This window comes from Arthrobacter sp. P1_H7 (assembly GCF_056405215.1).
On sequence record NZ_JBFUCO010000017.1, the window covers coordinates 114050 to 169415 of the forward strand.

Here is a 55366-nt window from a genome sequence, read left to right on the forward strand (position 1 = left end):
CTTGGCAGCCACGACATAGCCGTCGAAGCCGGCGTTCTGGGCGATCCAGCGCAGCGGCTGGACCAGGGCGCGGCGAACGATGCCGACGGCCGCAGCCGCGTCACCTTCGAGGGCCTGGACGGCAGCGTCCTCGTCGAGCGCCTTCAGCGCGTGGATGAGTGCGGAACCGCCGCCAGCCACGATGCCTTCTTCGAGGGCAGCGCGGGTGGAGGACACGGCGTCCTCGATGCGGTGCTTCTTTTCCTTCAGCTCAACCTCGGTGGCAGCGCCAACCTTGATCACGCCGATGCCGCCGGCCAGCTTGGCCAGGCGTTCCTGCAGCTTTTCCTTGTCCCAGTCCGAATCGGTGCGGGTCAGCTCGGCGCGCAGCTGGGCAACACGGGCGGCGACGTCCTCGGCCGAACCGGCGCCGTCGACGATCGTGGTGTTGTCCTTGGTGATCGTGATGCGGCGTGCGGTGCCGAGCACCTCGAGGCCAACGGTGTCCAGGCTCAGGCCCAGCTCCGCGGAGACAACCTGCGCACCGGTGAGGGTCGCGATGTCCTGCAGCATGGCCTTGCGGCGGTCACCGAAGCCCGGCGCCTTGACGGCAACGACGTTCAGCGTGCCGCGGATGCGGTTGACGATCAGCGTGGACAGGGCCTCGCCCTCGACGTCTTCGGCGATGATGAAGAGCGGCTTGGAACTCTGCAGCGCCTTTTCCAGCAGCGGCAGGAAGTCCTGCACCGAGGAGATCTTGCCCTGGTTGATCAGGATCAGGGCGTCCTCGAGGACGGCCTCCTGGCGTTCCGCGTCGGTGACGAAGTACGGGGACAGGTAGCCCTTGTCGAACTGCATGCCCTCGGTGAGGACCAGCTCGGTCTGCGTGGTGGAGGATTCCTCGATGGTGATCACACCATCCTTGCCGACCTTGCCGAACGCCTCGGCCAGGAGCTCGCCGACCTCGTCGCTCTGGGCGGAGATTGCGGCCACGTTGGCGACCTGCGTGCCTTCAACCGGGCGCGCGTTCTCCAGCAGGCGGGCAGCGACGGCCTCGACCGAAACCTCGATGCCGCGCTTGATTTCGCCCGGAGCGGCGCCTGCCGCTACGTTGCGGAGGCCTTCCTTGACCAGGGCCTGGGCCAGGACGGTGGCGGTGGTGGTGCCGTCGCCGGCAACATCATTGGTCTTGGTGGCGACCTCCTTGGCAAGCTGCGCGCCAAGGTTCTCGTAGGGGTCGTCCAGCTCGATTTCCCGGGCGATGGTCACGCCATCGTTGGTGATCGTGGGGGCGCCCCACTTCTTGTCCAGTACGACGTTGCGGCCTCGCGGGCCCAGCGTGACCTTGACGGTGTTGGCGAGCTTATCGATGCCGGCTTCAAGCGACCGGCGGGCAGCGTCGTTAAACGCAAGCTGCTTTGCCATGGTTTTGTCCTTTCAAGACAGAACCCCGCGCAACTGATCCATTCAATGCGAAAGGATCGGCTGCGCGGGGGTCCAAGAGAGTTACTTTACGACGATCGCCAGAACGTCGCGGGCGGAGAGCACGAGGTACTCGGTGCCGCCGGTCTTGACTTCGGTTCCACCGTACTTGGAGTAGATGACGACGTCGCCGACGGCAACGTCGATGGGAACGCGGTTGCCGTTGTCGTCGAAGCGGCCGGGGCCTACTGCAACAACTTCGCCTTCCTGCGGCTTCTCCTGCGCGGAGTCCGGGATGACCAGGCCGGAAGCCGTGGTCTGCTCGGCTTCGAGCGGGCGGACAACAATACGATCCTCAAGAGGCTTAATAGAGACCGACACTCGGACCTCTCCTTTTCGTCAGCAAATTTGTGGACTATGAAGCGGTGATGCCAAGGCGCACAGACCGTCGTCGCGGTGCCGGCAGCGTGCCTGGCGGAGCGCGCTTCATGTGTTAGCACCCTCCTAGGGAGAGTGCTAATGACGACTCTATGTAAATGGTTAGCACTCGGTCAAGGCGAGTGCCAGAAATTCGTTCCGGGTGAACATTTCGCCCCGGGGGACATGCCCATTTTTCGCTGCGGCCGGTGGACACTTGGGCATCATGTTCGCTGCCCGCGCTGAGCGATGGACATGCCCAGCGGGTGCGGGCTGCCCCGGAGGACATGCCCAATCTTCGTGGCGGCCGGAGGGCATTTGGGCATCATGTTCGCTGCCCGCGCTGAGCGATGGACATGCGCAACGAGCGTGAGCTGCCCGGGAGGACATGCCCATTCATGGCGCAGGAGGCTGGGCATGTCCTGTGGCCTGTGGCACCGCTTGGCGTTGCGGGCGCGGGGCCCACGCGCTGCGCCCCCGCGTGCGCCTACTCGGTGGCTACTGGCCTGCGAGGTCGTCGAAGTCCACGTCCTCGCCGTCGTCTTCGTCCGTGTCCTGGCCTTCGTCGTTCCGGTGCCGGTACATCAGCACGGCGCCGGCGGCGGCCAGCAGGATCCCTGCGATGAGGAAGATGATGCCGCCGAGCCGGGCCGCGGTATAGGTGTCGCGGATGGCCCGGGCCTCGTCCGTGGCGTCCTGGACGTTCTTGCCGCCGACGGAATACACGGTGGCGTTGAAGGAGTCGAGGAAGAAGATGATCACCAAAAGTGCGACGGACACGACGGCGATCACCGCGCCGGCGATCAGCGCCGGTTTTGCGTAGCGGGCCAGCCCCTGCGGGCGCCGGCGCTCCTGCCCGGCGTCGTCGTTCCCGACCGTGTCCTGTCCGGCTGTGTCCGCTGAGATGCTGTCGCCTGTGCCGCTGTCTTCCATGCCGTCAAGCCTAGCCCCCGCCGTCCGGTCACAGCGCGCCCGCGGACCTCAACTACGCTGGATGGCATGACTGACGCACCGCAGGAACATATTGCCCCGATCCTCACCCCCGAGGGCTGGGAGCTGCTGGCGTCGTTGGGGCCGTACCGCGAAGACGAGGCCTTCCGCCTCACGGCGGCGCTGCGCAAGGCCGGCCACTCCCCCGAAATGGTCTCGGCCGTGCTCACCCAGTCCCGGCTGCGGACCAAGGCCGAGGCGAAGTTCGGCGAGTTCGCCCGGCAGATGATTTTCACCAAGGCCGGCCTGGAGCAGGCCACCCGGCTCACGGTGGCGGCACGGCACGCGCAGCGGTTCGCGGAGGCCGGGATCGGCCACGTCGCGGATCTGGGCTGCGGGCTCGGGGCGGATTCCATGGCCCTGGCTTCCCTGGACCTGGTCGTCACCTCCGTGGAAATGGACGAGGCCACGGCCGCCTGCGCCACGATGAACCTGATCCCGTTCCGCAATGCCACCGTGGTCCATTCCGATGCCACGTCGGTATCGCTCGAGGGGATCGACGGCGTCTGGCTCGACCCCGCCCGGCGCACGACGTCCACTTCCGGAACCAAGCGGATCTGGGATCCGGAGGATTTCTCCCCGCCGCTGTCCTTCGTGGAGTCACTCGCCGGCTCCGGCCGCGCCGTCGGCGTGAAGATGGGACCGGGCATGCCGCACGATTCCGTGCCGGCCGGCTGCGAGGCGCAGTGGGTCTCTGTGGGCGGGGACGTGACCGAAGTGGCCCTGTGGTTCAACGCGGTGCGGCGTCCCGGGGTGCGGCGCGCGGCCCTCGTGCTCGGACCCCTTGGTTCCGCTGAGCTCACCAGCGGCGAGGACTTCGGCGCCGGCCCGGTGGCGCCCGTGGGACCCGTGGAGGGGTACCTGTACGAGCCCGACGGCGCGGTGATCCGCGCCGGCCTGGTGGCCGACGTCGCGCTCCAGCTGGGCGGGCACCTCGTGGACGAGCACATCGCCTACATCTGCGCCCCGGAGCTGCACGACACCCCGTTCGCCAGGGCCTACAGGGTCCTGGAGGTGATGCCGTTCAACGTCAAGGCACTCAAGTCCTGGGTCAAGGATCAAGGCATCGGGGTCCTGGACATCAAGAAACGCGGCACCGCTGTCACGCCGGAGGAGCTGCGCAAGCAACTCCTGCCCGGCGGCAGCGCCAAACACAAGGACAAGAAATCGGCCACCCTGGTCCTCACCAGGATCGGCGAGGACCGGGTGGCCATCTCGGTGGAGCCCGTCTAGCCCCGCCAGCGGGCCCCGGGCGCAGGGCCCCGCCGGCAGGATCCCAGGGAAGCGGTTGGGCGGCCGGGTTACTGGGCCCGCGTGAACTCCTCGGCGGCCCGGATTTGCTCGTCGGTCGGCCGGACGCCGGTGTACAGCACGAACTGCTCGAGCGCCTGGATCGTGGCCACCTCGGCTCCGGTGATCACGGTCTTGCCGGCCGCGCGGCCGGCCTTGATGAGGGGCGTCTCGGCCGGGAGCGCGACGACGTCGAACACCACTTTGGCGGCGTCGATGGCCTCCTGCGGGAAGGGCAGCGCGGCGGCGTCCGGGCCGCCTGCCATACCGATAGGGGTGACGTTGATCAGCATGTCGGCCATGCCGGTACCGGACGCCGCAGCGCCCAGTTCGGCGCTCCAGGCGAAGCCGTACTGTTCGGCCAGGGCGCGGCCGGATTCTTCGTTGCGGGCCACGACGGTCACGTCCTTGAACCCGGCATCCCGCAGCGCTGCCACGGTGGCCTTGGCCATGCCGCCGGCGCCCAGGACCAGCACCGAGTAGTCCCTGGGGACCGCATTGCTCTGCAGGAGCTGCTCGATTGCGGTGTAGTCGGTGTTGTAGGCCGTCAGCCGGCCGCCGTCGTTGACGATGGTGTTGACCGAGTCGATGGCCTTCGCCGACGGGTCCATGACGTCAACGAGGGCGATCACGTCCTCCTTGTAAGGCATGGACACCGCGCAGCCGCGGATGCCGAGGCCGCGCACCCCGGCGATCGCCTGGGCGAGGTCGGTGGGGGCAAAGGCCTTGTAGATCCAGTTCAGGCCCAGCTGTTCGTACAGATGGTTGTGGAAGCGCGTCCCGTTGTTGCTGGGCCGGGCCGAGAGCGAGATACACAGGGTCATGTCTTTGTTCAGAATGGGCACAGCTCCATTAAACGCCAGGATGGGTCCGGCCACCCGCGGCTCACCGCGCGACTGCGCGCGCCGTCGCTGACCAGCCACGTTGTGAATACACTCACGCACCAGCGGCAACTTTGACACGGTCCCGTGGCCGGCCCTGCACTAGACTTGGACCACCCGTAGCCCTGCCAGCCGCCCGGCCGGCGCCCTGGTATGTGGGAAATTGCACGTGACACCGCCGGTGCCACGTCCAGGGGCATGTCCGAGGGTGTTTGCCAGCGCATTTCCCCACCAGGACCACGGCCAGGGACAGCAAAACAGTGAAGGGACCACATGAAGATCGAGTTCGCTTCATCCAGGCAGTCGACCCTAGGCGTGGAATGGGAGCTGGCGCTCGTCGACGCCGAGACCGGCGAGCTGGCCTCCGTGGCGAACCAGGTGCTGCGCGGCGTCGCGGCCCGGCATCCCGAACTCAATGAGGACGACGAGCACCCGCACATCAAGCAGGAGCTGCTGCTGAACACCGTGGAGCTCGTCACGGGCATCTGCACCACTGTTGCGGAGGCCAAGGCGGACCTGAGCAGCTCGCTCGCTGCGGTCCGGGACGTGACCGATCCGATGGGTGTGGAGATCTTTTGCGCCGGGAGCCATCCCTTCAGCCCGCCCCAGCTGCAGCCCGTCACGGACAAGGAACGCTACGCCAAGCTCATTGACCGGACCCAGTGGTGGGGCCGGCAGATGGTCATTTACGGCGTCCACGTGCACGTCGGACTGGACAGCCGGGACAAGGTCCTTCCGGTGCTGGACGGCCTGGTCAATTACTTCCCGCAGTTCCAGGCGCTGTCCGCGTCCAGCCCTTTCTGGGGCGGCGAGGACACCGGATATGCCTCCCAGCGGGCGCTGATGTTCCAGCAGCTGCCGACCGCCGGGCTGCCCTTCCAGTTCTCCAGCTGGGAGGACTTCGAGGCGTACGCCCAGGACATGTTCACCACCGGCGTGATCGATTCGCTCTCGGAAATCCGCTGGGACATCCGGCCCGTCCCGCACTTCGGCACCATCGAGATGCGCATCTGCGACGGCCTGGCCACGCTCGAGGAAGTCGGCGCCATCGCCGCCCTGACGCAGTGCCTCGTCGACGAGTTTTCCACGACGCTGGACAACGGCGGCACCATACCCACCATGCCGCCCTGGCATGTCCAGGAGAATAAATGGCGGGCGGCCCGTTATGGCTTGGACGCAATCATCATCCTCGACGCCGCGGGCAACGAGCAGCTGGTTACCGACCACATCCGTGAGACGGTGGCCCGCCTTGAACCCGTCGCGGTGAAACTGGGCTGCGCCGCGGAGCTGGCCGACGTCCTGAAGATCGTTGAGCGTGGCGCCGGGTACCAGCGGCAGCGGCGCGTTGCGGCGGCGCACGGCGGCGACCTGCGCGCCGTTGTCCTGGACCTGGTCAAGCAGATGCGCAAGGGCCCCGAAGCCTAGCTCCGGCGCCAAGAGCCGGCACGGAGGCGCCTGAAGCCGCAGGCCGTCCTAGCTTCAGGCGGACGCAGCCTCAGGCGGAGACTGTCGTGACCGGCATCGAGGAATCCGGCGCAAAGCCGATCCCGCTCGGTTTCACGCCGGCCATCACCAGTTGCGCCCCGAGCGCGGCCACCATGGCGCCGTTGTCCGTGCACAGCGGCAGCGGCGGCACTGTCAGCCGGATCCCGGCTGCGCTGCAGCGTTGTTCGGTGAGCTGGCGCAGCCGCGAGTTGGCGGCAACGCCCCCACCCAGGAGGACCTCCGTAATGCCGTTTTCGCGGCAGGCGAGCACCGCCTTGGCGGTAATCACATCCACAACCGCTTCCTGGAAGGCCGCGGCGATGTCGGCGACGGGCACCACCTCGCCGCGGGCCTCGAACTGCTCCACACAGCGGGCGACGGCGGTCTTGAGTCCACTGAAGGACCAGTCGTAGCGGTGCGGTCCGGGTTCCTCGGCGGTCCCCATGTACTTGGGCTGGGTGAGTCCGCGCGGGAACCGGATGGCCTTGGCGTTGCCGGTGCGCGCCAGCTTGTCGATGGCCGGGCCGCCCGGGTAGCCCAGGCCCAGGAGCCGCGCCACCTTGTCATAGGCTTCGCCGGCGGCGTCGTCGATCGTGGAGCCCAGCAGTTCGACGTCGTCCGTGATGCTCCGGATCCGCAGGATCTCGGTGTGGCCGCCGGAGACCAGGAGCGCGCCCATGTTCTCGGGCAGGGTTGGCTGCGCGGTCTGCTGAGTGGTTTGCTGCGCCGCGCCGACCGGCGTCGCGTTGCCCAACGGATTCATTGTGCCGCCGCCCTGCTGCAGGAGCCCGACGCCGACATGCGCCACCAGGTGGTTGATGGCGTAGAGCGGTTTGCCGGTGGCGACGGCGAGTGCCTTGGCCGCGCAGACCCCCACCATGAGGGCCCCCGCCAGGCCCGGTCCGGAGGTGACGGCGATCGCGTCGATGTCCGCGAGCGTCACGTCCGCCTCCGCGAGGGCCTCCTCGAGGGTGGGGACGAATGCGTCGAGGTGGGCGCGGGAGGCGATCTCGGGGATCACGCCGCCGAAGCGGACGTGTTCGTCCATGGAGGACGAGACGGTGTTCGTCAGCAGGGTGGTCCCCCGGACGATGCCGACGCCGGTTTCGTCGCAGGAGGACTCGATGCCGAGCACGAGCGGCTGGGTGCGGTTCATGGTCGGCCTGCTTCCGTTGGCTGGGGGCTGAGCGGTTCGCGGGGCAGCTGGAGCCGCATGATCAGGGCGTCGACGCCGTCGCGGTAGTAGCGGGGCCGGACGTGGATCTGTTCGAAGCCGAAGCGCAGGTAGAGCTGCTGGGCCCGGGGGTTGTCCGCCCTGACCTCGAGCAGCACGTCCTGGGCGTGGCGGCGCCGGCTTTCCGCGATCAGCTCGGTGAGCAGGGCCGAGCCGATGCCCTTGCCTTCCTGCTCGGGCACCACGGCGATGGTCTGGACGTCCGAGATCGGTTCGATGCACATGAGCCCGGCATAGCCCACGATCCCGCCGTGGATCTCCGCCACAAGGTAGCGCCGGGTATCCGCCTGCGCCAGCTCGTCGTGGAACATCTGCAGCGGCCAGGCATCCACGGGAAAGAGCCGGCGTTCCAGGGCGTGGACGGCGGGGATGTCCGCGGCGTCCATGTCCCGCAGGGTGACCCCGCCGGGCAGCCGGACGGCTCGCCCCGCGCTCACAGGGCACGCTTCCGGGGTCCGGGCACCTGGGCGTCGGATTCGCGCAGGTACAAGGGGGTGGAGTCCAGGAGCTGTTCCCCCGCGGAGAGCCGGGCAAGTGCGAACTGGCCGAGCGAGAGGGCCTCCGGCTGGCGGGTGCTGAATTCGGCGACCGCCTTGACGACGTCGGAGTAGATTCCTGCCCCGGCACCGTAGACGGGCAGATCCGGCAGATCCGCGGCGAATCCCACGTGCGGGCCGTCCTCCAGGTGCGGCAGCTGGGCATCGGAGAGGGTGTACCGGGCCCAGTACACTTCCTTGCGGCGCGCATCGGTGGCGACAATGAACTCCGCGGCCGAGTCGGTGGATTCGGCTACTTCCAGGGCGATCGCGTCCAGGCTCATGACGCCGTACAGCGGCTTGCCCCAGACAAACGCGAGGGTGCGGGCCGTGACGATCCCGGAGCGCAGTCCCGTGAACGGTCCGGGGCCGACGCCGGTGACGATAGCGTCGACGTCGCGCCCACTGACGCCGGCCTCGGCCAGGAGCCCGTCGATTCCCGGGGCCAGGACCTCCGCATGGGTGCGCGTGTCCTCGGTGGCGAAGCTGGCCAGCACGGATTCCGGTGCATCGTCGGAGACCAGGGCGGCGCTGGCGACAGCTGAGGTGTCGATGGCGAGGATCAGCATCAGGGATTCCGTTCCGGGGTCTGGGGCAAGGGCTCGGCGCCGGGCAGCGCCGGCACTTCGGCCCAGCGCGGGCCGAAGCCGCGGATCACGACGGTCCGCAGCTCGTCGTCGTCGTCCGTGTCGAAGTCCAGAACGGGACCGGCGGCGGGGGTTTCGGCGAACGTTTCGGCGGGCGTTTTGGCGGGCGCGGCGGCACCTCCGCGGGTGCGGTGGAGTTCCACCTCCAGCCGACTGTCGCTGAGGTGCTCAACCCGGCCGCGGCCCCACTCGACCACCGTCACGGCGCTATCCATGGTGTTTTCCAGATCGATGTCGTCGATTTCAGCGGCCGACTCCAGCCGGTAGGCGTCCACATGCACCAGGTCCGGTCCGCCCGGCCGGGGTCCTTCGGGCAGGTTGGGATGGATGCGCACCAGGACAAAGGTCGGCGAAATGATGCCGGCCCGCACTCCCAGTCCCTCCCCCAGCCCCTGCGTGAACGTGGTCTTGCCGGCACCCAGTTCGCCGGTCAGGACCAGCAGATCTCCGGTTTCCAGCACGGCGCCGAGGGCCGCGGCGAGCGCATGCGTCTGAGCCGCCGTGCGGACCTCAAGGCTCCGTTCCCACGCGGGCCCGCTCACGGCCGCTCTTCGCCGGTGGAGGGCTCTTCGTTGAGGTAGCGGCGCGGCACGCGCGGGCTGATCCTGGTGACGATCTCGTAGTTATTGGTACCGGCGGCCCTGGCCCAGTCATCTGCCGTGGGTCCGCCGTCGGCGCCGTCGCCGAACAGCACTGCCTCGGCGCCGAGGATGCTCGGGCCTCCGGCCGCCACGTGGCGGGGTCCGAGGTCGATCACCATCTGGTCCATCGCAATGCGCCCCACCACCGGATAGTTCGTGCCCTCGACCCGGACGGGCCCACCGGTGGCGATGCGCGGCACGCCGTCGGCGTAGCCCAGCGGGATGAGCCCGAGGGTGCTGACACCGTCCGTGCGGTAGTTCAGCCCGTAGGAAACGCCCTGCCCGGCGGGCACGTCTTTGCAGTGCGAGACCACCGTGCGGACCGTCATGGCCGGGCGCAGCCCGAGCTCGGCCGGGCTTTGCCCTTCAAAGGGGGACAGCCCGTACAGGCCCAGCCCCACACGGACCAGGTCGAAGTGGGTGTCCGGCCGGGAGAGGGTGGCCGGGGTGTTGGCGAGGTGGCGGACCTCGGGGTCCACGCCGGCGTCCTGGGCGACGGCGAGGACCTGGCGGAACGCGGCGAGCTGCTCGTCGGTTTCGGGCCGTTCGGGTTCGTCGGCAACGGCCAGGTGGGAGAAGATCCCCACGACCCGGAGCAGGCCCTGGTCCTGGTGTTCCATGGCCTCGCCGACCAGGCTGTCCCAGGCGTCGAGGGTGGCGCCGTTGCGGCCGAGCCCGGTGTCGACCTTCAGGTGCACTCGGGCGGGCCGTTCCTGCTCGCGGGCCGCGGCCACGATCCGGTCCAGTTCCCAGCCCGAGCAGCCGATGTCGATGCCGGCGGCCACCGCGGCGGCGAAGTTGCTGTCCGGGGTGTGCAGCCAGGCCAGCAGCGGCGCCTCGATCCCGGCGGCGCGCAGGGTGAGGGCCTCGGAGATGTGGGCGACGCCCAGCCAGCTGGCCCCCGCGCCGAGGGCGGCCCGGGCCACCTGGACGGCGCCGTGCCCGTAGGCGTCGGCCTTGACCACGGCCATGACCTGCGCGGGTGAGGCCACGGCTGCGATGCGGCGGACGTTGTGCCGGATGGCATCGAGGTCGATTACGGCTGAGCGCTCCTCAGCGTGGGCCGGCACTGCCGCCGAACCGGGCAGGAGATCGCCTGTTGCTGCTTGGTAAGTCACCTAACGATTCTAGGCGCGGGCGCTGCGGGCCGAATAATCGGCCTGGGCCGCCCACCGCGGGACATGCCCATTCCTCCCCGCGGGACATGCCCATTTTTCACGCTCAAGACCGCGCAGAACGGGTCCATGCCCAAGCCCTGGCCTCAACGGAGGACATGTCCAGTGGTGGCACGAACCCGGCCCGCACCCACCACGGGACATGCCCATTTTTCACGCTCAAGACCGCGCAGAACGGGTCCATGCCCAAGCCCTGGCCCCAGCGGAGGACATGTCCAGTGGTGCCACGAACCCGGCCCGTCACCCACCACTGGACATGCCCAATCTTCACACCCAAGGCCGCGCAGAACGGGTCCATGCCCAAGCCCTGGCCCCAGCGGAGGACATGTCCAGTGGTGCCACGAACCCGGCCGGCACCCACCACTGGACATGCCCAATCTTCACACCCAAGGCCGCGCAGAACGGGTCCATGCCCAAGCCCTGGCCCCAGCGGAGGACATGTCCACTGGTGGCCCGAACCCGGCCCGTCACCCACCACTGGACATGCCCAATCTTCACACCCAAGGCCGCGCAGAACGGGTCCATGCCCAAGCCCTGGCCCCAGCGGAGGACATGTCCAGTGGTGCCACGAACCCGGCCGGCACCCACCGCGGGACATGCCCACTCGTGCCGGCCACGAAAGCCCCGGCTGCCCCGCCCGGCTACGCGTCGGACAGGTGGGCGATGGTCGCCGTCGCGCGCCGCTGGGCCTCGGGCGGGACATCGCGCACGATCTCTTCCAGGAAGCGGTAGCGGCGAAGCCATTGGCTGCTTTGCCGTTCCTTCCTGGCGTTGGCCCGCTGCCACCAGTCGGCAATGTCGCCCCAGCCGGGTGCGGCCAGCGAGCCGCCCACCTCCTGGACGGCCAGGGCGGCGCACAGATTGGCAAAGCGGAGACGGTCTCCCAGCGGCCAGCCGGCCAGGGAGCCGACAATGAAGGCCGCACCGAAGCAGTCACCGGCGCCGGTGGGATCGTAGGCCCGGACCGGCAGGGACGGGACCCACTCCTCCTCCCCCGTTTCCGAATCCACGGCCATGGATCCCTGGGCGCCGAGGGTGACCACCGCCACCGGAACCCGGTCCGCGAGCGAGTACAGGGCGGACCAGGGGTCGTCGCGGCCCGTGAAGTTCATGGCCTCGTGCTGGTTCGGCATGAAGGCGTGGAAATACTTCAGGTTGTCCAGCCGGGTCGAGGACCACGCGCCGGTGGGGTCCCAGCCGACGTCGCCGAACAGCTGGACGCCGTTCTTGTGCGCGTCGACAGCCCACGGTTCGAGTTCCTCCCCCAGCTCCGCAACGGCTGCGAGCGCCGGCGGCGGGCACCCGACCAGCTCGGTGGAGGTCACCGGCGCCGGGTGCCCGTGCGTCACCATGGACCGGTCCTTTTCCACGCTCAAGGACACCGTGACCGGAGAATGCCAGCCCGGAACTCGCCGGGACAGGGACAGGTCCACGTGTTCCTGGGCGGCGAGGATCTTCCAGTTGTAGTCACCGTAGCCGTCATCGCCGAACACGGCGGCAAGACCGGTCCGCAGTCCCAGCCGGGAGGCGGCGATGGCCTGGTTGGCGACGCCCCCGGGGCAGCTGCCCATCCCGTCGCTCCAGATTTCCGTCCCGGGCTGCGGCGCGTGGGGCAGCCCGGTGAAGATGATGTCCTGGAACACCGTCCCGGTTAAGAGCAGGTCGAACCCGTCCGCGGCCGGGCTGCGGACGGCAGAGAGCGGATCAAATCGCCGCGCCGGGGTCGCGTCCATATACGGCACACTACGCTGTACCGCCGTCGAGGGAAACCAGGGGAAGCGGCGCCCCGGCCGGCACCCCGGCCGGCGGAAAATTCGGCGGGGAATAGACTGTCCGCATGCGGCTCACGATCGCCGGCGGGGGCGGCTTCCGCGTCCCCCTGGTCTACCGGGCGCTCTCTGCCGGTCCTTTCGCGGGGCTGGTGCGGGAGCTGGTGCTCTACGACGTCGACCCCGCCAGGCTGGCGGCCATCGAGGCGGTCCTGGCCTCCCTCGCCCGGCAGGGCCCGCCGGGTTCCGGCCCGCAGATCCGTGCCGTGTCCTCGCTCCCCGAGGCCCTCGACGGCGCCGACATGGTCTTCGCGGCCATCCGGCCCGGCGGCACCGCCGGGCGGACCGCCGACGAACGGATCGCCCTGGACCTCGGACTTCTGGGCCAGGAAACCACCGGCGCCGGCGGGATCTCCTACGCGCTGCGCTCCATTCCGCCGATGCTGCGGCTCGCGGAGCATATGCGGAGCCGCTGCCCCGGGGCGTGGCTGCTGAACTTCACCAACCCCGCCGGCATGGTCACGGAGGCCCTGCTCCCGGTGCTTGGTCCCAGGGTGATCGGGATCTGCGACTCCGCCAGCGGCCTGGTGCACCGCGCGGCGCGGGCCGCCGGCGTCGCGTTGCCGGAGGGCACGCTCGACGGCGTGGGCTACTACGGCCTGAACCACCTCGGCTGGCTGTACCGCCTGGGGGCCGGGGGCCGGGACGCCCTCCCGGCACTGCTCGCGAACCCTGCGGCGCTGTCGGAATTCGAGGAAGGCCGGCTATTCCCGCCCGGGCTGCTGGCCGGCCTTGGCTGCCTGCCGAATGAATATCTGTTCTACTACTACGACACCGTTCGGGCGGTGGCCGGCATGCGCGCCGCAGGGCAGACCCGGGGGGAATCCATCGCCCGGCAGCAGGCCGAACTCTATCCCCGGCTGGCCGCCGCCGGGCCGGAGGCCTTTGCGCTGTGGGAGGCCGCCCGCCGGTCCCGCGAGGAGGGCTACCTCGCGGAGGCCCGCGCCTCGGGCGAACGCCGCGACGAGACCGACCTCGCCGGGGGCGGCTACGAGCGGGTGGCGCTGGCGGCCATGCGCGCCCTCTCCGGCGGCGGCGCGGCGGACCTGATCCTGAACACGCGCAACACCGTCACGACCGCCGGGTCCGCGGTCCCGGAAGCGCCCGGCGCCGGGTCCGCCGCCGGGTCCGGAGCGCAGGCGGTGCCGGCTGTTCCGGGGCTGCCGGCCGACGCCGTCGTCGAAGTTCCGTGCCGGGTGACGCCCGACGGCGCCGAGCCGGTCCGGCAGGACCGTCCGGGACCGGCGCAACTGGAGCTGCTGCGGCGCGTCAAGGACGTCGAACGGCTCGTAGTGGAGGCGGCGACGACCGGCTGGCGGGAGGCGGCCCTCGCCGCGTTCGCCAGGCATCCGCTCGTGGATTCGGATGTCCTCGCCGGCAAACTGCTGGCCGGCTATGAAGCGGCGTTCCCGGAGCTGGGCCGTCTCTGGCTCGGCGGGCCGTAGCGGCCTGCCGGCAGCGGGGGCCTGCCGACGCTAGCGTCCCGCGGCTCCGGGGCCGGCAGCCCTACAGTTTTCGGTACATTACGTGCAGGCCCACGTAGCCCAGTTCAGGGTGGTTGAACGCCTCGGGAATGGTCGCGAGCACCTCAAAGCCCATGGATTTCCACGCGGCCACGGCCCGGACGTTGCTTTCCACGACGGCGTTGAACTGCATGGCGCGGAAGCCGGCGTCGCGGGCGGCGTCGAGCGAATAGGCGCACAGGGCCCGGGCCAGTCCGCGGCCGGCCTGCGCCGGGTGAACCATGTAGCCCGCGTTGGCGACGTGGCTGCCGCCGCCGCCTTGGTTGGGGTGCAGTTCGCCGGTGCCAAGAACCGCCCCCGTGTCGGAGGCAACCGCGACGAACGTCTGGCCCGGCGCCTGCTTGAACCAGCGCCCGCGGGCCTCGGCCTCTCCTGTGTCCCGGTCCCAGGTGAAGGTCTCCCCCGAACGGATGACGGGTTCCAGGATCGTCCAGATGTCCGGCCAGTCCTCCGGGCGGGCCTCGCGGATGGTCCAGCCGGCTGCGGGCTCTGGTCCTGTGGTTGTGTTCACAGCGGCCACGTTAGCAGCACGTCCCGGTCTGCGAACCGAACGGTCCCGTGAACCGGCCGGCACTTCAGGAGTAATGTTTTATCGACATGCATTTGGCAGAGAGAAATGGGCAGAGGAAAGGGGAACCGTGTCGCTGATCCGCCGCGTCGCCTTCCTTTCCCTGCACACCTCGCCCATGGAACAGCCCGGCTCCGGTGACGCCGGCGGCATGAACGTGTACGTCCGGGCGCTGGCCGCAGCCCTCGCCGAGACCGGCGTGGAAGTGGAGATTTTCACCCGGTCCACCTCGGCCACTCAGCCCGCCGTCGAACACCCGTCCCCTGGCGTGTGCGTGCACAATGTCCTCGCCGGGCCGCCGCGGAAGCTGCCCAAGGAGGAGCTCCCGGGGCTGCTGCACAGCATGGTCGCCGAGATCAACCGGATCCGCCAGCTCCAGCCGCACGGCCGCTATGACGTCGTCCATTCCCACTACTGGGTCTCCGGGGTGGCCGGACTGGAGCTCGCGGAGCTGTGGGGGCTGCCCCTCGTCCACACCATGCACACGATGGCGAAGGTCAAGAACCAGCTGCTCGAGTCCGGCGAACAGCCCGAGCCGCGGCGTCGTGAGGACGGCGAGCACCGGATTGTCGACGGCGCCACCCGTCTGATCGCCAACACCGGCACCGAAGCGGCCGAGCTGGTCTCGCACTACAACGCCGACATCGACCGCATCGATGTCGCGCCGCCCGGCGTGGACCTGGCCGTCTTCACCCCGGCCTTCCGGAACCGGGCCAGGGCCCAGCACGGCATCGCTCCGGGCAAGTTCCATCTGCTGTTCGCGGGCCGGATCCAGCGGCTCAAGGGCCCGCAGATCCTGATCAAGGCGGCCGCGCTCCTGCGCTCCCGGCGCCCGGACATCGACCTGCAGCTGACCATTCTGGGGGCCGTCAGCGGCGCCAAGGACTTCAACCTCAAGGCGCTGATCAGCGCCGCCGGAATGGACGACGTCGCCACCCACCACCCACCGGTGAACGCCCCGGAGCTGGCCGGCTGGTACCGGTCCGCCGACGTCGTGGTGATGCCCTCTTACAGCGAGTCCTTTGGCCTGGTGGCGCTGGAGGCGCAGGCCTGCGGGACGCCGGTCCTCGCAACGAAAGTCGGCGGCCTCTCCCGCGCCGTCCAGGACGGGCGGACCGGGATGCTGATCGAGGGCCACAAGGCCAGCGACTGGGCGGACGCCCTCGAGTCACTCTTCGACGATGCCCAAACGCGCACCGACATGGGGCGCGCCGCCGCGATCCATGCCCAGGATTTCGGCTGGCAGCGCACCGCCGCGATTACGCTGGAGAGCTACCACACCGCCGTGAGCCAGTATTTTGGAAGCCTGACCATCCCGGTGGGCCACACACCCTGAACCGGATCCACCCCCTCCGCCCGCTCCAACCCAGCCCGGCAACACCGGACGGGGACAAACCCGCCGACGCCACGAGCCGAAGGACAACGATGTCTGAGACCACCACTGCCGGGAACACCGTCCCCAGCGACCTGGAAATTGCCCAGCGGGCAGTCATGAAGCCGATCGGGGAGATTGCGGCGGCCGCCGGCATCAACCCGGACGCGCTGGAACTCTACGGACCCTACAAGGCCAAGATCGATCCGGCGAAGCTGACCGTTCCGGAGGGCGCCCCCGTGCGCGCGCCCGGGAAGGTGGTGCTGGTCTCCGCGATGTCGCCCACCCCCGCCGGCGAAGGCAAGTCCACCACGACGGTGGGGCTGGCGGATTCCCTGGCCCGGGCCGGGCACAGCGTGATGATCGCGCTGCGCGAGCCCTCGCTCGGCCCCATCCTGGGCATGAAGGGCGGCGCGACCGGCGGCGGCTACTCCCAGGTGCTGCCGATGGACCAGATCAACCTGCACTTCACCGGCGATTTCCACGCCATCACCTCGGCGAACAATGCCCTCATGGCCCTCGTGGACAACCACATCTTCCAGGGCAACGAGCTGAACATCGATCCGCGCCGGATGACGTTCAAGCGCGTCCTGGACATGAACGACCGGTCCCTCCGGGAGGTCGTGATCGGCCTCGGCGGGCCGGCCCAGGGCACGCCGCGGCAGGACGGCTTCGACATCACCGTGGCCTCGGAGATCATGGCCGTGTTCTGCCTCGCCACGGACCTGAACGATCTGCGCGACCGGCTGGGCCGGATCACGTTCGGCTACACCTACGACCGCCGGCCCGTCACCGTGGCCGAGCTCGGCGTCCAAGGTGCCCTGACCCTGCTGCTCAAGGACGCGATCAAGCCCAACCTGGTGCAGACCATCGCCGGCACCCCGGCGCTGGTGCACGGCGGGCCCTTCGCCAACATCGCCCACGGCTGCAACTCCCTCATCGCCACGCAGACGGCCCGCAGCCTGGCGGACATCGTCGTCACCGAGGCGGGGTTCGGCGCGGACCTCGGGGCGGAAAAGTACATGGACATCAAGGCGCGCATGGCCGACGTCGCCCCGTCCGCCGTCGTCCTCGTGGCCACCGTCCGGGCGCTGAAGATGCACGGCGGCGTGCCAAAAGACATGCTCAAGGAGCCCAACGTGGAGGCGCTGGCCGCCGGCGTCGCCAATCTGCGGCGCCACATCCGCAACGTCGAGAAGTTCGGCATCATCCCGGTCGTTGCGGTCAACAAATTCGCCACCGACACCGCCGAGGAGCTGGACTGGCTGCTTCAGTGGTGCGCCGCGGAGGGGGTCCAGGCCGCGGTGGCCGATGTCTGGGGCCGCGGCGGTGGCGGCGACGGCGGGGACGAGCTCGCGGCGAAGGTGGCGGCCGCGATCGACGCCCCGCACGGCTTCCGGCACCTGTACCCGCTGGAGATGTCCGTGGAGGACAAGATCCGGACCATCGTGCAGGAGGTCTACGGCGCCGACGGCGTGGACTTCTCCGTGCCGGCGCTCAAACGGCTGGCCGAGATCGAGAAGTACGGCTGGTCCGGGATGCCGGTGTGCATGGCGAAGACCCAGTACTCGTTCACCGACGACGCCACCCGGCTCGGCGCGCCCAAGGGCTTCACCATCCACGTCCGGGACCTCATCCCCAAGACCGGCGCGGGCTTCATCGTGGCCCTCACCGGCGCCGTGATGACCATGCCGGGCCTGCCCAAGGTGCCCGCGGCGATGCGGATGGACGTCGACGACGCCGGCAATCCAGTCGGCCTCTTCTAAAGCTCCTCCCCCTCCCGACCCCCTTGTTGCGCTATCACTTTGGGCTGCCATTCCGGCCCTTTGACCGCTCCAAGTGATAGCGCAACCGGGGGCCTGTGGATAACCGGAGCGGCGACCCGGGGTTCGGACAAGAATGGTCCGCATGCACCCACCAGCACCCCTGCCGGCCCACCTTTCCACGGCCCCGTTCACGGTCTATGAGGCGCGGGCCGCGAGCCTGGGCAGCGCCCGGCTCCGTTCCTCCGACCTGACCTCGGCGGGCCGGCTGATCCATGTGCCGACGGGCTGGGAATTTGAACTTCGAAGCCTGGCCCGTGCCCTGTCATCCGCGACGCCGGGCGCGTGGATTTCGCACCTCACGGCCGCCGTCCTGCTGGGACTGTGGCTCCCGTCCTGGTACCGCGGCTGCCGCGAACTGCATCTCAGCAAACGCAGGGCCCTGCCGCCGGTCCGGCGTGAGGGCGTGGTCGGGCACACCGTCCTTGCGTTCGACGACGAGCTCACGGTCCTGGACGGCATCCGGATATCAACACCCGCCCGGACCTGGCTGGACCTTGCCCGCATCGTGCCGCTGGATGATCTCGTGGCAGTGGGCGACCAACTCGTGCGCCGGCCACGCCCCGAACTGGAGGGCCGCACCGAGCCGTGGGCCACCCTTCCCCAGCTGACGGCGATGCTGGCGCGGCACCCAAAGCTCAAGGGGATCGTGAAAGCACGCCAGGCGACGGCCCTCATCCGGCCCGGTGCCGACTCGGCCCCCGAGACGTTCCTGCGCCTGGCGCTGATCGCGGCCGGCTTGCCCGAGCCGGAGTTGCAGCTCCGGATTGTGCCGGAAGACCCCTACTCCCCCGCCGCGGACCTCGGCTACCGCCGGCAGCAGGTGGCCATCCAGTACGACGGCGGGCACCACCTGACACGCGAACAGCAGTCCCGGGACAACCGGCGCGACGAATCGTTCAACGCGGCCGGCTGGCGGTATTTCAAGTTCAACGCCGACGATCTCGCGGATGACTTCCGCGGCGCGGCCCAAAGAGTCCGGTCCGCCCTTCGTCCCCGTTAAACGCCGGTTGCCCTATCACTTGCAGCGGCCAAACCAGAGGTTTAGGAGCCGTAAGTGATAGGGCAACCGGGGGTGGGGAAGGCGGTTAGCGCTCCAGGTCGCCGCGGATGAAGGCCTCGACCTTTTCACGGGCGAGGTCGTCGTTGAACTGCTCCGGCGGGGACTTCATGAAGTAGCTCGACGCCGAGACCAGCGGGCCGCCGATGCCGCGGTCCAGGCCGATCTTGGCGGCACGGATGGCGTCGATGATCACGCCGGCAGAGTTGGGCGAGTCCCAGACTTCGAGCTTGTATTCCAGGGACACCGGGGCGTCGCCGAAGTTGCGGCCCTCGAGGCGGACGAAGGCCCACTTGCGGTCATCGAGCCACTGGACGTAGTCGGACGGGCCGATGTGGACGTCCTTGGCGGCGAGCTCGGCCTCGACGTTGGAGGTGACGGCCTGGGTCTTGGAGATCTTCTTGGACTCCAGGCGGTCGCGCTCAAGCATGTTCTTGAAGTCCATGTTGCCGCCGACGTTCAGCTGGTAGGTGCGGTCCAGGGTGACGCCGCGGTCCTCGAACAGCTTGGCCATGACGCGGTGCGTGATGGTGGCACCGATCTGGCTCTTGATGTCATCGCCCACGATCGGCACGCCCGCGGCGGTGAACTTGTCCGCCCACTCCTTGGTGCCGGCCAGGAACACCGGCAGGGCGTTGACGAACGCCACGCCGGCATCGATCGCGCACTGGGCGTAGAACTCGGCGGCCTGCTGGGAACCGACCGGCAGGTAGCAGACCATGACGTCAACCTGGGCGTCCTTGAGGGCCTGGACGACGTCGACCGGCTCCTCCGGGGACTGCTCGATGGTCTCGAGGTAGTACTTGCCCAGGCCGTCCAGGGTGTGGCCGCGCTGGACGGTGACACCCGTCGGCGGGACGTCGGCGATCTTGATGGTGTTGTTTTCGCTGGCCAGGATAGCGTCGGACAGGTCCTGGCCCACCTTCTTGCCGTCGACGTCGAAGGCGGCAACGAACTGGACGTCGCCGACGTGGTACTGGCCGAACTCCACGTGCATCAGGCCCGGGATCGTGGCCTTGGGGTCGGCGTCTTTGTAGTACTGGACGCCCTGGACCAGCGAAGCGGCGCAGTTACCTACGCCGACGATTGCAACACGAATCGGATGTGAAGACACGGAACTCCTTTTGAGAAACAAGGGTGACCGGCGCGGCCGCACTCTGGTGTACTGCATCAGTTGTGCGGGCGGCAGGCGGACACGGCGCCGTAAGGCGCCCTTAGTAGTCTAGTCAACGCCACCGGGGCCGCGGTTGTTCCCCGGCGGCCCCGGCGCTTGTGTTAACTGCGGGTGCCTTCTACTTCTGCGCCCACAGGTTGATGTCGGATTCGACGGCGAATTCATCGATCGCGTCGACCTCATCGGCCGTGAAATCCAGGTTGTTGATCGCGGACAAGGTGTCCTCGAGCTGCCGGACGCTGGACGCGCCCACCAGCGCCGACGTGACCGACGAGCCCTTGCCCTGATCGCGCAGGATCCAGGCGATGGCCAGCTGCGCCAGGGTCTGCCCGCGGCCCTCGGCGATCCGGTTGAGCCCACGCACGCGGTCCAGCTTGTCCTCGGTGATCATGCCTTGGTCCAGGGACTTGTGCTGGGCGGCCCGGGAGTCGGCCGGAATGCCCTTCAGGTAGCGGTCGGTGAGCATGCCCTGCGCCAGCGGCGAGAAGGCGATCGACCCGGCACCCACCTGCTCCAGCGCCTCGAAGAGGTTGGGGCTGCCGTTCTCGGTCCAGCGGTTGAGCATGGAGTAGCTGGGCTGGTGGATCAGCAGCGGCGTGCCGAGTTCCTTGAGGATTCCCGCCGCCTCGAGGGTCTGTTCCGGGGTGTAGGACGAGATCCCGGCGTACAGCGCCTTCCCGGAGCGCACGGCCTGGTCCAGGGCGCCCATGGTCTCTTCCATCGGCGTCTCGGGGTCCGGGCGGTGGCTGTAGAAGATGTCCACGTAGTCCAGGCCCATCCGGCCCAGCGACTGGTCCAGGCTGGCCAGCAGGTACTTGCGGGAGCCAAAGTTGCCGTACGGGCCCGGCCACATGTCGTAGCCGGCCTTGCTGGAGATGATCAGTTCGTCGCGGTACGGCTTGAAGTCGTCCTGGAAGTGGCGGCCGAAGTTGGTCTCGGCGCTGCCATAGGGCGGGCCGTAGTTGTTGGCGAGGTCGAAGTGGGTGATGCCGAGGTCGAAGGCGCGGCGCAGGATGGCGCGCTGGACCTCGAACGGCTTGTCGTCGCCGAAGTTGTGCCACAGGCCCAGCGAGATGGCCGGGAGTTTCAGGCCGCTGCGCCCCACGCGGCGGTAGGGCATGGAGTCGTAGCGGGTATCAGCTGCCAAATATGTCATACGTCAGATCCTGCCTTAGTGGGTGAGTATCGCGGCGCTGTGGCCGGGTAGATGCAGCGGTGTGGCCGACGGCGCGCCGGGAGCCGGGTCCAGCCGGACGCCGTCGTCGGTTGCCAGGGCGAGGGCCGCGCCGCGGACCGGGAGCCGCCGCGCCTCGGCGGAAAAGTTCATCGCCACCTCGGTGCTGCCGCGGCGCAGCAGCAGCCAGCCCTCGTCCTCGCTGATGTCGACGGCGGTGTCCTCGAAGCCGGGTTCAGTCAGGTCCGGCGTGGCGCGGCGGAGCGCGATGAGTGCCCGGTACAGCTCCAGGAGGCGGGCGTGGTCGCCTCCGGAAGCCTCGGCCCAGTCCAGCTTGGACCGGGTGAAGGTCTCCGGATCCTGCGGATCGGGGACGACGGCGGGGTCCCAGCCCATGCGCTCGAACTCCCTGATCCGGCCCTCGGCCGTCGCCTTGCCCAGCTCCGGTTCCGGGTGGGAGGTGAAGAACTGCCACGGGGTGGTGGCCCCGTATTCCTCGCCCATGAACAGCATGGGCGTGAACGGCGAGGTCAGGGTGGCGACGGCGGCGAGCGCGAGCGGCCCGTAGCCCAGTGTCTGGGACAGCCTGTCCCCGGTGGCCCGGTTGCCGATCTGGTCGTGGTTCTGGCTGCACACCACCAGCGCGGCCGGGTGGACCTGGGCCGGGTCGATGGGCCGGCCATGGTGGCGGGCGCGGAAGCTGGAGTAGCTGCCGTCGTGGAAGAACCCGCGCTCCAGGACCTTGGCCAGCGCCCCGATCGAGTCGAAGTCGGCGTAGTAGCCGGTGGTTTCGCCGCTGACGTTGACGTGGACGGCGTGGTGGAAGTCATCGCTCCACTGCCCGGCCAGCCCGTACCCGTTGGTGTCCCGCGGGTAAAGCAGTCGCGGGTTGTTCAGGTCCGATTCCGCGATCATCGTGGCCGGGCGTCCGGTCTCGGCGGCTATTTCGTCGGCGAGGGCGCCGAAGTCCTCCAGCAGGTGCACGGCGCGCTCGTCCTTGAAGGCGTGCACGGCGTCCAGCCGCAGGCCGTCCACGTGGTAGTCCCGCAGCCACATCGCGGCGTTGTCCAGGATGTAGCGGCGCACCTCGTCCGACTCCGGGCCGTCCAGGTTGACCGAGTCGCCCCAGGTGTTGCCCTCCCCCGATTTCAGGTAGGGCCCGAACCGGGGAAGATAGTTCCCGCTGGGGCCGAGGTGGTTGTAGACCACGTCCTGGATGACGCCGAGGCCGGCGGCGTGGGCGGCGTCCACGAAGCGCTGGTACGCGGCGGGTCCGCCGTAGCCTTCGTGCACGGCGTACCAGAGGACACCGTCGTAGCCCCAGTTGTGGGTGCCGTTGAACCCGTTGACGGGCAGCAGCTCCACGAAGTCGATGCCCAGCTCCGCCAGATACGCCAGCTTCCCTGCCGCGGCGTCGAGTGTTCCCTCCGGCGTGAAGGTGCCCACATGGAGTTCGTAAATGACAGCGCCCTTGAGCTCCCGCCCCGCCCACTGGCCGTCGGCCCACTGGTGGCGTCCGGCGTCGAACGTGCGGGAGAGCGCGTGCACGCCCGCGGGCTGGCGGCGGGAGCGCGGGTCCGGCAGCGGGGTGGGATCCCCGTCCACCAGGTAGCCGTAGTCCACGTCCCCGGCGGCGGGCGCCCCGGCGGCGGTCCACCAGCCGGGCGCCTCCGCGCCGCGGCGGGTCATTTCGTACTTCCGGCCGTCAGCGAGGAGCGTGACCGCCTGCGCTTCCGGTGCCCAGAGATCGAAGCGGTCGCTTCCGTGTGCAGGCAAGGTCATGGCATTCTTCCGTTCCCCATGTCGGTACTCCTTCGTGCTACAGGTTCTGCTTAGGCGGTGGGCACCAGGAGGGCCACGGGGTAATCCCGCAGGATCTCCCCCACGGCCACGGTGCCCGGACCGTGCGTGGACCCCGTCAGTTCATCGGCCATGGCCGCGGCGAGCTCGATGGTCGTGTCCTGCCATCCGCCGCGCTGCTCCAGGCCGCGGGGCAGCCGGGTGGCGAGCGTCAGCGCGCCCGGGGCTGCGGGAGTCCCGCGGTCAAAGGCAAGCAGGTGCGCAGCAGCGGCGCCCGTGGCTGTGACCGGGGTGTACCCGGTGAACAGCTCCGGCCGGTCCCGCCGCAGCCGCAGGGCCCGCGAGGTGACGAGGAGTTTCGCCGCCTCGTCCAGGAACGACGCCGGACGCTCACCGGCGTCGAGCGCGGCGAGGGCGCGCCGGCGGGCGCCGAAGTCGAACGGCCGCCGGTTGTCCGGATCGGTCAGCGAACGGTCCCAGAACTCGGTGCCCTGGTAGACGTCCGGCACCCCGGGCATGGTGAGCTGCACAAGCTTGGCGCCGAGGGAGTTGGCGGCCCCGTACGGCTCCAGCAGGGCCACGAGGGACTCCAGCTCGGCGGTCACCTCCGGGGTGTCGAAGGCGGCGTCGACGGCGGCTGAAAGTTCCGCCTCGAAGGCCTCGTCCGGATCGATCCAGTTGGTCGAGTTCCCGGCCTCCCGGGCGGCTTTTTGCGCGTAGGACTGCAGCCGGTCGCGGTCTGCGGGCCAGACGCCCGCGATGGCCTGCCACAGCAGGTTGGCCAGCGGCCCGTCCGGCAGCGGCGCCAGCTTCTGCAGCCGCTGCAGGGATGCCTGCCATTCCGGTGCGAGCTCGGCAAGGACCGAGATCCGGGCGCGGGTGTCCTCGCTGCGCTTCGTGTCGTGGGTGCTGAGCGTGGTCATGGACAACGGCAATTCGGCCTGGCGCCGGGTCATCCGGGTGTGGAATTCCTCCGGCGTCACGGCGAACTCGGTGGGGTCGGCGCCGACTTCGGTCAGGGTGCCCAGCCGGGTGTAGCGGAAGAACGCGGTGTCTTCCACGCCCTTGGCCATGACCATCCCGGAGGTCTGCTGGAAGCGCATGCCAAGTTCTGCGGAGGGGGCAGCCTCCGCGTCGAGCAGCAGCGGCAGGAGCACGCCGACGGCGCCTTCGAGTTCGGGGCGGCGGCGGACCGCGAGTTCGCACGCCTCTTTCAGGACGTCCGCACCCTCCGGAAGATAGCTGCGGTAGACCGGGAACGCAGCAATGATCTCGGACAGTGCGTCCGCCGCCGCTTCCTGGCCCAGCCCTGCCCCGGCAGGGACCAGCCGGGCCAGCCGGAGCATTTCCGAGTGCAGGATTCCGTCCGTGATCCGCCGTTTGGTGCCGCGGATCATGTCCTCGTAGTCGGCAGCGCCGCCGCGCAGTTCGGCGTCGAGCGCGTCAAGCGTGCCCTGGCCGGCGGCGTCGACGAACACCCGGTCCACGTCCGCGAGGGCGTCGTAGCCGGTGGTGCCCTCGCACTCGAAACCGGCCGGCAGGGCCTCGCCCGGTTCCAGGATCTTCTCGATCAGCAGGTAGCTGCCGCCCGTGGCCTCCCGCAGCCGGTGCAAGTATCCCTCCGGATCGGCGAGGCCGTCCGGGTGGTCGATCCGCAGGCCGTCGACGAGACCTGCCCGGAACCAGCGCACGACCTCCGCGTGGGCCTCATCGAAGACCTCGGGGATCTCGACCCGGATCCCGGCCAGGCTGTTGACGGCAAAGAACCGGCGGTAGTTCAGATCCGTGTCGGCCCGGCGCCAGCCGATCAGTTCGTAGTGCTGCCGGTCGTGGACCTCGCGGGGATCGTCGCCAGTGGAGTCATCTTCGGTGTACGTGCCCTCGGCGAGCGGAAAGCGGTGATCGTAGTAGCGCAGCTCCCCGTCCTTGATTTCCAGCGCGTCGACGTCGGAGTCGTCCCCCAGCACCGGGATCCGCACCCGGCCGCCGCCGAAGTCCCAGTCGACGTCGAACGCCTGCGCGTAGCGGGACTGCTGCCCCTCCTGCAGGAGGGACCACCACCACGGGTTCTGGGCCGGGGTCGCGACGCCGACGTGGTTGGGCACGATGTCGACCAGCACGCCCATGCCGGCTTCCCGCGCGGCGGCCGACACCGCCAGCAGGCCGTCCGCACCGCCCCGGTCCGGATCAATGGCGGAGGGATCGGTGACGTCGTACCCGTGGTCCGAGCCGCGCTCCGCCGTGAGGATCGGCGAGAGGTAGATCCAGTCCACGCCCAGCGACTTCAGGTACGGCACGGTCTGCGCGGCGTCCTGCAGCGTAAAACCGGGCCGGATCTGCAGCCGGTAGGTCGAGACGGGCGTCCTCATTTAGCTCGGCCCTTCGGGGTCTTCGGCTTGTCGGCCCCCGTCTTCTTCGAACCGGAGGCCTTCGCGGAGCCCTTGGAGGCGCCGGTTGCCGGGGCCTCCGGAGCCTCCGGTGCCGGGTCCGCCGGAGCCGCCGGAGCGGGGTCCGCCGGAGCTTCCGGTGCCGGGACCGCAGGATCGGCACCCGCCGAATCCTCGTGCTCGGCCATCGCGGCGAGGGAGGCGGCCGCGGAGTAGTCCACTTCCACCTCGGGGCCGGAGTGGGCCCGGAGTACCACCATCGACTTTGCCGCCAGCTTCAGCACGGACCCGGCTTTCAGCGGCGCCTCAGTGTCCGCCTGGTCCGCGGTGTCCACCAGCACGTCCCAGAACCGTGAGTACTCCTCGGCCGGCAGGGCGAAGTCCACGTCGCCGTCGTGGGCGTTGAAGCCAAGCAGGAAACTGTCGTCGGTGATCCGGCGGCCGCGGGAATCCTGTTCCTGGATGCCGTGGCCGTTGAGGAACACACCGATGGTCCGGCCGAAGCCGCTGCCCCAGTCCTCCGGCAGCATTCCGGTGCCGTCGGTCTTCAGCCAGACGATGTCCGGCAGCTTCTCGCCCTCGCCGCGGACCACGGGCCGGCCGTCGAAGAAGCGGCTGCGCCGGAACGTCGGGTGGTCATGCCGGATCTTGTTGACGAACGCGGTGAACTCCACCAGCGGCTGGTCCATCGCGTCCCAGTGGATCCAGCTCAGCTCGGAGTCCTGGCAGTACGTGTTGTTGTTGCCCTGCTGGGTGCGGCCGAGCTCGTCGCCGTGCAGGAGCATCGGGACGCCCTGCGAGAGCAGCAGCGTGGCGATGAAGTTGCGCTGCTGGCGGGCGCGGAGGGTCAGGACGTGGTCGTTGTCCGTGTCCCCTTCCTCGCCGCAGTTCCAGGAGCGGTTGTGGGATTCGCCGTCGTTGTTGCCCTCGCCGTTGGCGTCGTTGTGCTTCTCGTTGTAGGACACGAGGTCGCGCATGGTGAAGCCGTCGTGCGCCGTGACGAAGTTGATCGAGGCCACCGGGCGCCGGGCGGAGCTTTCGTAGAGGTCCGCGGAGCCGGTCAGGCGGGAGGCGAATTCGCCGAGGGTCGAGGGCTCGCCGCGCCAGAAGTCGCGGACCGTGTCGCGGTATTTACCGTTCCACTCGGTCCACTGGGGCGGGAAGTTGCCCACCTGGTAGCCGCCCGGGCCGATGTCCCACGGCTCGGCGATCAGCTTGACCTGGGAGACGATCGGGTCCTGCTGGATGAGTTCGAAGAAGGTGGACAGCTTGTCCACGTCGTAGAACTCGCGGGCCAGGGTGGAGGCGAGGTCGAAGCGGAAGCCGTCGACGTGCATTTCGGTCACCCAGTAGCGCAGGGAGTCCATCAGCAGCTGGAGGGAGTGCGGGTGCCGGACATTGAGGGAGTTTCCGGTGCCGGTGTAGTCCATGTAGTGCTTCAGGTCATCGTCCACCAGCCGGTAGTAGGCCTGGTTGTCGATGCCCTTGAAGGACAGCGTGGGGCCGAGGTGGTTGCCTTCAGCGGTGTGGTTGTAGACCACGTCCAGGATCACTTCGATGCCGGCCTTGTGCAGCTCGCGGACCATGGCCTTGAATTCCTGCACCTGGTGTCCGACGTCGCCGGAGGAGCTGTAGGTGTTTTGCGGCGCGAAGAAGCCGATCGTGTTGTAGCCCCAGTAGTTGTTGAGGCCCTTCTCCTCGAGCGTGCCGTCGTTGACGAACTGGTGGACGGGCATGAGCTCGATCGCGGTGACGCCGAGCTTCTTCAGGTGCTCAATCACGGCCGGGTGCGACACGCCGGCATAGGTGCCGCGCTGCTCTTCGGGAATTTCCGGGTGGAGCTCGGTCAGGCCCTTGACGTGGGCCTCGTAGATGACCGACTGGTGGTAGGGGATCCGCAGCTGGCGGTCGCCGTCCCACTCGAAGAACGGGTTGATGACCACGCCGTGCATGGTGTGCGGCGCCGAGTCGCTGTCATTGCGCGAGTCGGGGTCGCCGAATTCGTAGGTGAAGAGCGCCGGGTCCCAGTCGATCTGGCCCTGGACGGCCTTGGCGTACGGGTCCATCAGCAGCTTGTTGGGGTTGAAGCGGTTGCCGTTCTCCGGTTCGTACGGGCCGTGGACCCGGTAACCGTACTTCTGTCCGGGCTGGACCTGCGGCAGGTAACAGTGCCACACGTAGCCGTCCACCTCGGTCAGTTCGATCCGGGTCTCGGTCAGGTCGTCAGCAAGGAGGCACAGTTCCACCCGCTCGGCGCGCTCGCTGAACAGGGCAAAGTTGGTGCCAGTGCCGTCAAAGGTGGCTCCCAGCGGGTAAGCCGATCCGGGCCAGACTTCCATGTGTACTCCTCGTGCGGAACGAATATTCTCTAGACAGACTACTTGTAAGTAGGGTTAGTATTTGTTCGGGCGCTCGGAGCGCCCCTGTTTGTTACAGCTCCCGCATCACCTCCGGAACGGCATGTGCAATGGCCGTTGCTGTCACCGGGCCCCCGCGGGAAGCCCGGACCCCGGCGAGACCATGGATACTGGCTGCCATCGCCGCGATCGCCGCCCATCGGGCGTCGGGGTCGATGTCCTGTTCGCCGAAGCGCCCGACGTCGGCGCCCAACTGGGCCAATAGTGCGCCGATGACTCCGGCCAGGACGTCGCCGCTGCCTGCCGTGGCGAGCCAGGGCGTGCCTTCGGACTGGCTGTAGAAGTCCTGGAAGGGGGAGGCCACAAGCGTCGTGGCGCCCTTGAGCAGCACGGTGGCTTCGGTCAGGCCCGCAGCCCGCCGCACTGCGCTGAGCGTGGATGCTTCGACCGCGGAGCGGTCCAACCCAGCCCCGAGTCGCTGAAGCAATGCCGACAGTTCGCCGGCGTGGGGTGTCAGGATCACTTGCGGGGCCAGCACATCGGGCAGGGCCGGTAACGCGCCGGCGTCGGCGATCGTTGGCAGGCCCGAGTCTGCGGCGTCGCGGGCGCGCTGCAGCTGCTCCTCATCGGAGTCATCGAGTCCGGAGCCAACGAGCCAGGCCTGAACGTGCGTGTCGGCCACGGCGCCGGCGCTGCACACCACCTCGGGACAGGACCGGCGGACCAGGTCGGCGACGTCCGGTGGCCCAAGGTAACGCACCATTCCGGCGCCGGCGGCCAGGGCGCCCTTGCAGGCCAGCACCGCGGCGCCGGGATAAGCGCCGGAGCCTGCGACCACCCCCAGCACCCCCCGGGAGTACTTGTGCGCCCGCCGCTGCGGGCGTGGCAGGAGGGCGGACAGGTCTCGGGCCTCCAGCCGTCGCAGGGACGGCCATGGCAGCGCCTGCTCGATTCCGATCGGGACCACCCGGATGGCGCCCGCGAAGTCCGCGCCCGGGTCCGCCAGCAGGCCGGCCTTGGCGGCCCCAAAGGTGACCGTCATGTCGGCCGCCAGCACCGGCGCGTGCGCCTCCCCCGTGTCCGCGTCGACGCCGCTGGGGATGTCGCAGGCCACCACCAAGGGGGAACGGGAGCCCGGCCGGGAACGCCCCAGGGCCGCGACCAGCTCGGCGGCCGGTCCCCGCAGCCCGCCCTGGGCTCCGGTCCCGAGGACTGCGTCAATCACGACGTCGGCGCCGCCGGCCAGCGCGGCGAGTCCGGCCACGTTGTCCCCGGTCAGGGCCACGGCATGGCCGCCGGCCTTCCGGAACGCCGTCAGCCCGGCGTCGTGGGCAGCCCCGGCGGTGAGCACCGCCGTCGTGCGCATGCCGCGGCGGGCCAGCAGCGCGGCGGCGAAGAGCCCGTCTCCGCCGTTGTTGCCCTTGCCCGCCAGCACGGCCACGCTGGAGCCGTACAGCCGCTGCCCGCGGCTCCGCAGTTCGCGGATCACGGCATTGGCGAGGCCGTACGCGGCCCGCTGCATGAGAACAGCGCCCGCACCGGAGCCCAAGGGGTCGTCGAGAAATGGCTTTTCGGCCTCTCGCACTTGGGTTCCGGTGTAGGCGCTGATCATGGTTTCAGTCCATTCGCGGTCGCTGGGGAATGCCTGGCGCTGGTGCCGGTTCTGCCTGGAGGGCCGTCTTAGCCTTCGGCGACAACCGTCGCGGTGGCGATGCCGCCGTCGTGGCTCATGGATAAGTGCCAGCGCTTGACGCCCTTGGACTCCGCCACGGCCAGCACGGTGCCTTTGACCTGCACGGTGGGGCCGTTCTGGTCCAGCCCGATCCAGCAGTCCTGCCAGTTCATGCCGGCCGGTGCCCCCAGCACCTTGGCCACGGCCTCCTTCGCGGCAAACCGCGCGGCGAGGGACCGCGTGTTCAGTTCCCGCTCGGCGGGGACGAACAGCCTGTCGCGCAGCCCGGGGGTGCGCTCGAGCTGGCGCCCGAACCGCTCAATGTCTACGACGTCTACGCCTATGCCAACAATCATGGCGTTATTCTACGGTCACGCTCTTGGCCAGGTTGCGTGGCTGGTCCACGTCGTAACCCTTGGCCGAGGCGAGTGCGAGGGCGAATATCTGCAGCGGAACCGTTGCGAGCAGCGGTGCCAGGAGCGTGGGGGTCTCCGGGATGTAGAAGACGTGCTCGGCGTACGCCTTGACGGCCTCGTCGCCTTCTTCGGCGATCACGATCGTCTTGGCGCCTCGGGCACGGACTTCCTGGATGTTGGAGACCACCTTGGAGTGCAGCGAGTCGCGGCCGCGCGGGGAGGGGACCACCACGAAGACGGGCTGGCCTTCCTCGATCAGCGCGATCGGGCCGTGCTTGAGTTCTCCGGCGGCGAAGCCTTCGGCGTGGATGTACGCGAGCTCCTTGAGCTTCAGCGCGCCCTCCATGGCAACGGGGAAACCGACGTGGCGGCCCAGGAACAGCACGGACTTGGCGTCAGCCATGGACTGGCCGAGTTCCTTGATCTGGGCCTCGTTGTCGAGGATGCGCTGGATCTTGGCCGGGATCTTGCCCAGGTCGGCCAGGATGTCCTTGATCTCGCCCTGGAACTTGTTGCCGCGCAGCTGTGCCAAATAAAGGCCCAGCAGGTAGGCGGCCGTGATCTGTGCCAGGAACGCCTTGGTCGAGGCCACGGCGATTTCGGGTCCGGCGTGCGTGTAGAGCACGGCGTCCGATTCCCGGGGGATGGTGGACCCGTTGGTGTTGCAGATGGAGACCGTCTTGGCGCCCTGTTCCTTGGCGTAGCGGACCGCCATGAGGGTGTCCATGGTCTCGCCGGACTGGGAGATGGAGACAATCAGCGTGTTCTCGTCCACGATCGGATCCCGGTAGCGGAATTCGTGCGAGAGTTCGACCTCCGTGGGAATCCGGCACCAGTGTTCAATGGCGTATTTCGCCACCTGGCCGGCGTAGGCGGAGGTGCCGCACGCGAGGACGATGATCTTGTTGACGTTCTTGAGCAGTTGCGGATCAACACGGAGCTCATCGAGCGTCAGCTTGCCGTGGATGTCGGAGCGGCCCAGCAAGGTCTGGAGCACGGCATCCGGCTGGTCGTGGATTTCCTTTTCCATGAAGGACGGGAAGCCGCCCTTTTCGGCTGAGGCGGGGTCCCAGTTGACGTGGTATTCCTTGCCCTCGGCGGGGGCGCCGTAGAAGTCCGTGATTTCCACGGAGTCGGCGGTGATTGTGACGATCTGGTCCTGGCCGAGTTCCACGGCGCGCCGGGTGTAGTCGATGAAGCCGGAGACGTCGGAGCCGAGGAAGTTCTCGCCTTCGCCGAGGCCGACGACAAGCGGGGAGTTCCGGCGGGCAGCGACCACCACGTCGGGCTGGTCGGCGTGGACGGCGAGGAGCGTGAACGCGCCTTCGAGCCGCTGGCAGGCAAGCTGCATGGCCCGGGTGAGGCCGCCGTTGCCTGCGTCACCGCCGAGCTGGTTACGGTAGATGTCCCCGAGCAGGGCAGCCGCCACTTCCGTGTCGGTCTCGGACTCGAAGGTGACGCCCTTGCGCTGGAGTTCGAGCTTGAGCTCGGCGAAGTTCTCGATGATGCCGTTGTGGATCAGGGCCAGCTTGCCGCCGTCGGACAGGTGCGGGTGCGCGTTCTGGTCCGTCGGGCCGCCGTGCGTCGCCCAGCGCGTGTGGCCGATTCCCGTGAGGGATTCCGGCAGCGGGCGGGTGTCCAGCTCCGCAATGAGGTTGCTCAGTTTGCCCGACTTCTTCCGGGAAGAAATGGTGCCGTCGGCCACTACTGCAATACCCGCGGAGTCGTAGCCGCGGTACTCCAGGCGCCGCAATCCTTCAAGGACAACGTCCAAGGCATTGTGTCCAGTATTTACCCGGCCATCTGAGTGGCCCACATATCCAACGATTCCACACATGGTCATAAGCCTAGCGGGTTTCCGGGAGGGAGGACGTGGGACGGCGGGGCGTGAAGGGCCCTGCGCGGGGCTGCGGAGGGCCGGCCCGGCTCCCACCGGCCAGTCCATTTCGCTCTCGGCGTTGTGAAGGGCAGAATCTCTAGGGTGACTTTGCAACGCAATGAAGCGAACGGGGAAGGTGTCTCCCCGTTCGTGGAGCTGGACCGGCAGACCTGGTCCCGGCTCGCTGCCCAGATGGAGCAGCCCCTTAATGAAGAGGATGTGTTCCGCCTTCGCGGCCTCGGGGACCCCCTCGACATCAAGGAAGTGCGCGAGGTCTACCTGCCGCTGTCCCGGCTCCTGCACCTTTATGTGGAAGCCGCGGGCCAGCTTCACGCGGCCACCACCACCTTCCTCGGCGAAAGCACCCAGCGCACGCCGTTCGTGATCGGCGTGGCCGGTTCGGTGGCCGTGGGCAAGTCCACCATCGCCCGCGTCCTGCGCGAAATGCTCCGGCGCTGGCCCGGCACCCCCAATGTGGAGCTCATCACCACGGATGGATTCCTCTACCCGCTCGCCGAACTCAAGCGCCGGCAACTGCTCGAGCGCAAGGGTTTTCCGGAGTCCTACGACCGCCGCGCCCTGCTGCGCTTCGTGAGCGAGATCAAGGGCGGGGCCGAGGAGGTCCGTGCCCCTTGGTATTCCCACGTCACCTATGACATCGTCCCCGGGAAGGAAGTAGTGGTGCGCCGCCCGGACGTGCTGATTGTCGAGGGACTGAACGTCCTGGCTCCGGCCCGGCCGCGGCAGGACGGCAGGCAGGGCCTGGCCCTGAGCGACTTCTTCGATTTCTCCATCTACGTCGACGCGAAGACCTCGTATATCGAGGAGTGGTACGTGGACCGGTTCCGCAAACTGCGGAGCACCGCCTTCGCCCAGCCGGAATCGTACTTCCACCGTTACGCAACACTCTCCGATGCCGAGGCCGAAGAGACCGCCCGCGAGATCTGGAAGCGCATCAACGAGCCCAACCTCGAGGAAAACGTCCTCCCGACCCGGGGCCGCGCGCAGCTGGTCCTGACCAAGGACGCCGACCACTCCATCCGCCGGATGCTGCTGAGGAAGGTCTAGCACAGATGTGCTACGACGACGCGGACGGGACGGCAGGACGGCAGGAAGCCGGCCCGGAATCGCCGAGCCGGCGGGCCTTCAGCCGCCTCCTGCTGGCGGGCACGGGCCTCGCGGCGCTGTCCGCCTGCACCCCGGCCCAGTCCTTCACACCGTCCGGCACGCCGGGTCCGACGCCGGGCACGGGCAGCGCGACGCCGACTGCCGCCGCCGCGGCGTCGAACCCGCCGGGCAGCACGCCCTCGGCGCCCGGCGCAGATAGCACCCCTTCGGTGACGCAGGCGCCGTCGACGGCGTCGCCTGTCCCGCCGTCGGCCGCGGCGCGCCCTCCTTCGGCCGCCGCGCCAGGGCCGCAGCATTCAATCTCGGACCCCACCAGCCCGTGGGTGATCGTCAACAAGCACCGCCCGCTCTCCCCCGCCACCTTCGTGCCGCCAGACCTGGCCCGGCCGTCCGTCCGCTCGGCGACGTCGGGCGAGGCTGCACTGGTGAACAGCACGACGGCGGCTGCCGCCGAAAAGATGTTCGCGGCCGCGGCTGCCGACGGCGTCATCATCACCTTGGCCAGCGGGTACCGTTCGTTCGCGACGCAGAGGGCAACCTACGGCAGCTACGTGAATTCCCGCGGCCAGGCGGAGGCCGACACCGCCTCGGCCCGGCCCGGCTACTCAGAGCACCAGACGGGCTGGGCGTTCGACATCGGCGATGGCAGCGGGGCGGACGCTTTCACGCCCCAGTTCAAGGACCGGCCGGCGGCGATCTGGGCCAAGGCGAACGCCCACCGCTTCGGCTTCGTGGTCCGCTACCCATGGATGTTGCACGAAATTACCGGCTATTTCTACGAGCCGTGGCATCTGCGTTTCGTCGGGAAAGAGGCGGCCGCGGACATGCGTGCCCGCGGCATCGGCACGCTCGAGCAGTACTTCGGCCTGGAAGCCGCCCCGGCGTACCGCTAAGCCTGTACATTGTCCGCATGGGGGACATTGGGGACGGCGACAGCCAAAGCAAAATCGACGCGATCGTGGGGAGAATTGCCGCGCTGGCGTATGCCGATGAGCGGCTGGGCATGGGTGGCCCCGACGCGGAGCTGGCAGCAGAACTCGGCGCTGCGCTCGCGTTCCTGCCGCAGCTCAGGCTCGGCACCCTCCGGGCCTTGGAAAAGGACCTCGCCCGGCCGGACAGCCTGGCAACCGGCGGAATCCAGCGCCGGGGCCAAGCCGGCGAACCAGGTGTAGCCTGGTTCGTCGTCCGCGTGTGCTCGCAGACCCGAGGCCCGGACAGCTCTCCGCGCCCGGCTCACGCCATCGACGCGTCCTTGCTGGACCTGCTGATGTTCCGGGACGTCCGGCTGGCTCATGGCGACATCATGTTTCAGCGGTGCTTCACCCGCGTCAAGGACATCCTGGGCCTTGGCTCAGAAGACAGCCTGGCGGACCACGGCGTCGCCCGATACGGCGCCCACGGAATAGTTTCACTACTGAACATTTCAGTGTCTTTGGCAGAGTTGCAGCTCAGCCAAACATCGGCACACATCACGGCCCAGATGGGTTATGCAGGACTGGACGCCTATGCGGATGCCAAGGACGACTGTCACTTCATGACCGCTGCCTTCGCCCGCTGGATCCTGAAGAAAGACCCCTCCCCTGCCAAGGTTGCTGCCCTGGCCGCCGACGGACGGTTGGCCACGTATGGGATTTCCCCGGCCGAGCTGGATCCGGAGAAGCTTCAGGCGGAGGTCGCCAAGGTGGACGTTGCCGCGTTGGCCGGATCCCTACCCGACGTGGATGCTGGAAGTTCCCACCCGGAACACTCCGGAAGCGGCACCTCGGACCGGCCCCAGAGTCGCCGGCCCGATCTATCAGAGCTCGACGACGGTGCGATGCGAAGTTTCGACGTCACTATCCCGCCCGCTGCACGCAATCCCGCCACGGCCGGAGATGCTTTCGAGAAGCACATCTCTCCGAAGGGATCAAACGCTGCCTTGCAACGGCTCAAAGCGTTGGTCTGGGTGGCGTGCCCGGCGGCCGTCGTCGCCATCTCCTTCTGGATGGCGGCGCCGGCGGTCGGGGAACTGCTGGGAGAGCCCGGGGGCAACGCGTGGCAAAGACCGGCTGTATTTGTTGTTTCGGTGGCTCTGTGTGGTGGATGCCTGATCGCCATGGGCATCTGCTCCTGGCTGGATCTTCGGGCAAACGGGTTCTTTCTAGTCGCGCGCGAGCTGAGCCGCTTCACCGTGTTGCAGGGAAGACGGGACGAGGCCTTTCTCAAGGCTTTGCGGACCCTCCGCCCAGGACTGTTTCAACATTCAGGGACGGCTGGCCTGCCTCGACTCTTCTCGCTCTGCTTCAGCAGCGAAGGGGCCCTGCTGATCGGCGGAGGGGCATCGCCGGGCGTCGTTGCTGTTTTTCCATGGCAGACCGTCCAGGAAATTGTCCCCGAATCGCCGGTCAAGGGGCGGAAACGGCCATTAAGACGAGGGCAGCGCGTGATACTCACCGTGAGTCATGAAGGAGCTGACATACAACTGGCCTTCCCGCTGGAACGGGCAAAAGTTGCCTGGACCTCGCGTACTTTCCTCGAAGCCAAGCCACTGGAAGCGACTTTGGCGTTGGTCCAGGGTCTGCGAACGGCGAGCTTGGTAGGTCCCGAATTTCACATGTCGGCGGCTTGGCAGCAACAGCCGCAAGCGCCCGCCAGCGCTACATATCTCCGACGCAGGACGGGAGAAATTGCACGCGGGATGGTGGCAGTCGCGTTATTTTGCGCCGCCAGTCCTTTCATCCTCAACATTTTCCTGCGCTAACGGCATCCCCCGGACTTTGGCCGCGAAGGACGATAGAACAGCCGGACTACTCAGGGACGAGCTCCAAAGCCAGTTCGGTCCGGACCACCTGCGCCAGGCGCTCCGCGACGCCCTGGGCGGTCTCATGGTCTGCGGCCTCCACCATCACGCGCACCACCGGCTCGGTGCCCGAGGGACGCAACAGGACGCGTCCGGTGTCGCCGAGCTCGGTTTCGGCAACGGACACCGCCTGCGCCACCACCGCGTCGCCCTTGACCCGGGTACGGTCCACGCCCTTGACGTTGATGAGGACCTGGGGCAGCTTCGTCATCACCGTGGACAGTTCCTTGAGCGGGCGCCCGGTGAGGGCCACCTGGGCTGCAATCTGCAGGCCGGTCAGGACGCCGTCGCCGGTCGTGGCGTAGTCGGCAAAGATTACGTGCCCGGACTGCTCGCCGCCAAGGCTGTAGCTGCCGTTGCGCATTTCCTCGAGGACGTAGCGGTCCCCCACGCCGGTTTCGCGCAGGCTGATCCCAGCGTCGCGCAGGGCGAGCTTCAGGCCGAGGTTGCTCATGACGGTGGCCACGAGGACATCGTCCTTGAGCTTTCCGGCGTCCTTGAGGGCCACGGCCAGGATGGCCATGATCTGGTCGCCGTCCACCTCATTGCCTTCGTGGTCCACGGCGAGGCAGCGGTCGGCGTCGCCGTCGTGCGCGATGCCGAGGTCCGCCCCGTGGTCCAGGACGGCGCGCTTGAGCGGGCCGAGGTGCGTGGAGCCGACCCCTTCGTTGATGTTGAGCCCGTCCGGTTCGGCGCCAATGACGATCACGCTGGCGCCGGCGTCCTTGAACACCTGCGGGGAACAGCCGCTGGCCGCGCCGTGGGCGCAGTCGAGGACGACCTTCAGGCCGTCCAGGCGGTGCGGAAGCGTGCCGAGCAGGTGCACGATGTAGCGGTCCTCGGCGTCGGAGAAGCGCTGGATCCGTCCCACCTCACCGCCGACGGGGCGGAAAGGCTCCTTGCCGAGCTGCTCTTCGATGGCATCTTCGACGTCGTCGGGCAGCTTCTGGCCGCCGCGGGCGAAGAATTTGATGCCGTTGTCCGGCGCGGGGTTGTGGGAGGCGGAGATCATGACGCCGAAGTCGGCGTTGAGGTCCGCCACGAGGTAGGCGGCGGCCGGAGTGGGCAGCACGCCGGCGTCGTAGACGTCGATTCCCGAACTGGAGAGCCCCGCCTCCACGGCGGCCGCGAGGAACTCGCCGCTCGCCCGCGGGTCCCGTGCCACCACGGCGCGCGGCCGCTTCCCGGTCGTGTTGCGGTCATGGCCAAGTACGACGGCGGCGGCCTGGGCCAGCTGCAACGCGAGCTCGGCGGTCAGCAACCCGTTCGCCAGGCCCCGGACTCCATCGGTTCCAAATAATCTAGACATCGGACCAAGTTTAGTCGATGGCCGGGGCAAGTCCGGCTTAAACGGCGAAGGCCCGCCCCGCCAAGTGGCGGGACGGGCCTTTGAAGAGGCGCTTTGGGCGCCCGGAAGCTAAATTAACGCTTCTGGAGCCGAGCGCTAAAAAGCGCCGAGGGCCCCAACCGCCGGTCGCGCCAGCGGCCGACGGTTGGGTAGGCGCATTGTTAGCGCTTGGAGTACTGCTGAGCCTTGCGGGCCTTCTTGAGACCGGCCTTCTTGCGCTCGATGACGCGAGCGTCGCGGCGCAGGTAACCGGCCTTCTTCAGGGTGGCGCGGTTGTTCTCGGTGTCGATCTCGTTCAGCGAACGGGCGATGCCGAGGCGCAGGGCACCGGCCTGGCCGGAGATGCCGCCACCGTGGATGCGGGCGATGACGTCGTAGGCGCCGTCAAGATCGAGGATCTTGAAGGGCTCGTTGACGTCCTGCTGGTGCAGCTTGTTCGGGAAGTAGTTCGCCAGCTCGCGGCCGTTGATGGTCCACTTGCCGGAGCCCGGCACAACGCGAACGCGTGCAACGGCTTCCTTACGACGGCCAACTGCAGCGCCGGCAACGGTCAGCGCCGGGCGTTCCTTCTTCGGCGCAGCTGCTTCCGCAGCACCGCTCTCCGAGGTGTAGCTGGTCAGGTTTTCCTCAGCCTCAACGGCTTCGGTGGTCAGTTCTTCGTTCTGAGCCACGATTCTCCTTGATAAAAAGTTGGTTGGTGGCCAGGACTACTGGGCGACCTGGGTGATTTCGAAAGTCTTGGGCTGCTGGGCGGCGTGGGGGTGCTCTGCACCGCGGTACACCTTCAGCTTGCCCAGCTGCTGTGCAGCGAGGGAGTTCTTCGGGAGCATGCCCTTGATGGCCTTCTCCACGGCGCGAACCGGGTTGGACTCAAGCAGCTCCGCGTAGTTGACGGAGGTCAGGCCGCCCGGGTAGCCGGAGTGGCGGTATGCGCGCTTCTGCTCCAGCTTGGCGCCGGTGAGGGCAACCTTTTCAGCGTTGATGATGATGACGAAGTCGCCCATGTCCATGTGGGACGCAAAGGTGGCCTTGTGCTTGCCGCGCAGCAGGATTGCGGTCTGGCTCGCGAGACGACCAAGGACAACGTCGGTGGCGTCAATGACGTGCCACTGGCGGTTGATATCGCCGGGCTTCGGGGTGTACGTACGCACGGTGTTTGCCTCGTTCTTGTTCTGGCGTTCTTGTTTTAGGCGTCACTCTTACGGTGCACCTACTATCTATGCGCTACCGGAACAGAGGTGAGGGCTCCATGTAACCAGTCATCCTGAGGTCTCGAATGTGCACGTTGAGTAGCTATCCTGCAACCGGATTCTCAAGCGGGCACGCACCATCGAGATAGGACACGCACAACGACTACCAAGAATAGCCGACGGCGGCCTCTTGGGTCAAAATAGGGTGTCCGGATGCATCCCGTCTGCTCTTTTTCGCAGACTGCCCCGTGCCGGACCGTCGCATCCCTGGAGGAACCGTGTCCGATCCCGCCGCCGCCGGCACCGTCCCCCTGCTGCTTGCCCAGCCGACCGGAGCTATCACCGGGGTCCTGTTCATAGCCGGCGTCTCTCTCACGGGCGCATGCTTGTCCCTACTGGCCGAGCTTCTCCTCCGGCGCAGGCTCCCCCGCCTGGGCGGACCTCTGACGGCACGCATGAGGCTTACGACGGCGGCGGCCACCTTCGCGCTGTCCGCACTGCTGGCCTGGCGCTTCGGCGCCTCCCCGGAGCTCCCCGCCTACGTCCTGCTGGCTGTGGCCGGCGTCCAGCTGGCCCGGATCGACTTGCAGCACCACCTTTTGCCCAACCGGATGGTCGTGCCCCTATTGGGGGCCGGAATTGTGCTACTCGGGGCTGCCTCGGTGGTTTCCGGCGAGGCCGGAAACCTCCTGCGAGGAGTGGCCGGGGCCTTAATTTTGTTCGTTTTGTACCTTTTTCTTGCCCTGACCAGCCGAAACGGTCTCGGGATGGGCGATGTGAAGCTCGCGGCACCACTTGGCCTGTACTTGGGCTACCTAGGCTGGTCCCACTTGTTCTACGGCGGGGCCTTGGGATTCGTCGCCGGCGGCGTTGCCTCCGCGCTTCTGGTCCTCAAAAACCGCGGAAACAAGCCGAAGGAAGTGCCCTACGGGCCTTCGATGCTGGCCGCCGGCCTGGCAATCATTCTGCTGCTCCCCTAGGTAGTCTCCGCCTTCACCTGGACCGCGGATTAAGTAAGACGGCTTATCAAACCAAGTAATCGGGCCCCAGCCCTACTTAGAAACTGAGTACACCCCCTTTGCGGGCGAGTGGTACCCATATTTTCCTTCTAAAAAGTCGAGTATCGAACATCATTGCCGCGCCGATTGCGCCCGTGCAAATGTTGTCCCAACGAAGCTCCAGCAAATAGGCAATCGGGGATTTGCTGGAGATTCGTTCACTACTCAATCTCTGGAAAAGGAAAAACTAAAATGACTGGTCTCATGGTCTCAATGCTCGCTTTTGTTGCCGGCGTCAAGGAAAAGCTCACCTCCGAAAAGGGCGCGACCGCGACGGAATACTCGCTGCTCGTGGCCTTTATCGCCTTCGGCATCATTCTGGGTGTCACGGCCTTCGGCAACGAACTGAACACCTGGTTCAACGACCTCGGCACCACCGTGAAGGGCTGGAAGAACTAGACCGCCACGGCGTAAAAGCACAACAACAGGTCTCAGCAACACCCAATGTGCCGCGTCCGTGTCTCGCGGACGCGGCACATTTTTCTTAATCATCCAGCTGCATCTATCCCTGGGGGGATCCCATGAAGCGCAGCAGTCCACCGTCGCCCCGGTCTCGGGCGCAGGGCCGGCAGCGCGGCGCGGCAGCCGTCGAGTTCGCCCTCGTTCTACCCATCCTGCTCGCCCTGGTCGGCGGGATCATCGAATTTTCGTACATCTACAACCTTCAGATTTCCGTCACGCAGGCCGCCCGCGAGGCGGCACGGACCATGGCGATCAAGAACGACGTGGGTCTTGCAAAAGCCGCCGCAATTGCCGGCGCTCCTGGATTGACGGCAGGAAACTTCGGGTTCGCCTTCTCCGGCGCCTGCGCGAAAGATTTGAACGCAACCGTGACTGTCACTTACAAGGCCGGCGGCATGACCGGCATGTTCGGTGATCTCTACACCCTCACCGGCGTAGGAGCAATGCGATGCGGAGGCTAATCGCGCGAGACGACCAGGAGCGCGGCGCCACCGCCGTCTTCGTTGCCGTCATGATGGTGGTCCTTCTCGGTGCCGGCGCGATGGCCGTGGACGTGGGTCAGATCTACGCCGAACGGGCTCAACTGCAGAACGCCGCGGACGCGGGGGCACTCGCCGTCGCCCAGCAGTGTCATCGCACTCCTGCCGCATGCTCTGCAAATGCACTCCTCTGGGCGAAGGAGCTCACAGGCGGCAATTCCAACGATGGTGCCACCGACGTCGAGTCTGTGAAGGTGGATCTGGCGAACAGCCAGGTCACCGTAACTACCACCACCCGCAGCGGCTCCAACGCCTTTCTCACCAAAATGTTTGCCAGCGCGCTCAATGCGCCGCCCGTCACCGTCGGGGCGCATGCGACGGCCTCCATGGCACCGCCCACAGGAGGCTCCAGTTTCCCGTTGGCAATTTCGGACAACTGCTACAACCTCTCGACCGCCAGCACCACCGCCCCGGTACAGAAGATCTCCTACAAGCCTGGCGGAACCTGCACGGGTCCTTCCGGAACGGAGATCCCGGGCGGCTGGGGCTGGCTGGACCAGGACTCCCCCTGCCAGGCGATCACGGAACTTGGCAGCAATCAAGTCGGATCCGATCCGGGCAACAACCCGCCCTCTGGGTGCTCCAAAATTCTCGAGGGCTGGGCCGAGACAATCACCGGCGGCGGCGAAGTCCATGTCGCGTTCCCTGTCTTCGACGACGCCACCAACAAGGGTCAGAACGGCTTCTTCCACATCATCGGCTACGCCACCTTCAAGATCTGGGGCTGGAAGTTCGGCAACAACCACGAGTACGAATTTCGCAACACAAAGAACGATCCCGGAATGACGGCTGACCTGGCTTGCGCGAATGGCAACGACCGCTGCCTTATCGGCCAATTCAAGAAGTTCGAATCCATCGACTCCTGGACGGGGGCAGGTGGTGGCACAGGAGCAAATCTTGGAACGGCTGATATCAAGCTAATCAAATAGACAATTTCTAAGGGGATATCATGAAAACACGCCTGCTGGGGGGCATTGCCGCATTACTTGTGGCAATTATAGGAACCGTATTGCTGGTGACGTACGTTCAAAATGCTGATAAACGCGCGCTGGCCAGTACCGAAACTGAAAACATCTACATCGTCCAGAAAACCATTCCTGCCGGCGCCTCCGCCGAGACGATCGCCGATTCTGTGGCCAGGAAGTCAGTGCCTAAGCTCGCCATCGCCGAAAACAGCGTGACGGACCTCGGGTCCCTCGGCGCCAAGGTCTCGGCCGTAGCCCTCATGCCGGGCGAGCAGCTGTTGTCCTCGCGGATGGTGGAGCAAAACGCTTTTCTCGGTCCGTCCCGGGTTCAGATCCCCACCGGACTCCAGGAACTCACGCTCAAGCTTCCTATCGAACGTGTCGCAGGTGGCGTCCTCAAGGCCGGGGACACGGTGGGTGTCTTCCTCTCGCTGGAAGACGCGGGTGCCAACCAGGCCGGTAGCAAAGCCAGGACCCAGCTGACCTTCCACAAGGTCCTCGTGACGGCGGCGCAATTCAGCAACGGTACCGCCACCCAGACGGGGGGCTCGGACGCCACAGCGGGAACGGCCCAGGCGTCGTCGACGTCCAGCAGCAACGAGCAGACGGACGACACGTATCTCGTGACGCTCGCCCGGAACTCCGCCGACGCCGAACGCATCGTGTTTGCCGCGGAGTTCGGCAAGATCTACCTGTCCAAGGAACCTGGCGACGCGCTTGAGAAGAGCAACGGCGTCGTTGACACGGCGGGACTGTTCCGATGAGCCGCTACGTTCTCATCACCCCGAACAGTGACTTCGAGCGACTGGTCCGGCTTGCCGTGACCGGAATGCACGGTGCATTGCATGTCTTCCAGGCAGACTACCTGCCGGAAGGCCCCGCAGATATCCTGCGCCAGATGCAGGGAGAACCTCCGGAGGTCCTGATCCTCGGACCCGGCCTGCCAGTGGAGGGTTCCCTCAAGCTCGCGTCCGTGATGGACCTCCAGTACCCGGAAATCAGCGTAGTGCTCGCCGCTACCGCGACTCCGGAGAGCGTGCTGCAGGCTATGCGGGCCGGCGTCCGGGACTTTCTCGACCCGGCGGCCGACGCGGACACCATTCGCGTCATGCTGGAGCGGGCCAGTCTTGCAGCTGCGGGCCGGCGGCGCGGGCTCGCCCCGCAGGCGTCGGAGCACGCAGACCACGGCGGCAACGGCCGAGTCATCGCGGTGATGTCACCCAAGGGCGGCGTCGGCAAGACGACGGTGGCAACCAACCTCGCCGTCGGACTTGGCAAGACCTCCCCGATGAGCGTGGTGATCGTCGATCTCGACCTTCAGTTCGGCGATGTGGCCAGCGGCCTGCTGCTGGAGCCGGAGTTCACCATCACAGATGCCGTGATGGGGGCCGCAAGCCAGGATTCGATGGTCCTCAAGACGTACCTGACCGTTCACCCTGCCGGTATCTACGCCTTGTGCGCCCCGCTCAGTCCGATCGATATGGACAAGATCACGGCTGCCCATGTCTCCCACCTGCTCGAGCAGCTGCGGCAGGAATTCCAATACATCGTGGTGGATACGGCCCCAGGGCTGGGAGAGCACGTCCTGGCGACGCTCGAACAGGCCACGGATGCCGTCTGGATCTGCGGAATGGACGTTCCCAGCATCCGCGGCATGCGCACCGGCTTCCAGATTCTGGATGAACTCAACCTGACACCCGAACGCCGTCACATCGTCCTGAACATGGCGGACCGGCGGGCGGGCCTGACCTTGAAGGACGTCGAAGCTACTGTCGGTGTCCCCGTGGATGTGGTGCTGCCGCGTTCCAAGAACCTTCCCTACTCCACCAACAAGGGAGTCCCCGTCCTCCAGGACGGCGGCAGGGATCCCGCGTCCAAGGGACTGCGACAGCTCGTGGATCGCTTCAAACCCGGGTGGGAAGCAAGACCTCACAAACAGCTGCACAGAAGGGCGGTATTCCAGTGAGCCTCACCGACCGATTCGCACAAATGCGCGGGGATGCCCCCGCCAGGAAGTCGCCTGAAGCGCAACCTGCCCCGGTGGACGTCTTCCAGGCCCCATCGACGCTCGGCCGCATACATGAGGCCAAGACCGCTGCGGAATCGCGCAGCGACGTCGCTGAAGTCCAGCAGACCGCTTCCATCGCCAGTGAGGCGCTCAACACGCTCAAGGAGCGGGCCAGCCAGGCCCTGTTTGAACGGCTCGGGTCCAGGATTACCGATTCCTCAATCGGCGAGGCTGAGCTCCACCAATCGGTCAAAGACGAACTCAAGGCCGTCGTCGACGAGGAACAGATTCCGCTTTCCGGCCAGGAACGCCAGCGGCTGATCCGCGAGATTATCGATGATGTGTTGGGGCACGGTCCCATCCAGAGATTCCTGGACGACCCCGCCGTCACCGAAGTCATGGTCAACCGCTTTGACCAGATCTACGTGGAGCGCGGCGGACAGCTGCACCTGACGGAAACGAAATTTACCTCAGATGAAGCGCTTCGGCGAGTCATCGAGCGGATCGTGTCAAACGTGGGCCGGCGGATCGACGAGTCGTCACCCTTGGTGGACGCCCGCCTCGCCGACGGATCACGAGTCAACGCCATTATTCCGCCGTTGGCGGTCAATGGACCGGCTCTCACAATCCGGAAATTTGGGCGCGACCCGCTGACCGTCAACAATCTGATCTCGATGGGCAGCCTGTCCCCCGAGATGGCCGAACTGCTCCAGGCCTGTGTTCTGGCACGCATGAACATCATCGTGTCCGGCGGCACCGGCACGGGCAAGACGACGCTGCTGAATGTGCTGTCTTCGTTCATTCCGGCGTCGGACCGAATCGTCACGATCGAGGACGCGGTGGAACTGCAGTTGCAGCAGGACCACGTGGTCCGGCTGGAAAGCCGGCCGCAGAACATCGAGGGCAAGGGCGAGATCTCCATTCGGGACCTCGTTCGTAACTCCCTGCGCATGCGGCCGGACCGGATCGTCGTCGGCGAAGTCCGCGGCGGGGAATGCCTGGACATGCTCCAGGCCATGAACACCGGCCACGACGGCTCCATCTCAACAGTCCACGCCAACTCCCCCCGGGACGCCATCGCCAGGCTCGAAACCCTGGTCCTCATGGCCGGCATGGACCTGCCCTTGCGGGCCGTCCGCGAGCAGGTGGCCTCGGCCGTCAACCTGATCGTGCACATCTCCCGGCTTCGCGACGGCTCGCGCCGCGTCACGCATATCACCGAGGTCCAGGGCATGGAAGGCGACATCGTCACGCTCCAGGACGCGTTCGTCTTCGACTACTCGGCCGGCGTGGACAGCAGCGGCCGGTTCCTGGGCAAACCGGTGCCCACCGGCGTCCGGCCACGGTTCACTGACCGCTTTGCCGATCTCGGGATTACCATCTCCCCGGCAGTCTTCGGCGTGCAGCCGACAAGGGGGCGGTAACCATGCTCCCGGAGCTTTCCCCCCTCGCCTTCGTGGGCGGCCTGCTGCTGGTCTATGCAGCGCTGGCGATCGTCTTCACATTCGTCTTCAAGTCCCGGTCGGCGGTACCGCTATCCCGGCGCAGGCCGGAAATGGGGCCGCAGACCTCCTCGTTCAGCAGACTGACCAACCAGGCGGTCGACGCCCTCAACAAGGGCGTGCGCCGCGGCCGCACCGGCATACTCAACAGGGACAAGCTCGACGCCGCCGGCCTCAAGAAGGGCCCCGGCGATTACCTGCTGATGGGCGGCGCTTTGACCTTCGTGGCAGTGGTGGTCGGGTTCCTGACGGGCGGGGCGTTCTTCGCGGTTCTGCTGCTGGTGCTCACCCCGGTAGCCCTCGTGACATTCCTGAACATCATGGTTTCCCGGCGGAGAAAGAAATTCGACGACCAGGTTCCGGACACCCTGCAAATGTTTTCCGGCGGTCTCAGGGCCGGACACAGCTTGCTCCGCGCCATTGACGCTGCCGCACAGGAAAATGAAGCGCCCATGGCCGAGGAACTGAACAGGGTGGTCAATGAGACCAGGATCGGCCGGGATCTCGGCGAGTCCCTCGACGAAGTGGCGCGCCGGACAGACAACGAGGACTTCGGCTGGATCGCCCGGGCGGTCGAGATCCACCGGGAAGTTGGCGGGGACCTTGCCGAGGTCCTGGACCATGTTGGCGAAACTATCCGCGACCGGAACCAGATCCGAGGCCAAGTCAGGGCGCTTAGCGCTGAAGGCCGAATCTCTGCTTTGGTCCTCATAGCCCTCCCGGTGGTGATGTTCATTGGCCTGACCCTGTTCAACCCCCTCTACTCCAGGGTGTTCACGAGTACGCTGCCCGGCTATCTCATGATCGCCGGCGTGGTGGTCCTCCTCGGGATCGGCAGCTTCTGGCTCAGCCGGCTCATCAAACCGAAGTTCTAGGGAAGCAGGGAGAGAACAGTGCAAACCATCGCTTATGCCGCCATCCTGGCGATCATCGCCCCGCTGTCGGTCATGACGTGGCTGGTTCTGACAGGCGACCGTGCCGGACTCAGAAACATCCAATCCAACCTTGGCAAGGGGCCGAAGACGGGGACGGCGGCTGCCGGTGCCAACGAGCAGCTTGCGTCGCTGGCGAGGAAGGCCATGCCGAAAGGTTACGCAGCATGGCTGGACAAACAATTGGCCGGCGCCGGCCGGCCAAAGGCCTGGCCGCTGGCCCGTGTCGTCATGGTCAAGCCCCTGCTGGCCTTGGCCGGAGCCGTGCTGGGCATCCTGCTCTACACCGCTGATCCCAAGCCCATGAAGCTTGGCATCGCCCTGGGAGTCACCGCGCTCTGTTACTTCGTCCCCGACATCCTTCTCCGCAACTACGCGGAGAAGCGTCGGACCGCAATAAAGATGGAACTGCCAAACGCCCTGGATCAGATGCTCATTTCCGTCCAGGCAGGCCTGGGTTTTGAAACCGCTATGGCCCGCGCCGGCGAGGCCGGGAAGGGACCTTTGGCCGATGAACTCGTCCGGACCCTGCAGGACATGCAAGTGGGACGCTCCCGCAAAGAGGCCTACCTGGCCATGGCCCAACGCGTGGATGTCCCTGACTTGCGGTCCTTCGTCCGGGCGGTCGTCCAGGCGGACAGCTACGGTATCGCGATCGCAAATGTCCTCAAGTCCCAGGCGACCGTTATGCGAGTCAAGCGTCGGCAGCGGGCTGAGGAGCACGCGATGAAGATGCCCGTGAAGATGCTTTTCCCGCTGATCGTCTCCATCCTTCCAGCCCTGTTTATCGTGGTGCTCGGACCCACCGTCCTCAGCATCATGGACGTCTTCACCGGCCGCTAGGCAGGCGAACACGCCGCTGCCCGTACTTCGGGCAGCTCCACAGACCGGACCCCCTTGGACCCAGAGCTAAGGGGGTCCTCCTGCGTGTCCGGCGCAGGATGGGCGCAGGGAATGTACAGGAAACGTGCAGTTTGGGAAGCCTTAGCACAGGATGCGTCAAAGGCGAATCGTCGGCGTGTCGTCCGTTGCTATGTTCCTCTCAGTGCTGGTGCAGGGCCAGCCTCCCAACTCGCTCAGGAGTCTCCAATGCGTTCCTTCATCTCCGCTTTCGCAACCCGTCTTTGCCGCGATCAGCGCGGCGCCACCGCCGTCGAATACGGCATCATGGTCTCCCTCATCGCCGTCGTGATCATCGTCGCCGTCACGATGCTCGGCGGCACTTTGACCGACACCTTCACGCAGGTCCAGTGCTCGGTCAGCGGGGGCGCCTTCACGCCCGCAGCCGCCGGGGCAGCAGGCACGGCTTCCTGCACACCGTAAGCACCGCGTCCCAGGCACGGCACTTCGGCCAATGACAGTGTGGGTGGCCATCGGCAGCAGCCCCAGCGCCGCGCGAACGGCGGCCAAGAACGCGGCCACGGCGCTGAAACCGGCGCTGGCCGACACCAACATCACCATCAGCCCCGCCACCTGCACCGCCGGTACCCAAGTGACGCTCAAGATCACCTATTCGCTCTCCACGATGACCGGCATTGCAGGCCCGTTCACCATGGAAGGCAAAGGAGTCATGCTGTGCGGAGGCTAGGAACAACACCCGCCGGCGGCGAGCGCGGGGCCATCAGCGTCCTGGTCGCCATCCTCATGGTGACCTTGCTCGGCTTCACCGCTCTGGCCGTGGATGTCGGCATGCTTTACGCCGAGCGAACCCAACTGCGTAACGGAGCCGACTCCGCAGCCCTCGCCATTGCTCAGAAGTGCTCCCGGAATATCAACGACGCCGACTGCTCCACCACCTCCGCCCTTGCCCGGAGCCTCGCCAATAGCAATGCTGGCGACGGGAAAAGCAACATTGCGGACCTCGTTCTGGATAAAGCGGCCGGCACAGTGAAGGTGACCGCGGGGGCGCAGGAAGCCGGCAAGGCGCCGAACCGGGTCTCGCTCTTCTTCGCCCGCGTCCTCGGCTTCAACGACGCCACGGTTACCGCCGGTGCCACCGTCCAGTGGGGCCGGCCTGTGACTGGTCCGACGACGTTCCCCATCGCCTTCTCCATCTGCCAGGTGAAGACTCACATCGATGGCGGTCTGCAACTGCTGGTGAGCCACGGCAGCAAGGGCGAGGCGACCTGCAATTACGGGCCGTCGGGAGCCGTCGTTCCGGGTGGATTCGGCTGGCTCAATCGCCCCTCCGGTACCTGTGCAGGAATCGTCAACGCCACGAGTTGGTCCCCCAGCGATCCCGGAAACAGCTATCCCGGTGTGTGCGATGACCAGTTGCGGGCCTGGGCCGCAGACATCACGGCCGGAAAGGACGTCACAGTCCTGCTCCCGATCTTTGATGAGGTGGCCGGTACCGGTTCCAGCACCACCTACAAACTCATCTCGTTTGCGGCCTTCCACGTCAAAGGCTGGAGCTTCAATGGCAACAAGTTCCCCATTACGTTTCACAACAAGCCTCCCTTCGTCGATGCCGCGTTGACCTGCGACGGCAGCTGCACCGGCGTCATCGGCAGCTTCGTCCATTACGTTTCCCTGGACAACGCCTACACCCTCGGGCCTGCGCCCGACTTCGGCGCCGGCGTCGTCAAGCTCACGCAATAGGACATCCGTCGCCACACCATCCACCAACCAGTTCAGGAGCAGTTTTTGAAGTCACGCCTATTGGCAGGGATCGCGGCCCTGGTGCTGGCCGTCGTCGGGGCCATCCTGGTAGTCAGCTACGCGCAGGGGGCCGACGCACGGGCAGTGCAAGGCCTGGAGCCGCAGGACATTTTAGTGGTGGCGAAAGCCGTACCGGCAGGCACCACCACCGAGGCCCTCAAGCCATTTCTCGCGACGGAAAGACTTCCAGGCACGGCCATCGCCAAATCCGCGCTCCAGAACCTGGACGGGATGGCAGGCAAGGTCACCGCCGTCGACCTGCTCCCGGGCGAGCAGCTCGTCGCGGAGCGACTGATCGCACCCGAGGAACTGCAAACCAGCGGGGCGGTGGACATTCCCGAGGGGCTGCAGGAGGTGTCCTTCCAGCTGGAACCGCAGCGCGTGGTGGGCGGCCGGTTGGCACCGGGGGATCACGTCGGCATCTTCATTTCGCTTAAGAGCGGCGGCGACGCGGCGAAGCCGGACAAGGAATCAACGCAGCTGTCCATTCATAAGGTCCTCCTCACGGCGGTGCAGCGCGCGCCCGTCGCGAGCGAGGCGGCGAAGACGGCGTCCGGCACTGGGAGCACGGCTCCAGCGGAGGACACCTCGCTCCCCACCGGCTCTCTGCTTCTGACCGTGGCCGTGGATGACGTCAATGCCTCGAAAATCATTTATGCCTCTGAGTTCGCCAGCCTGTGGCTGAGCAAGGAGCCCCTCAACGCCAAAGACAGCGGGCCAACCGTGATGGAAGGTAGCAAGGTGTACAAATGAGCCGCTTTGTCCTGATTTCGCCGAACACGGACTTCGATGCCCGCGTGCGCCAGGCGCTGGCCGGTGGCCTTCCGGGCGGCCTGCAGACCTTCGCGTTCGTCAATCCCGCGAACCCGGCGGAGCTCTTCGCCAGCCTCAACCAGGAACGGCCCGAGGTCCTGATCCTGGGACCCGACGTGCCGGTGGAGGACGCCCTGCGCCTGGCGACGGTGTTCGACGTCCAGCTTCCCGAGCTCAGCGTCATCCTGGTCGGCGAGCCAGATCCGAACTTCGTCCTGCTGGCCATGCGGGCCGGCATCCGCGACATCCTCAGCCCGGCGGCGGACCCGGCCCAGATCCGGGTGCTGCTGGAGCGGGCCTGCCAGTCGTTCGCCACGCGCAACCGGACCAGCGCGGCCAGCCGGCCGGACAGCCCCAAGGGATTGGTGATCGGCGTCTTCTCCCCCAAGGGCGGAGTCGGCAAAACCACGATCGCCACCAACATCGCCATCGGGCTCGGCCAAGTGGCGCCCATGGGCGTGGTGATCGTAGACCTGGACCTGCAGTTCGGGGACGTGGCCTCGGGCCTGTACCTGAACCCGGAGCACACGGTGACCGACGCCGTCTCGTCCGCGGCCAGCCAGGATTCCCTCGTCCTCAAGGCCTTCCTCACCGTCCACCCCGGGAGCATCTACGCCCTCTGCGCCCCCCGGACGCCCGAGGAGGCTGACGACATCACACCGCAGCAGGTCACGCGCCTGCTCGAACAACTGGCCGAACAGTTCCAGTACGTCGTGGTCGACACCGCGCCCGGGCTCCCGGAGGTCGGGTTGGCCGCCCTCGAACAATGCACCGACGCCGTCTGGGTGACTGCCATGGATGTGCCGAGTATTCGCGGGCTGCGCTCCGGCCTGGAAATCCTCCGGCGCCTGGACCTGCTTCCCGAGACGCGCCACGTGGTGCTGAACATGGCGGATTCCAAGTCGGGGCTGAGCGTCCAGGACGTCGAAGCGACCATCGGCGCGCCCGTGGACGTCAGCATCCCCCGGTCCAAGGCAGTGGCGTTCTCCACCAACCGCGGCGTCCCGGTCCTTCAGGACGGACGCAAGGATCCGGCCATCAAAGGACTGAAACAGCTCGTCCACCGGTTCGATCCCGCCTGGCGCGCCACCGCCCAGAAGAAGCTGCACCGCCGGGTGGTGGTCTAGATGAAGCTTTCCGAGCGGCTCCGCTCCGCCGAGGGAACGGCTGCAGTTGCCCCGCAGGCCGTGTCTCCTCAGGCCGCAACTCCGGTGGCGTTGTCCCCCACCGGAGGAAGTGGGACGACGGCGGCACAGCCGGCCGCCGTCGTCCTCCAGAAAAGCAGCCGCCCACCAGTGCCGGGCTTCCCGGAGCACCAGGACTCCCGCGCCCGGGGGCAGCAGCCCGTCGACGCCTTCGCGGCCCTCAAGCAGCGGGCCGCCACCGCGTTGTTCGAACGCATGGGAACCCGCTTCAACGATTCGGCAACCACGGAAGATGACCTCCGCACCTCCGCGCGGGAGGAGCTGACGCGCATCATCGACGCCGAGCAGGTCCCCCTGTCCGCCGAGGAGCGCTCCCGGCTGGTCCGCGACGTGGCCGACGACGTCCTGGGCTACGGCCCGCTGCAGCGCCTCCTCGACGACCCCGCCGTCACGGAAATCATGGTCAACCGGATGGACCAGATCTACGTGGAACGCAACGGCAAACTGACCCTTACGGAATCGCGGTTCAGCTCCGAGGACCACCTCCGCAAGGTGATCGAGCGCATCGTTTCCAAGGTGGGCCGGCGCATTGACGAGTCCTCGCCCCTTGTGGACGCGCGGCTCGAGGACGGGTCCCGCGTCAACGCCGTCATTCCGCCGCTCGCCGTCGGCGGTTCGTCGCTGACCATCCGAAAGTTCAGCAAGGTGCCGCTGACTGTCCGGAACCTCATCGAGTTCGGCACGCTGACGCCGGAAATGGCGGAACTGCTGAACGCCTGCGTGAAGGCCAAGCTCAACATCATCGTCTCCGGCGGCACCGGCACGGGAAAGACGACACTGCTGAATGTGCTTTCCTCTTTCCTGCCCCACGACGAGCGGATCGTGACGATCGAGGACGCCGTCGAGCTCCAGATCCAGCAGGAACACGTGGTGCGTCTGGAAAGCCGACCGTCGAACACCGAGGGCAAGGGCGAGGTGACCATCCGCGAACTGCTGCGGAACTCCCTCCGCATGCGCCCGGACCGGATCGTGGTGGGCGAGGTCCGCGGCGGCGAATCACTGGACATGCTCCAGGCCATGAACACCGGCCACGACGGTTCGCTCTCGACCGTGCACTCCAACTCGCCCCGGGATGCCGTGGCCCGCCTGGAGACCCTCGTGCTCATGGCCGGCATGGACCTGCCGCTGCGGGCCATCCGGGAACAGATCGCCTCGGCCGTCAACCTGATTATCCAGATCTCCCGGCTGCGGGACGGCACCCGGCGGATCACCCACGTCACCGAGGTCCAGGGCATGGAGGGAGACATCGTCACGCTTCAGGACGCCTTCGTGTTCGACTACGCCGCCGGTGTCGACGCCCATGGCCGGTTCCTCGGCAAACCGGTCCCCACCGGCATCCGCCCGCGCTTCATCGACCGTTTCGAGGACCTGGGCATCTATGTCTCCCCCGCCGTGTTTGCCGCGCCGCTGACGCCGGCCGGAAGGGCGTGATCTGTCCATGACCCTGCTGTCCATCGGCGTCGGCCTGCTCTTCAGCGCTGTGCTGGTCCTCGGGATCGTGCTGCTCGCACCCGGCGGGGCGAGTCTCCCACTGGACCGGCGCAGGCCCGTCCAGGGCCAGGCCGACTCGCAGCTGACCCGGTTCGCCGGTTCGGCCGTCCAACTGGTCGACGGTTTCTTCTCCGGCCGCAAGATCCGGCTCTTCAACCGCGAGTCGCTGGAACAGGCCGGCCTGCGCCTGAGCCAGGCCGACTTCTACGTCCTGCTCCTGGCCGGAGCTGTTGCGGGGGGCTTTGCCGGGTTCGTCGTCGCGGGGCCGTTGCTGGCGGTCCTGCTGGTGCTGCTGGCGCCGGTCGTGGGCCACCTCGTAATCGGCATCCTGACCGGCAAGCGCCGCACCAAGTTCGACCAGCAGCTCGGCGACACCCTGCAGCTGCTCTCCGGCGGCCTCCGGGCCGGGCACAGCATCATGCGCGCCATTGACGCCGCCGCATCCGAATCGCAAAGCCCGACGTCGGAAGAGATGCGCCGCGTGGTTACGGAGACCAGCCTGGGCCGGGACCTCCTGGACTCCCTGACCGACACCGCGGACCGGATGCGGAACGAGGACTTCGTCTGGATCGCCCAGGCCATCCAGATCAACCGCGAAGTGGGCGGGAACCTGGCCGAAGTCCTGGACCAGGTCAACGAGACCATCCGAGAGCGCAGCGAGATCAAAGGGCACATCAAATCCCTCGCCGCCGAGGGAAAGTTCTCCGCCTACATCCTCATGGCCATGCCGATCGGGATCGTGGTGATGCTGATGCTGGTCAATCCCGGCTACATGAACGCCATGTTCACGCACCCGCTGGGCTGGGGCATGATGGCCGCTTCCGTCATCCTCATGACCATTGGTGGGCTGTGGATGCGCAAAATCATCGACCTGAAGTTCTGAGGCGGCCATGGCACCTGCTGTACTTCTTGCCACGCTGCTGGTGGCGTTGCCGCTCGGCTATCTCGCGTGGTCGCTGCTCTCCGTAGACCGGAGGTCACAGCGCGCCATGCGGGAGATGCTCGCGCTGGGCACGGACCCTGCCGAACTCACACAGCGGGAGCGCAGCAGCCTGCTGGAACGGGCCGGCCACCGGCTGACTCCCGCAGCGTACGTCCGCAAACTGGACCGGCTACTGTCCCTCGCCGGGCGTCCCGCGTCGCTGCCGCTGGGCCGCGTGCTCGCGGCCAAGCCGCTCCTGGGGCTGCTGGGCGCCCTCTTGGGCTCCTGGATCAGCACCAACAGCCCGACGCCGATCCTCAAGCTCGTGGGAATCTTTGTGTTCCTGCTGGGCTACTTCATCCCTGATCTCCTGCTGTACAGCAAGGGGCAGGAGCGGCAGAAGACCATGCAGCTGGAACTGGCCAACACGCTGGACCAGATGCTGATCTCCGTGGAAGCGGGCCTGGGCTTCGAAGGCGCCATGGCCCGGGCCGGCGAGAACGGCAAGGGCCCGCTGGCGGAGGAACTGATCCGGACCCTGCAGGACATGCAGGTAGGACGCAGCCGGCGCGAGTCCTACGTGGCACTGGCGGCACGGACCAACGTGCCCGAGCTGCGCAGCTTCGTCCAGGCCGTGGTCCAGGCCGACACCTACGGCATTGCCATCAGCCGGGTGCTGCGGGTGCAGGCGAAGGTCATGCGGGTCAAGCGCCGGCAACGGGCCGAGGAGAAGGCCATGAAGCTGCCCGTGACAATCCTGTTCCCCTTGCTGTTCTTCATCTTCCCCGTGCTTTTCATCGCCATCCTGGGCCCCGCCGTCATCAACGCCATTGACACGTTCAGCGGCCAGTAGCAGCCGACACCGCGAGAACACACCGGAACGTGCCGTTTAATGGGAGCGCAGTTTCCGGGATCTGGCCGGGTTCTATGGCAACATCTGGACCATGAACGACACCACACGTGAGGACACACCCCCTTCACGCTCCGAAATGGGCCAGGGGAGCGTCTTCGCAAGGAAGTTTCCGCTGCTGACCCGATCGGTACCCTTCCTGCTTTGGCCTTTGGCTGTTGTGGCCGTGTTCGTGTCGGTCCGGCACGTCGTCACCGGCAACGCAATCGGGTACGACTCGCACGCCTACTGGCTCGCGGCGCAGGGCGGGCTTTCCTACGGCGCAAGTCCCGGACAGCGGGACGCGTATTTGTATTCGCCCGCGTTTGCAGCGGCGATCTGGCCGCTGGCGTTGCTTCCCTGGCCCCTGTTCTGTGCGGCGTGGTTTGCGATCGAGGCAGCAGCAGTGGCGTGGCTGGTGAGACCCCTCCGGGCGCGGTGGGCCATTCCGGTGTCCCTGCTGTGCCTCCCCGAACTCGTCGTCGGAAACATCTACATCTTGCTCGCCGCGGCCGCCGTAGTCGGCATGCGCAGGCCTGCCGCCTGGTCTTTCGCCGTCCTCACGAAGGTCACCACCGGCGTCGGCCTTCTCTGGTTCGCCACTCGTGGCGAATGGAAGAGGTTGCTTCAAGGAGTTGGCGCAACGCTGCTCATCGTCGCCGTGTCTTATGCAGTCGACCCAACAGCGTGGAGCGACTGGATACGGTTCCTGTTCGAGAACAAGGAGGGAACGCCTGACAGCCGCGTCAGCTTCGTCGTGCGGTGCCTCATCGCTGTGGCCCTGGTCGTCATCGGTGCCCGGAAGCAATGGCCCTTTCTCGTCGCTCCGGCGATGGTGCTGGCGTCACCGGTCCTCGTCTCGGTCGTTCCGTGGACGATCCTCATTGCCGTACCCCGTCTTCTCCTGGAGGGAAGCAACCACGGGACGCGGCAATAGCTGCGGACGTGGCTGGTTCCCTCGGGAAAGCCTCAGGGTTTCCGCAGGATAGACCGGGCTGCACGGCATCGGCCGCGTCAGCAAGTAGCGTGGTCACATGTCCCTTCCAAGCGCTTGCCCCGACGACGGAGAAGCGAGCATTGCCCTCGCTCCCACAACCTCTCCGGGACTGCCGGCGCCTGCCCTGACGGCATCCAGTGCGGCAGCGGCCTTGCCGGAGGTACGCCAGGAAGCCCTCCCCGCGGACCTGCCGCCGGCCCCGCTCGTGGACCCTGCCGCGCTTCAGGACCTGGGTGCCCAGCTCGAGAATCCGGCCGTGGCGAAGGGATTTGCCAGGGACTACACCCGGATGTGGGACCAGCGCTACCGCACGCTGGCCTCGGCCCTCGAACGCGGGGATCTCGCGGCCTCGATGGACGCTGTGCTGAGCCTGAAGACGTCCTCGGCCATGGTCGGAGGCCTGCGCCTGGCCCAGCTCGCCGGCGAACTGGAGAACGCCCTCAGGGCCGGCGACATTGGCCGGGCCCTGTCGCTCCTGCGCGACGTTGCCGCGCGCGGCGGGGAAACCGTGGACGAACTCCAGTTCAGCTATGTCCTGTGGGACAGCTGATATGAGTTGAGTCTGTCCTTCACAAACACCTCCGGAGATGCCAGGACGGGATGTATCAGATTCCCTTGAGGACCCGGGGCTGATCCGCGGGATCCTCCCGACGCCTTCGGAGGTGTTTGTTATGTCTGTTCAGGCC

General features: G+C 67.2%; 50 protein-coding genes (1 of these 50 only partly in view). 28 read left to right on the forward strand and 22 right to left on the reverse strand.

The genetic code is table 11. The features are described from left to right. The 3 genes from groL to AC1DXI_RS17075 form a co-directional block, all read right to left on the reverse strand. Nucleotides 1–1404 carry the 5' portion of a chaperonin GroEL gene (gene groL / locus AC1DXI_RS17065; RefSeq protein WP_018773736.1) on the reverse strand. 207 nt of this gene lie to the left of the window's left edge, so 1404 of the gene's 1611 nt are visible here — the first part of the coding sequence; its start codon is at nt 1402–1404; its stop codon lies beyond the left edge, outside the window. Between the two features lie 81 nt (nt 1405–1485). Then, entirely contained in the window at nt 1486–1782 is a 297-nt protein-coding gene (groES, locus tag AC1DXI_RS17070; RefSeq protein WP_018773735.1) for a co-chaperone GroES, read from the reverse strand. A gap of 534 nt (nt 1783–2316) precedes the next feature. Then, complete coding sequence (locus AC1DXI_RS17075; protein ID WP_476939584.1) at nt 2317–2751, reverse strand: hypothetical protein; 435 nt, start codon at nt 2749–2751, stop codon at nt 2317–2319. Nucleotides 2752–2817: 66 nt separating this feature from the next. On the opposite strand from AC1DXI_RS17075, the gene AC1DXI_RS17080 reads away from it, so the two are divergent. Next, the gene (locus tag AC1DXI_RS17080; protein ID WP_476939585.1) at nt 2818–4041 is read left to right on the forward strand and encodes a class I SAM-dependent methyltransferase; all 1224 of its coding nucleotides are present in this window, start codon (nt 2818–2820) and stop codon (nt 4039–4041) included. Between the two features lie 68 nt (nt 4042–4109). Here the strand turns inward: AC1DXI_RS17080 and AC1DXI_RS17085 are convergent, their stop codons facing one another. Beyond that, on the reverse strand, nt 4110–4943 hold the full coding sequence (locus AC1DXI_RS17085; protein ID WP_476939586.1) for a shikimate 5-dehydrogenase: 834 nt from the start codon (nt 4941–4943) through the stop codon (nt 4110–4112). Nucleotides 4944–5252: 309 nt separating this feature from the next. On the opposite strand from AC1DXI_RS17085, the gene AC1DXI_RS17090 reads away from it, so the two are divergent. Then, complete coding sequence (locus AC1DXI_RS17090) at nt 5253–6404, forward strand: glutamate--cysteine ligase (RefSeq protein WP_476939587.1); 1152 nt, start codon at nt 5253–5255, stop codon at nt 6402–6404. Between the two features lie 70 nt (nt 6405–6474). Here AC1DXI_RS17090 and tsaD read toward each other — a convergent pair whose 3' ends face one another. The 6 genes from tsaD to AC1DXI_RS17120 all read right to left on the reverse strand — a co-directional run bounded on the left by tsaD (nt 6475) and on the right by AC1DXI_RS17120 (nt 12430). Next, nucleotides 6475–7620, reverse strand: coding sequence for a tRNA (adenosine(37)-N6)-threonylcarbamoyltransferase complex transferase subunit TsaD (gene tsaD, locus AC1DXI_RS17095; protein ID WP_476939588.1), 1146 nt, complete (start codon nt 7618–7620; stop codon nt 6475–6477). After that, nucleotides 7617–8084 (reverse strand): ribosomal protein S18-alanine N-acetyltransferase, encoded by a 468-nt coding sequence (rimI, locus tag AC1DXI_RS17100; RefSeq protein WP_051082277.1) that lies wholly within the window; start codon nt 8082–8084, stop codon nt 7617–7619. Before rimI ends, tsaD begins: the two co-directional genes overlap by 4 nt. A gap of 47 nt (nt 8085–8131) precedes the next feature. Next, a complete protein-coding gene (gene tsaB / locus AC1DXI_RS17105) occupies nt 8132–8803 on the reverse strand; it encodes a tRNA (adenosine(37)-N6)-threonylcarbamoyltransferase complex dimerization subunit type 1 TsaB (protein WP_476939589.1) in 672 nt (223 codons plus the stop codon). Beyond that, nucleotides 8803–9423: a tRNA (adenosine(37)-N6)-threonylcarbamoyltransferase complex ATPase subunit type 1 TsaE gene (gene tsaE, locus AC1DXI_RS17110; RefSeq protein ID WP_476939590.1), complete on the reverse strand. Its 621-nt coding sequence runs from the start codon at nt 9421–9423 to the stop codon at nt 8803–8805. The genes tsaB and tsaE overlap by 1 nt, the downstream gene beginning before the upstream one ends. Continuing rightward, nucleotides 9420–10640, reverse strand: a complete 1221-nt coding sequence (gene alr / locus AC1DXI_RS17115) for an alanine racemase (RefSeq protein ID WP_018773726.1) — start codon at nt 10638–10640, stop codon at nt 9420–9422. Before alr ends, tsaE begins: the two co-directional genes overlap by 4 nt. A 698-nt stretch (nt 10641–11338) precedes the next feature. Then, a complete protein-coding gene (locus tag AC1DXI_RS17120; RefSeq protein WP_476939591.1) occupies nt 11339–12430 on the reverse strand; it encodes a carbohydrate kinase family protein in 1092 nt (363 codons plus the stop codon). Between the two features lie 104 nt (nt 12431–12534). On the opposite strand from AC1DXI_RS17120, the gene AC1DXI_RS17125 reads away from it, so the two are divergent. Then, a complete protein-coding gene (locus AC1DXI_RS17125) occupies nt 12535–13971 on the forward strand; it encodes a family 4 glycosyl hydrolase (protein WP_476939592.1) in 1437 nt (478 codons plus the stop codon). Between the two features lie 61 nt (nt 13972–14032). On the opposite strand, the gene AC1DXI_RS17130 is transcribed toward AC1DXI_RS17125, so the two are convergent. After that, nucleotides 14033–14560, reverse strand: a complete 528-nt coding sequence (locus AC1DXI_RS17130) for an N-acetyltransferase family protein (protein ID WP_476939593.1) — start codon at nt 14558–14560, stop codon at nt 14033–14035. Nucleotides 14561–14687: 127 nt separating this feature from the next. Here AC1DXI_RS17130 and mshA point away from each other — a divergent pair, with 127 nt between their 5' ends. From mshA to AC1DXI_RS17145, 3 genes are all read left to right on the forward strand, one after another. Beyond that, the gene (gene mshA / locus AC1DXI_RS17135) at nt 14688–15953 is read left to right on the forward strand and encodes a D-inositol-3-phosphate glycosyltransferase (protein WP_476939594.1); all 1266 of its coding nucleotides are present in this window, start codon (nt 14688–14690) and stop codon (nt 15951–15953) included. An 89-nt stretch (nt 15954–16042) separates the two neighbouring features. Further along, nucleotides 16043–17755, forward strand: a complete 1713-nt coding sequence (locus tag AC1DXI_RS17140) for a formate--tetrahydrofolate ligase (RefSeq protein ID WP_476939595.1) — start codon at nt 16043–16045, stop codon at nt 17753–17755. A gap of 142 nt (nt 17756–17897) precedes the next feature. Beyond that, nucleotides 17898–18815 (forward strand): DUF559 domain-containing protein, encoded by a 918-nt coding sequence (locus AC1DXI_RS17145; RefSeq protein ID WP_476939596.1) that lies wholly within the window; start codon nt 17898–17900, stop codon nt 18813–18815. Nucleotides 18816–18900: 85 nt separating this feature from the next. Here AC1DXI_RS17145 and AC1DXI_RS17150 read toward each other — a convergent pair whose 3' ends face one another. The 8 genes from AC1DXI_RS17150 to glmS all read right to left on the reverse strand — a co-directional run bounded on the left by AC1DXI_RS17150 (nt 18901) and on the right by glmS (nt 31689). Continuing rightward, a complete protein-coding gene (locus AC1DXI_RS17150; RefSeq protein ID WP_018773719.1) occupies nt 18901–19986 on the reverse strand; it encodes an inositol-3-phosphate synthase in 1086 nt (361 codons plus the stop codon). A gap of 178 nt (nt 19987–20164) precedes the next feature. Then, on the reverse strand, nt 20165–21202 hold the full coding sequence (gene mgrA / locus AC1DXI_RS17155; protein ID WP_476939597.1) for an L-glyceraldehyde 3-phosphate reductase: 1038 nt from the start codon (nt 21200–21202) through the stop codon (nt 20165–20167). 15 nt (nt 21203–21217) lie between these two features. Next, nucleotides 21218–23002, reverse strand: coding sequence for a malto-oligosyltrehalose trehalohydrolase (treZ, locus tag AC1DXI_RS17160; RefSeq protein ID WP_476939598.1), 1785 nt, complete (start codon nt 23000–23002; stop codon nt 21218–21220). Between the two features lie 50 nt (nt 23003–23052). Further along, nucleotides 23053–25389, reverse strand: coding sequence for a malto-oligosyltrehalose synthase (gene treY / locus AC1DXI_RS17165; protein ID WP_476939599.1), 2337 nt, complete (start codon nt 25387–25389; stop codon nt 23053–23055). Then, a complete protein-coding gene (gene glgX / locus AC1DXI_RS17170; protein WP_476939600.1) occupies nt 25386–27746 on the reverse strand; it encodes a glycogen debranching protein GlgX in 2361 nt (786 codons plus the stop codon). The genes treY and glgX overlap by 4 nt, the downstream gene beginning before the upstream one ends. Nucleotides 27747–27837: 91 nt before the next feature. Continuing rightward, complete coding sequence (locus tag AC1DXI_RS17175; RefSeq protein WP_476939601.1) at nt 27838–29376, reverse strand: NAD(P)H-hydrate epimerase; 1539 nt, start codon at nt 29374–29376, stop codon at nt 27838–27840. A gap of 68 nt (nt 29377–29444) precedes the next feature. Beyond that, nucleotides 29445–29792, reverse strand: a complete 348-nt coding sequence (locus AC1DXI_RS17180) for a holo-ACP synthase (RefSeq protein WP_018773713.1) — start codon at nt 29790–29792, stop codon at nt 29445–29447. A 4-nt stretch (nt 29793–29796) separates the two neighbouring features. Continuing rightward, entirely contained in the window at nt 29797–31689 is a 1893-nt protein-coding gene (gene glmS, locus AC1DXI_RS17185; RefSeq protein WP_026266485.1) for a glutamine--fructose-6-phosphate transaminase (isomerizing), read from the reverse strand. A 144-nt stretch (nt 31690–31833) separates the two neighbouring features. Here glmS and coaA point away from each other — a divergent pair, with 144 nt between their 5' ends. From coaA to AC1DXI_RS17200, 3 genes are read left to right on the forward strand one after another with little or no spacing between them, the layout of a single operon-like run. Beyond that, nucleotides 31834–32799: a type I pantothenate kinase gene (gene coaA, locus AC1DXI_RS17190; protein ID WP_026266484.1), complete on the forward strand. Its 966-nt coding sequence runs from the start codon at nt 31834–31836 to the stop codon at nt 32797–32799. Between the two features lie 5 nt (nt 32800–32804). After that, the gene (locus tag AC1DXI_RS17195) at nt 32805–33752 is read left to right on the forward strand and encodes a M15 family metallopeptidase (protein ID WP_476939602.1); all 948 of its coding nucleotides are present in this window, start codon (nt 32805–32807) and stop codon (nt 33750–33752) included. Between the two features lie 17 nt (nt 33753–33769). Further along, a complete protein-coding gene (locus AC1DXI_RS17200; RefSeq protein WP_476939603.1) occupies nt 33770–35599 on the forward strand; it encodes a hypothetical protein in 1830 nt (609 codons plus the stop codon). A gap of 46 nt (nt 35600–35645) precedes the next feature. On the opposite strand, the gene glmM is transcribed toward AC1DXI_RS17200, so the two are convergent. The 3 genes from glmM to rplM form a co-directional block, all read right to left on the reverse strand. Beyond that, a complete protein-coding gene (gene glmM / locus AC1DXI_RS17205; RefSeq protein ID WP_476939604.1) occupies nt 35646–37007 on the reverse strand; it encodes a phosphoglucosamine mutase in 1362 nt (453 codons plus the stop codon). Between the two features lie 200 nt (nt 37008–37207). After that, on the reverse strand, nt 37208–37717 hold the full coding sequence (gene rpsI, locus AC1DXI_RS17210; RefSeq protein ID WP_018773707.1) for a 30S ribosomal protein S9: 510 nt from the start codon (nt 37715–37717) through the stop codon (nt 37208–37210). A 36-nt stretch (nt 37718–37753) separates the two neighbouring features. Further along, complete coding sequence (gene rplM / locus AC1DXI_RS17215) at nt 37754–38197, reverse strand: 50S ribosomal protein L13 (RefSeq protein WP_015937805.1); 444 nt, start codon at nt 38195–38197, stop codon at nt 37754–37756. 317 nt (nt 38198–38514) lie between these two features. Between rplM and AC1DXI_RS17220 the strand changes: the two genes are divergently transcribed. From AC1DXI_RS17220 to AC1DXI_RS17310, 19 genes are all read left to right on the forward strand, one after another. Then, nucleotides 38515–39216 (forward strand): prepilin peptidase, encoded by a 702-nt coding sequence (locus AC1DXI_RS17220; RefSeq protein ID WP_476939605.1) that lies wholly within the window; start codon nt 38515–38517, stop codon nt 39214–39216. A 270-nt stretch (nt 39217–39486) separates the two neighbouring features. Continuing rightward, nucleotides 39487–39693 (forward strand): Flp family type IVb pilin, encoded by a 207-nt coding sequence (locus AC1DXI_RS17225; protein WP_043466379.1) that lies wholly within the window; start codon nt 39487–39489, stop codon nt 39691–39693. A gap of 122 nt (nt 39694–39815) precedes the next feature. Then, entirely contained in the window at nt 39816–40217 is a 402-nt protein-coding gene (locus tag AC1DXI_RS17230) for a TadE/TadG family type IV pilus assembly protein (protein WP_018773704.1), read from the forward strand. Next, on the forward strand, nt 40205–41224 hold the full coding sequence (locus tag AC1DXI_RS17235) for a pilus assembly protein TadG-related protein (RefSeq protein ID WP_476939606.1): 1020 nt from the start codon (nt 40205–40207) through the stop codon (nt 41222–41224). The genes AC1DXI_RS17230 and AC1DXI_RS17235 overlap by 13 nt, the downstream gene beginning before the upstream one ends. A 20-nt stretch (nt 41225–41244) precedes the next feature. Beyond that, nucleotides 41245–42024: a Flp pilus assembly protein CpaB gene (gene cpaB, locus AC1DXI_RS17240; protein ID WP_476939607.1), complete on the forward strand. Its 780-nt coding sequence runs from the start codon at nt 41245–41247 to the stop codon at nt 42022–42024. After that, nucleotides 42021–43226 carry a CpaE/TadZ family protein gene (locus AC1DXI_RS17245; protein WP_476939608.1) on the forward strand — a complete coding sequence of 402 codons (1206 nt, stop codon included), beginning with the start codon at nt 42021–42023 and terminating at the stop codon, nt 43224–43226. Before cpaB (AC1DXI_RS17240) ends, AC1DXI_RS17245 begins: the two co-directional genes overlap by 4 nt. Nucleotides 43227–43249: 23 nt before the next feature. Further along, on the forward strand, nt 43250–44692 hold the full coding sequence (locus AC1DXI_RS17250; RefSeq protein WP_476939626.1) for a CpaF family protein: 1443 nt from the start codon (nt 43250–43252) through the stop codon (nt 44690–44692). 2 nt (nt 44693–44694) lie between these two features. Next, a complete protein-coding gene (locus tag AC1DXI_RS17255) occupies nt 44695–45645 on the forward strand; it encodes a type II secretion system F family protein (protein WP_476939609.1) in 951 nt (316 codons plus the stop codon). An 18-nt stretch (nt 45646–45663) separates the two neighbouring features. Further along, nucleotides 45664–46545: a type II secretion system F family protein gene (locus AC1DXI_RS17260; protein WP_476939610.1), complete on the forward strand. Its 882-nt coding sequence runs from the start codon at nt 45664–45666 to the stop codon at nt 46543–46545. 246 nt (nt 46546–46791) lie between these two features. After that, nucleotides 46792–47025 (forward strand): Flp family type IVb pilin, encoded by a 234-nt coding sequence (locus tag AC1DXI_RS17265; protein WP_476939611.1) that lies wholly within the window; start codon nt 46792–46794, stop codon nt 47023–47025. A 31-nt stretch (nt 47026–47056) separates the two neighbouring features. Further along, the gene (locus AC1DXI_RS17270; protein ID WP_476939612.1) at nt 47057–47290 is read left to right on the forward strand and encodes a hypothetical protein; all 234 of its coding nucleotides are present in this window, start codon (nt 47057–47059) and stop codon (nt 47288–47290) included. Next, nucleotides 47278–48303, forward strand: a complete 1026-nt coding sequence (locus tag AC1DXI_RS17275; RefSeq protein WP_476939613.1) for a pilus assembly protein TadG-related protein — start codon at nt 47278–47280, stop codon at nt 48301–48303. Before AC1DXI_RS17270 ends, AC1DXI_RS17275 begins: the two co-directional genes overlap by 13 nt. Before the next feature lie 45 nt (nt 48304–48348). Beyond that, nucleotides 48349–49116: a Flp pilus assembly protein CpaB gene (gene cpaB / locus AC1DXI_RS17280; RefSeq protein ID WP_476939614.1), complete on the forward strand. Its 768-nt coding sequence runs from the start codon at nt 48349–48351 to the stop codon at nt 49114–49116. Then, nucleotides 49113–50303 carry a CpaE/TadZ family protein gene (locus AC1DXI_RS17285; protein WP_476939615.1) on the forward strand — a complete coding sequence of 397 codons (1191 nt, stop codon included), beginning with the start codon at nt 49113–49115 and terminating at the stop codon, nt 50301–50303. Before cpaB (AC1DXI_RS17280) ends, AC1DXI_RS17285 begins: the two co-directional genes overlap by 4 nt. Beyond that, nucleotides 50304–51812 carry a CpaF family protein gene (locus AC1DXI_RS17290; RefSeq protein ID WP_476939616.1) on the forward strand — a complete coding sequence of 503 codons (1509 nt, stop codon included), beginning with the start codon at nt 50304–50306 and terminating at the stop codon, nt 51810–51812. A 7-nt stretch (nt 51813–51819) separates the two neighbouring features. Then, nucleotides 51820–52755: a type II secretion system F family protein gene (locus tag AC1DXI_RS17295; RefSeq protein ID WP_476939617.1), complete on the forward strand. Its 936-nt coding sequence runs from the start codon at nt 51820–51822 to the stop codon at nt 52753–52755. A 7-nt stretch (nt 52756–52762) separates the two neighbouring features. Further along, entirely contained in the window at nt 52763–53647 is an 885-nt protein-coding gene (locus tag AC1DXI_RS17300; RefSeq protein ID WP_476939618.1) for a type II secretion system F family protein, read from the forward strand. A 91-nt stretch (nt 53648–53738) separates the two neighbouring features. Further along, a complete protein-coding gene (locus AC1DXI_RS17305; RefSeq protein WP_476939619.1) occupies nt 53739–54620 on the forward strand; it encodes a glycosyltransferase family 87 protein in 882 nt (293 codons plus the stop codon). 97 nt (nt 54621–54717) lie between these two features. Then, nucleotides 54718–55230, forward strand: a complete 513-nt coding sequence (locus AC1DXI_RS17310; protein WP_476939620.1) for an Hpt domain-containing protein — start codon at nt 54718–54720, stop codon at nt 55228–55230. Nucleotides 55231–55366 lie beyond the last annotated feature (136 nt).

Excerpts from the sequence above, each read along its gene's own strand:
- glgX (WP_476939600.1), bottom strand. The coding sequence starts at position 27,746 with ATGGAAGTCTGGCCCGGATCGGCTTACCCGCTGGGAGCCACCTTTGAC.
- AC1DXI_RS17140 (WP_476939595.1), top strand. The coding sequence starts at position 16,043 with ATGTCTGAGACCACCACTGCCGGGAACACCGTCCCCAGCGACCTGGAA.
- AC1DXI_RS17180 (WP_018773713.1), bottom strand. The coding sequence starts at position 29,792 with ATGATTGTTGGCATAGGCGTAGACGTCGTAGACATTGAGCGGTTCGGG.
- AC1DXI_RS17305 (WP_476939619.1), top strand. The coding sequence starts at position 53,739 with ATGAACGACACCACACGTGAGGACACACCCCCTTCACGCTCCGAAATG.
- tsaB (WP_476939589.1), bottom strand. The coding sequence starts at position 8,803 with ATGCTGATCCTCGCCATCGACACCTCAGCTGTCGCCAGCGCCGCCCTG.
- AC1DXI_RS17125 (WP_476939592.1), top strand. The coding sequence starts at position 12,535 with ATGCGGCTCACGATCGCCGGCGGGGGCGGCTTCCGCGTCCCCCTGGTC.
- AC1DXI_RS17090 (WP_476939587.1), top strand. The coding sequence starts at position 5,253 with ATGAAGATCGAGTTCGCTTCATCCAGGCAGTCGACCCTAGGCGTGGAA.
- AC1DXI_RS17225 (WP_043466379.1), top strand. The coding sequence starts at position 39,487 with ATGACTGGTCTCATGGTCTCAATGCTCGCTTTTGTTGCCGGCGTCAAG.
- AC1DXI_RS17245 (WP_476939608.1), top strand. The coding sequence starts at position 42,021 with ATGAGCCGCTACGTTCTCATCACCCCGAACAGTGACTTCGAGCGACTG.
- AC1DXI_RS17250 (WP_476939626.1), top strand. The coding sequence starts at position 43,250 with ATGCGCGGGGATGCCCCCGCCAGGAAGTCGCCTGAAGCGCAACCTGCC.
- AC1DXI_RS17235 (WP_476939606.1), top strand. The coding sequence starts at position 40,205 with ATGCGGAGGCTAATCGCGCGAGACGACCAGGAGCGCGGCGCCACCGCC.
- mgrA (WP_476939597.1), bottom strand. The coding sequence starts at position 21,202 with ATGACATATTTGGCAGCTGATACCCGCTACGACTCCATGCCCTACCGC.
- AC1DXI_RS17120 (WP_476939591.1), bottom strand. The coding sequence starts at position 12,430 with ATGGACGCGACCCCGGCGCGGCGATTTGATCCGCTCTCTGCCGTCCGC.
- AC1DXI_RS17080 (WP_476939585.1), top strand. The coding sequence starts at position 2,818 with ATGACTGACGCACCGCAGGAACATATTGCCCCGATCCTCACCCCCGAG.
- AC1DXI_RS17195 (WP_476939602.1), top strand. The coding sequence starts at position 32,805 with ATGTGCTACGACGACGCGGACGGGACGGCAGGACGGCAGGAAGCCGGC.
- AC1DXI_RS17075 (WP_476939584.1), bottom strand. The coding sequence starts at position 2,751 with ATGGAAGACAGCGGCACAGGCGACAGCATCTCAGCGGACACAGCCGGA.
- AC1DXI_RS17265 (WP_476939611.1), top strand. The coding sequence starts at position 46,792 with ATGCGTTCCTTCATCTCCGCTTTCGCAACCCGTCTTTGCCGCGATCAG.
- AC1DXI_RS17145 (WP_476939596.1), top strand. The coding sequence starts at position 17,898 with ATGCACCCACCAGCACCCCTGCCGGCCCACCTTTCCACGGCCCCGTTC.
- glmS (WP_026266485.1), bottom strand. The coding sequence starts at position 31,689 with ATGTGTGGAATCGTTGGATATGTGGGCCACTCAGATGGCCGGGTAAAT.
- AC1DXI_RS17230 (WP_018773704.1), top strand. The coding sequence starts at position 39,816 with ATGAAGCGCAGCAGTCCACCGTCGCCCCGGTCTCGGGCGCAGGGCCGG.
- AC1DXI_RS17310 (WP_476939620.1), top strand. The coding sequence starts at position 54,718 with ATGTCCCTTCCAAGCGCTTGCCCCGACGACGGAGAAGCGAGCATTGCC.
- treY (WP_476939599.1), bottom strand. The coding sequence starts at position 25,389 with ATGAGGACGCCCGTCTCGACCTACCGGCTGCAGATCCGGCCCGGTTTT.
- AC1DXI_RS17300 (WP_476939618.1), top strand. The coding sequence starts at position 52,763 with ATGGCACCTGCTGTACTTCTTGCCACGCTGCTGGTGGCGTTGCCGCTC.
- treZ (WP_476939598.1), bottom strand. The coding sequence starts at position 23,002 with ATGACCTTGCCTGCACACGGAAGCGACCGCTTCGATCTCTGGGCACCG.
- rimI (WP_051082277.1), bottom strand. The coding sequence starts at position 8,084 with ATGGACGCCGCGGACATCCCCGCCGTCCACGCCCTGGAACGCCGGCTC.
- AC1DXI_RS17295 (WP_476939617.1), top strand. The coding sequence starts at position 51,820 with ATGACCCTGCTGTCCATCGGCGTCGGCCTGCTCTTCAGCGCTGTGCTG.
- cpaB (WP_476939607.1), top strand. The coding sequence starts at position 41,245 with ATGAAAACACGCCTGCTGGGGGGCATTGCCGCATTACTTGTGGCAATT.
- glmM (WP_476939604.1), bottom strand. The coding sequence starts at position 37,007 with ATGTCTAGATTATTTGGAACCGATGGAGTCCGGGGCCTGGCGAACGGG.
- tsaD (WP_476939588.1), bottom strand. The coding sequence starts at position 7,620 with ATGAACCGCACCCAGCCGCTCGTGCTCGGCATCGAGTCCTCCTGCGAC.
- AC1DXI_RS17285 (WP_476939615.1), top strand. The coding sequence starts at position 49,113 with ATGAGCCGCTTTGTCCTGATTTCGCCGAACACGGACTTCGATGCCCGC.
- AC1DXI_RS17270 (WP_476939612.1), top strand. The coding sequence starts at position 47,057 with ATGACAGTGTGGGTGGCCATCGGCAGCAGCCCCAGCGCCGCGCGAACG.
- AC1DXI_RS17290 (WP_476939616.1), top strand. The coding sequence starts at position 50,304 with ATGAAGCTTTCCGAGCGGCTCCGCTCCGCCGAGGGAACGGCTGCAGTT.
- AC1DXI_RS17255 (WP_476939609.1), top strand. The coding sequence starts at position 44,695 with ATGCTCCCGGAGCTTTCCCCCCTCGCCTTCGTGGGCGGCCTGCTGCTG.
- AC1DXI_RS17200 (WP_476939603.1), top strand. The coding sequence starts at position 33,770 with ATGGGGGACATTGGGGACGGCGACAGCCAAAGCAAAATCGACGCGATC.
- AC1DXI_RS17175 (WP_476939601.1), bottom strand. The coding sequence starts at position 29,376 with ATGATCAGCGCCTACACCGGAACCCAAGTGCGAGAGGCCGAAAAGCCA.